General features: G+C 29.4%; 47 protein-coding genes and 3 pseudogenes (2 of these 50 cut by a window edge). 1 reads left to right on the forward strand and 49 read right to left on the reverse strand.

Annotation, left to right across the window (positions count from 1 at the left end):
* From BLS77_RS06875 to BLS77_RS06910, 10 genes are all read right to left on the reverse strand, one after another.
* On the reverse strand, nucleotides 1-399 hold the 5' portion of the coding sequence (locus tag BLS77_RS06875) for a response regulator transcription factor (protein WP_089967258.1). Its footprint begins 354 nt before the window's first position; only the first 399 of its 753 coding nucleotides appear in the window; the start codon lies at nucleotides 397-399; its stop codon lies beyond the left edge, outside the window.
* Between the two features lie 12 nt (nucleotides 400-411).
* Nucleotides 412-2,169 carry a sensor histidine kinase gene (locus BLS77_RS06880; RefSeq protein WP_341423425.1) on the reverse strand — a complete coding sequence of 586 codons (1,758 nt, stop codon included), beginning with the start codon at nucleotides 2,167-2,169 and terminating at the stop codon, nucleotides 412-414.
* A 214-nt stretch (nucleotides 2,170-2,383) separates the two neighbouring features.
* Nucleotides 2,384-2,536, reverse strand: a complete 153-nt coding sequence (locus BLS77_RS19840; RefSeq protein ID WP_167865991.1) for a hypothetical protein — start codon at nucleotides 2,534-2,536, stop codon at nucleotides 2,384-2,386.
* 24 nt (nucleotides 2,537-2,560) lie between these two features.
* Nucleotides 2,561-2,701 carry a hypothetical protein gene (locus BLS77_RS19845; RefSeq protein ID WP_175490802.1) on the reverse strand — a complete coding sequence of 47 codons (141 nt, stop codon included), beginning with the start codon at nucleotides 2,699-2,701 and terminating at the stop codon, nucleotides 2,561-2,563.
* A gap of 302 nt (nucleotides 2,702-3,003) precedes the next feature.
* Entirely contained in the window at nucleotides 3,004-3,585 is a 582-nt protein-coding gene (locus tag BLS77_RS06885; protein ID WP_089967260.1) for a 50S ribosomal protein L25, read from the reverse strand.
* A gap of 319 nt (nucleotides 3,586-3,904) precedes the next feature.
* Entirely contained in the window at nucleotides 3,905-5,899 is a 1,995-nt protein-coding gene (locus BLS77_RS06890; RefSeq protein WP_089967262.1) for a methyl-accepting chemotaxis protein, read from the reverse strand.
* 514 nt (nucleotides 5,900-6,413) lie between these two features.
* A complete protein-coding gene (locus tag BLS77_RS06895) occupies nucleotides 6,414-8,969 on the reverse strand; it encodes an ABC transporter permease (RefSeq protein WP_089967264.1) in 2,556 nt (851 codons plus the stop codon).
* A gap of 12 nt (nucleotides 8,970-8,981) precedes the next feature.
* Nucleotides 8,982-9,662 carry an ABC transporter ATP-binding protein gene (locus tag BLS77_RS06900; protein WP_089967266.1) on the reverse strand — a complete coding sequence of 227 codons (681 nt, stop codon included), beginning with the start codon at nucleotides 9,660-9,662 and terminating at the stop codon, nucleotides 8,982-8,984.
* 228 nt (nucleotides 9,663-9,890) lie between these two features.
* A complete protein-coding gene (locus tag BLS77_RS06905) occupies nucleotides 9,891-11,129 on the reverse strand; it encodes a sensor histidine kinase (protein ID WP_089967268.1) in 1,239 nt (412 codons plus the stop codon).
* A 22-nt stretch (nucleotides 11,130-11,151) separates the two neighbouring features.
* A complete protein-coding gene (locus BLS77_RS06910; RefSeq protein WP_089967269.1) occupies nucleotides 11,152-11,844 on the reverse strand; it encodes a response regulator transcription factor in 693 nt (230 codons plus the stop codon).
* A gap of 219 nt (nucleotides 11,845-12,063) precedes the next feature.
* Here BLS77_RS06910 and BLS77_RS06915 point away from each other — a divergent pair, with 219 nt between their 5' ends.
* Nucleotides 12,064-12,573, forward strand: a complete 510-nt coding sequence (locus tag BLS77_RS06915; RefSeq protein WP_089967271.1) for a DUF2179 domain-containing protein — start codon at nucleotides 12,064-12,066, stop codon at nucleotides 12,571-12,573.
* 118 nt (nucleotides 12,574-12,691) lie between these two features.
* On the opposite strand, the gene BLS77_RS06920 is transcribed toward BLS77_RS06915, so the two are convergent.
* From BLS77_RS06920 to uvrB, 39 genes and pseudogenes are all read right to left on the reverse strand, one after another.
* On the reverse strand, nucleotides 12,692-14,647 hold the full coding sequence (locus tag BLS77_RS06920) for a fructose-1,6-bisphosphatase (protein WP_089967273.1): 1,956 nt from the start codon (nucleotides 14,645-14,647) through the stop codon (nucleotides 12,692-12,694).
* Between the two features lie 55 nt (nucleotides 14,648-14,702).
* Nucleotides 14,703-15,449, reverse strand: coding sequence for an acyl-CoA dehydratase activase (locus BLS77_RS06925; protein ID WP_089967275.1), 747 nt, complete (start codon nucleotides 15,447-15,449; stop codon nucleotides 14,703-14,705).
* Between the two features lie 9 nt (nucleotides 15,450-15,458).
* Nucleotides 15,459-16,610, reverse strand: a complete 1,152-nt coding sequence (locus BLS77_RS06930; RefSeq protein WP_089967278.1) for a double-cubane-cluster-containing anaerobic reductase — start codon at nucleotides 16,608-16,610, stop codon at nucleotides 15,459-15,461.
* 334 nt (nucleotides 16,611-16,944) lie between these two features.
* The gene (locus BLS77_RS06935) at nucleotides 16,945-17,337 is read right to left on the reverse strand and encodes a bacteriohemerythrin (RefSeq protein WP_089967283.1); all 393 of its coding nucleotides are present in this window, start codon (nucleotides 17,335-17,337) and stop codon (nucleotides 16,945-16,947) included.
* Between the two features lie 21 nt (nucleotides 17,338-17,358).
* On the reverse strand, nucleotides 17,359-19,092 hold the full coding sequence (locus BLS77_RS06940; protein ID WP_089967286.1) for a methyl-accepting chemotaxis protein: 1,734 nt from the start codon (nucleotides 19,090-19,092) through the stop codon (nucleotides 17,359-17,361).
* A 236-nt stretch (nucleotides 19,093-19,328) separates the two neighbouring features.
* Nucleotides 19,329-20,225 carry a radical SAM protein gene (locus tag BLS77_RS06945; RefSeq protein WP_175490810.1) on the reverse strand — a complete coding sequence of 299 codons (897 nt, stop codon included), beginning with the start codon at nucleotides 20,223-20,225 and terminating at the stop codon, nucleotides 19,329-19,331.
* Between the two features lie 305 nt (nucleotides 20,226-20,530).
* Nucleotides 20,531-21,130, reverse strand: a complete 600-nt coding sequence (locus BLS77_RS06950) for a nitroreductase family protein (RefSeq protein ID WP_089967292.1) — start codon at nucleotides 21,128-21,130, stop codon at nucleotides 20,531-20,533.
* 126 nt (nucleotides 21,131-21,256) lie between these two features.
* On the reverse strand, nucleotides 21,257-21,877 hold the full coding sequence (locus BLS77_RS06955; protein ID WP_089967295.1) for a nitroreductase family protein: 621 nt from the start codon (nucleotides 21,875-21,877) through the stop codon (nucleotides 21,257-21,259).
* A 61-nt stretch (nucleotides 21,878-21,938) separates the two neighbouring features.
* The gene (locus tag BLS77_RS06960) at nucleotides 21,939-22,643 is read right to left on the reverse strand and encodes a pirin family protein (RefSeq protein WP_089967298.1); all 705 of its coding nucleotides are present in this window, start codon (nucleotides 22,641-22,643) and stop codon (nucleotides 21,939-21,941) included.
* Between the two features lie 150 nt (nucleotides 22,644-22,793).
* Nucleotides 22,794-23,240: a MarR family winged helix-turn-helix transcriptional regulator gene (locus BLS77_RS06965; protein ID WP_089967300.1), complete on the reverse strand. Its 447-nt coding sequence runs from the start codon at nucleotides 23,238-23,240 to the stop codon at nucleotides 22,794-22,796.
* 638 nt (nucleotides 23,241-23,878) lie between these two features.
* Nucleotides 23,879-24,208, reverse strand: a pseudogene (locus tag BLS77_RS20300) (23S rRNA (uracil(1939)-C(5))-methyltransferase RlmD); the annotation flags it as partial.
* 227 nt (nucleotides 24,209-24,435) lie between these two features.
* Entirely contained in the window at nucleotides 24,436-24,612 is a 177-nt protein-coding gene (locus BLS77_RS19850; RefSeq protein ID WP_175490803.1) for a hypothetical protein, read from the reverse strand.
* 129 nt (nucleotides 24,613-24,741) lie between these two features.
* Entirely contained in the window at nucleotides 24,742-25,482 is a 741-nt protein-coding gene (locus BLS77_RS06975; protein WP_089967306.1) for an ABC transporter permease, read from the reverse strand.
* Nucleotides 25,475-26,209, reverse strand: coding sequence for an ABC transporter ATP-binding protein (locus BLS77_RS06980; RefSeq protein ID WP_089967309.1), 735 nt, complete (start codon nucleotides 26,207-26,209; stop codon nucleotides 25,475-25,477). The genes BLS77_RS06975 and BLS77_RS06980 overlap by 8 nt, the downstream gene beginning before the upstream one ends.
* A 95-nt stretch (nucleotides 26,210-26,304) precedes the next feature.
* On the reverse strand, nucleotides 26,305-27,171 hold the full coding sequence (locus tag BLS77_RS06985) for a hypothetical protein (RefSeq protein WP_089967312.1): 867 nt from the start codon (nucleotides 27,169-27,171) through the stop codon (nucleotides 26,305-26,307).
* Nucleotides 27,172-27,296: 125 nt separating this feature from the next.
* The gene (locus BLS77_RS06990) at nucleotides 27,297-27,875 is read right to left on the reverse strand and encodes an undecaprenyl-diphosphatase (RefSeq protein ID WP_089967315.1); all 579 of its coding nucleotides are present in this window, start codon (nucleotides 27,873-27,875) and stop codon (nucleotides 27,297-27,299) included.
* A gap of 234 nt (nucleotides 27,876-28,109) precedes the next feature.
* Nucleotides 28,110-29,489: a sensor histidine kinase gene (locus BLS77_RS06995; protein ID WP_089967317.1), complete on the reverse strand. Its 1,380-nt coding sequence runs from the start codon at nucleotides 29,487-29,489 to the stop codon at nucleotides 28,110-28,112.
* 2 nt (nucleotides 29,490-29,491) lie between these two features.
* Nucleotides 29,492-30,172, reverse strand: a complete 681-nt coding sequence (locus tag BLS77_RS07000; RefSeq protein ID WP_089967320.1) for a response regulator transcription factor — start codon at nucleotides 30,170-30,172, stop codon at nucleotides 29,492-29,494.
* 258 nt (nucleotides 30,173-30,430) lie between these two features.
* A complete protein-coding gene (locus BLS77_RS07005) occupies nucleotides 30,431-31,663 on the reverse strand; it encodes a COG4705 family protein (protein ID WP_089967323.1) in 1,233 nt (410 codons plus the stop codon).
* A 352-nt stretch (nucleotides 31,664-32,015) separates the two neighbouring features.
* Nucleotides 32,016-33,380: a 23S rRNA (uracil(1939)-C(5))-methyltransferase RlmD gene (gene rlmD, locus BLS77_RS07010; protein ID WP_089967326.1), complete on the reverse strand. Its 1,365-nt coding sequence runs from the start codon at nucleotides 33,378-33,380 to the stop codon at nucleotides 32,016-32,018.
* Nucleotides 33,381-33,537: 157 nt separating this feature from the next.
* Entirely contained in the window at nucleotides 33,538-33,903 is a 366-nt protein-coding gene (locus BLS77_RS07015) for a DUF1540 domain-containing protein (protein ID WP_089967328.1), read from the reverse strand.
* Between the two features lie 257 nt (nucleotides 33,904-34,160).
* On the reverse strand, nucleotides 34,161-35,573 hold the full coding sequence (gene pyk, locus BLS77_RS07020; protein ID WP_089967331.1) for a pyruvate kinase: 1,413 nt from the start codon (nucleotides 35,571-35,573) through the stop codon (nucleotides 34,161-34,163).
* A gap of 66 nt (nucleotides 35,574-35,639) precedes the next feature.
* Nucleotides 35,640-36,599 (reverse strand): 6-phosphofructokinase, encoded by a 960-nt coding sequence (gene pfkA, locus BLS77_RS07025; RefSeq protein WP_089967334.1) that lies wholly within the window; start codon nucleotides 36,597-36,599, stop codon nucleotides 35,640-35,642.
* Nucleotides 36,600-37,103: 504 nt separating this feature from the next.
* A pseudogene (dnaE, locus tag BLS77_RS07030) lies at nucleotides 37,104-39,434 on the reverse strand (DNA polymerase III subunit alpha); the annotation flags it as partial.
* A 278-nt stretch (nucleotides 39,435-39,712) separates the two neighbouring features.
* A pseudogene (gene dnaE, locus BLS77_RS07035) lies at nucleotides 39,713-40,939 on the reverse strand (DNA polymerase III subunit alpha); the annotation flags it as partial.
* Nucleotides 40,940-41,052: 113 nt separating this feature from the next.
* Nucleotides 41,053-42,003 carry a DNA-binding protein WhiA gene (gene whiA, locus BLS77_RS07040; protein WP_089967343.1) on the reverse strand — a complete coding sequence of 317 codons (951 nt, stop codon included), beginning with the start codon at nucleotides 42,001-42,003 and terminating at the stop codon, nucleotides 41,053-41,055.
* A gap of 217 nt (nucleotides 42,004-42,220) precedes the next feature.
* Nucleotides 42,221-42,829 carry a hypothetical protein gene (locus BLS77_RS19855; protein WP_175490804.1) on the reverse strand — a complete coding sequence of 203 codons (609 nt, stop codon included), beginning with the start codon at nucleotides 42,827-42,829 and terminating at the stop codon, nucleotides 42,221-42,223.
* Between the two features lie 132 nt (nucleotides 42,830-42,961).
* Nucleotides 42,962-44,305: a gluconeogenesis factor YvcK family protein gene (locus BLS77_RS07050; RefSeq protein WP_089967607.1), complete on the reverse strand. Its 1,344-nt coding sequence runs from the start codon at nucleotides 44,303-44,305 to the stop codon at nucleotides 42,962-42,964.
* The gene (rapZ, locus tag BLS77_RS07055; protein WP_089967346.1) at nucleotides 44,305-45,189 is read right to left on the reverse strand and encodes an RNase adapter RapZ; all 885 of its coding nucleotides are present in this window, start codon (nucleotides 45,187-45,189) and stop codon (nucleotides 44,305-44,307) included. The genes BLS77_RS07050 and rapZ overlap by 1 nt, the downstream gene beginning before the upstream one ends.
* A gap of 189 nt (nucleotides 45,190-45,378) precedes the next feature.
* Complete coding sequence (gene hisC / locus BLS77_RS07060) at nucleotides 45,379-46,482, reverse strand: histidinol-phosphate transaminase (RefSeq protein WP_089967348.1); 1,104 nt, start codon at nucleotides 46,480-46,482, stop codon at nucleotides 45,379-45,381.
* A 52-nt stretch (nucleotides 46,483-46,534) separates the two neighbouring features.
* The gene (locus BLS77_RS07065) at nucleotides 46,535-46,879 is read right to left on the reverse strand and encodes a hypothetical protein (protein ID WP_089967350.1); all 345 of its coding nucleotides are present in this window, start codon (nucleotides 46,877-46,879) and stop codon (nucleotides 46,535-46,537) included.
* Between the two features lie 160 nt (nucleotides 46,880-47,039).
* The gene (gene murB, locus BLS77_RS07070; protein ID WP_089967352.1) at nucleotides 47,040-47,954 is read right to left on the reverse strand and encodes a UDP-N-acetylmuramate dehydrogenase; all 915 of its coding nucleotides are present in this window, start codon (nucleotides 47,952-47,954) and stop codon (nucleotides 47,040-47,042) included.
* Between the two features lie 132 nt (nucleotides 47,955-48,086).
* A complete protein-coding gene (gene uvrC / locus BLS77_RS07075; RefSeq protein ID WP_089967357.1) occupies nucleotides 48,087-49,970 on the reverse strand; it encodes an excinuclease ABC subunit UvrC in 1,884 nt (627 codons plus the stop codon).
* A 170-nt stretch (nucleotides 49,971-50,140) separates the two neighbouring features.
* Nucleotides 50,141-50,689 carry a dTDP-4-dehydrorhamnose 3,5-epimerase family protein gene (locus BLS77_RS07080; RefSeq protein ID WP_089967360.1) on the reverse strand — a complete coding sequence of 183 codons (549 nt, stop codon included), beginning with the start codon at nucleotides 50,687-50,689 and terminating at the stop codon, nucleotides 50,141-50,143.
* Between the two features lie 279 nt (nucleotides 50,690-50,968).
* The gene (locus BLS77_RS07085; RefSeq protein WP_089967363.1) at nucleotides 50,969-52,441 is read right to left on the reverse strand and encodes a peptidoglycan D,D-transpeptidase FtsI family protein; all 1,473 of its coding nucleotides are present in this window, start codon (nucleotides 52,439-52,441) and stop codon (nucleotides 50,969-50,971) included.
* Nucleotides 52,442-52,444: 3 nt separating this feature from the next.
* The gene (locus BLS77_RS07090) at nucleotides 52,445-53,674 is read right to left on the reverse strand and encodes an FtsW/RodA/SpoVE family cell cycle protein (RefSeq protein WP_089967366.1); all 1,230 of its coding nucleotides are present in this window, start codon (nucleotides 53,672-53,674) and stop codon (nucleotides 52,445-52,447) included.
* Between the two features lie 10 nt (nucleotides 53,675-53,684).
* The gene (locus BLS77_RS07095) at nucleotides 53,685-54,137 is read right to left on the reverse strand and encodes an FHA domain-containing protein (protein WP_089967369.1); all 453 of its coding nucleotides are present in this window, start codon (nucleotides 54,135-54,137) and stop codon (nucleotides 53,685-53,687) included.
* A 76-nt stretch (nucleotides 54,138-54,213) separates the two neighbouring features.
* Nucleotides 54,214-57,039 (reverse strand): excinuclease ABC subunit UvrA, encoded by a 2,826-nt coding sequence (gene uvrA, locus BLS77_RS07100; protein WP_089967372.1) that lies wholly within the window; start codon nucleotides 57,037-57,039, stop codon nucleotides 54,214-54,216.
* A gap of 290 nt (nucleotides 57,040-57,329) precedes the next feature.
* Nucleotides 57,330-57,671 carry the end of an excinuclease ABC subunit UvrB gene (gene uvrB / locus BLS77_RS07105; protein ID WP_089967375.1) on the reverse strand. It continues 1,626 nt past the right edge of the window, so only the last 342 of its 1,968 coding nucleotides appear in the window; the start codon falls outside the window, past its right edge; the stop codon is at nucleotides 57,330-57,332.

The following is a 57,671-nucleotide window of genomic DNA, read 5'->3' on the forward strand; positions in this document are numbered from 1 at the left end:
ATCTAAAACCTCTCTAGTTATACCCTCTATACTATCTGCTACTTTTCTTAATAATTCATTTATATCCTTAGGCCTTATATCAGATTTTATCAAATACTCATAAACGCCATAGCTAATAGCTCTTTTTGCATATGAAAATTTTTCAAAATTAGTTAACAATATAACTACTACATCCTTCATTACCTTTTTTATTTCTCTAGTAAACTCCAATCCATCCATTATAGGCATTCCTATATCTGTGAAGATTACATCTGGTTTTAACTTCACAGCAAGCTCATAACCCTCTTTTCCATTTGATGCACTTGCTACTACATTAAAATCTTTAGATAAGTTTGAAATAGTGTATACAATCCATTCCCTTATTGGGGCTTCATCCTCAATTACTAATATGTTCAACATCATAAATCCTCCTTAGCTTGGCAATATAAAAATTACCTTCGTCCCTTTTCCTTCAATACTATTTATATTTAACCCATACTGTGATCCATAATTTAGACCTATTCTCTCATGAACATTAATAACCCCTACCCTATTTACTGATCCTTCCCTTTTAAGTACACCTTCTATTTTGACCTCTGACATACCTATACCATTATCCTTTACAACAATTCTTATACCATCTTTATTTCTATAACCAACAATACTTATAATTCCCTTGTTATTTTCCTTCTCCATACTATATAAAATTGCATTTTCTACAATAGGTTGCAATATAAATGAGGGTACCTTATAATCATTTATTTTCTCCTCAATATCACAACTAAAGGTGAATGCCCCTGGATATCGCATCTTTTGTAATTCAACGTAATTTTTAATATTATCTATTTCCTCTTTTAAAGTTATGCACTCACTTGCCTTAGGTAAAAGAGCCCTAAGTAGCCTTGTGAATCTATAAACCATTTCTTCAGCTTCCTCATTCTTGTTCATAGAAATTAAAAATCTTATACCGCTTAAAGTATTATATAGAAAATGTGGATTTATTTGAGCTTGCAAGAAACTAAGCTCTGCCATTCTCTTTTCCTGCTCTTCTCTTTTAATTTCATCTATATAATAATCCAACTTCTTTACCATACTATTAAAGGCATCCTCAAGCTGAACTATCTCATCACCACAGCATTCTGACTCAGCCTCTATCTTTAGGTTACCAGCTTTAACTTCCTTCATTCTATTTTTTATATTAAGAATTGGCCTTGTTATCCAAAGCGAAAGTTTATAACTGACTCCAATAGATATTATAATTAATATTAATAATACTATTAGTAATCTTCTAGTTATTTGTATAGCTGGTTCCCGTAGAACCTTTAGAGGTAACTCCTCTATTATGCTCCATCCATCATCATTTATATTTGATTTTATCTTCATAAATTCTATATTATCTTTTAAAATAATATTATTATCCCTATATTTATCTATAGTATCTTCATAATGCATCCCTATAGATCTTTTATCCTTGCTGGATATTATTTTTCCATTACCATCAACTATATAAATATCTCTACCATCACTTAAACTTTCAGAGTACCTGTCATATAGCATCTTTTCACTTATATCTATAATTAAAACTCCTAAAACCTCTCCAGTAATAAGATCTTTTATAGGTCTACCCATTTTAAAGATGTATTTATATGGTCCTATTCCAGCCTCATCTTTATAGGTATTAATAAGTACCGTATTATCTGTTGAATTAATTATATCTTTATACCACTGATTGTTTTCTATACCCTCAACATCATACTTTGTTTTAGAATATGTACTATATGTTAATCCATTTTTTCCAATGACATAAAGTTCAGGTTTCATATTAAACTTAGAATAACTAAAAACCTTATCTATTAATAACCCTTGCACATATGCATTCATAGATTTAATACTTTTTTTATCTTTAGGTATATTCTCCTTAGGAATAGATAATGTCTCTATTAATTTATTATTAACAACAATGTCATCCATTATTGTTTCTACATTTGATAATAAAATTAATATATTATTTCCTATCTCCCCTAATACCTGATTATTCATCCGATACATTTCCTGCTTCATTATTTTATTAGTATCCTTAATAGTCCACATTCCAACTAATATAGCAATAGATATTAGCAGTGTGAACAATATACAAAATAGCTTAAATATTATGCTGTTCCTATTTATTTTCATATTAATTATTCTCATATTTTTTTCCTTTAGAAATCTTTAAAATAATAATAAGCCAATATGTCTCTTCCCTTGACTTGTTATTTCATTATACCGTAGGTTAGTAGCTATTGGGGAGTATTTAAACAATTTATTGAATTTGATATAATTTAATTCTCAAAAGGGGATGTTGCTTAAAATGATTTTAAAAATCATTTTGCAACATCCCCTCTTTGGATATTATATTTAGATATTATTTAGCAAGTAACCCTCCACCTTTTTTGACTTGAACTCCCTTAGATGAACTTCCAATTGTTTTTTTAGCTTTGCTATTATTTTTAGAATTACTACTATTATTCTTTTTTTCTTCAATGATTTTTTTCATCATTTCCATATTTGTATTCATAACTTTTCTCCTTATCATTTAAGGCTATTTTATGTTACCTGATCCTGGACTTTGTGTTCCGTAAGTTGGTGGTCTTTTAGTGTTTTTTTGATTTGCACCTTTTACTTTTTTTTCTTCAATAACTTTTTTCATTATTTCCATGTTCTTTTTTATATCATTTTTCATATTTTTTACCTTCTTTTCTTTATTTTTTATAAATTTAAAAGACTTAATAACTAATATCCTTGAAATTATTATTCACAATGAATATTTTCAAAGCAATATTTGTTCTTTTACTAATCTATTATACCCTAAAAACGGGCTTTTGAGTGCATCCTATTAAATAATATATCTTTTTAATATAAAAAAAGCACCTGTGTTAGCAGGTGCTTGGACAAATTTTCCTTTAATATAACCTATCATAAAATTATCTATTAAATAATATATTTTTAATAATAGTTAATAGATATTATACTTTGGTTTTAGAATTATTCAGCAACTTCTTCTTCACTCTCAGCATTATTTTCTTCAACTAATCTTGTTATAGTTGCGTAAATTTCATCTTCATTATCACTAATTTTTATTTCCTTATCTAAATTAAAGTTCTTTATTGTAATTGTATCTCCAAGTTCTTTTTCTGATACATCAATAACTACTACATCAGGCATTAAAGCCATTTTCCCAAAAACATCTATCTCAGTTTTTTGAATATTTAATTTAAGTAAGTTTGCAACTAGATTTTTTTCACCCTTAAACTCAATAGGTAGTTGTAACTTTATTTCGTGATTTTTTGAAACAAGTTGTACATCTATATGTGTGATTTTTGCTGTTACAGGATGTCTTTGAATTTCTTTTATAAATCCAAATTTCTTACCTTCTCCATATTTAACCCATACTTTTGCATTAGAACCATGTTTTGAAAGAATCTTTCTTAAAGATGATTCTTCAAACTTTACAGAAGTTGCTTCCTTAACATTATCTCCATAAATTACTCCTGCAATAAAACCATTTTCTTTAAATCTTTTAGATTTTGTTGTTCTTTCAAATGCATTTAAAATATTTTTTTCCATAATAATTCACTCCTCTTGGCTTATAACGCCATTTCATTTATTATATCATAGTAGTATCCGAAATATGATTATACTGTTCATAAGGCTTACTATGTATAGTAAAGTGTTTATAAATGAAACCTAAGCTATGTATTTAAATCCTATAGTATATATTAAGACTAATACAGGTATTTTAGAAGAATTTGGAGAAATAATTATGGTAAAACAACAAATACAACGTACTTATAATTAATATTATTGTAAGTACGTTGTATTTTTATATTAATATTACCTTAAAATTCACATTATTTACTGCAAACCCACCAGTTGCTACAATAAATTAAATTTTAAATTTATTTACTATATCCATTAATTCAACAGTCATATTATTTAATAACTGTGCTGATGCTGCTATTTCTTGGGTAGAAGCGTTCATCTCTTCTGATGATGCCGCTATCTCTTCTGAAGAAGCTGCTGTTTCTTCTGATACCGCTGAAATACCCTCTACTGTATCTAGTATTTTAGTCTTATCCTTTTCAAGTATAGCTGTAGATTTATTAATATCATCAATCATAGGAACTACTTTATTTATTTCAACTATAATCTTTTTAAATACTCCTATAGTTGAATTTATAACATCTATTTGATTTTCTATTTCTTTATTCATAGTTCCTGTACTTGTTACTATGTTACCCGTATCATTTGATATTTCCGAAACAATTCCACTTATTGTTTCTGAAGAAACCTTTGATTGTTCTGCAAGCTTTCTTATTTCATCAGCTACAATAGCAAATCCTCTACCTGCATCACCAGCTCTTGCAGCCTCTATAGCTGCATTTAAAGCTAAAAGATTTGTTTGTTCTGCTATACTATTAATCATATTTGTAATTTCATTTATCTTATTTACATTGTTACCAAGGACATCAATTTTATTACCAAATTCTCCAAAAGTGCTATTCACTTTATTTACCGAATCAACTAGAATGTCCATGCTTGAGCTACTATCTTCAGCCATAGTCCCAACATTTCTTGCATTTACATCTACTTCTTTTATATTCACTATTACTTGTCCTAATTTATCACCAAATCCACCTAATATTCCAGTAACCTCAACTAAATCCCCGGCTTGGCCACTTGCCCCAATTGCTACATCTTGAATAGCTGTAGTTACATTTTCAGCAGAAGAAGCTATTTCTTCTGATATAGCAGATAGACTTTCAGAGTGTGTATCTATATTTTCTGCACTATTCTTAACCTTCTCTATCATTTCTTTCATATTTTGTTGCAATGTACTAGCCGCTCTTGATATTTCTCCTATTTCATCCTTCATTAGAGTGTACTTATCCCTTGCTGGCACAGTAAAATCACCCTTAGCTAATAATGTTAAATATTTTGCTATAGTTTTTAAGTTATTAACTACACTAGTAGAAATTACTATAGTCAATATAAGCCCTAAACTTAGTAAAATTGTAGTCACAATTATTATAGTTTTTCTAAGACTATTAATCTCTTCCATTACCTCTTCAGTATCTGTATCCACCCCAATAGACCAGCCTGTACCTTCTACGGGTGCATAACCCACAGTTTTTTTTATTCCCTTATATGAATACTCTCCTGCTCCAACTTCTCCAGCCATCATTTTTTGTTCTACCTCTAGAAGTTCTTGTAATTCAGGATCTTTCTTTACCATTTCGATAACATTAGACTGATTTTCCACCATTTCTTTATCATAATCAGCAATAGTAGTACCATCTTTAGCAATCATGAATGCCTTTCCTGTTTTACCAAATGTAATATCATTAATAATATCACTTAATATAGAAGCATCCTTTAAAGCATATAATACTCCAATAGTTTCATTTCCATTTTTTATTGGTACTGCAAAAAAAATCTTTACTTTATCATCTAACTTACTTTTTATAGGATCTGATACATTATCTTTTCCTTCTATCGCTTTTTTAAAATGTTCTCTATCTTTAACATTTAAACTTTGTTCTTTAAATGATATAACATCACCCTTTTTATTTACAAGATTTATACTATCAAACCCATTTCTTTTTGCCTCTGAGTTTAAAATCTCAATTCCTTTATCATTAAAACTATTTATATTTTTAATATTTTCATTTTCCGCTATTGTTTTTAATATTTGAAGTTCATTATTTATTCTGCCTTCAACAACCCTTGATCCTTCAACTGCAATTTCAGGTATAGTTTTTTGAGTATTATTTTGTAGTGCAACCCTTGATGTTTTTACGGAAATAATACCCAAGCTTATGCTTATCACAAAAATCATGGCTCCAAATAATACAATTAATTTTGTTCTTATACTTTTCATATGTATTTCCCCCCTATTATATAAGTCACTTTTGAAAAAATAATAGACTAATTTGCTAGTCTATTTTAAGTCATACTGTGTGGATACAATCCACATATAGCCCACTACTACCGGATTCTATCTCCTTGACTGACACAAATTATATATTACTCCTTAATCTACCATTTTTCAGTGCTTAATTCAGTATAATTATCGTCATTTTTAATCATTACTTTAATTATTGTTAAAAATATACTTTAATCATGGCTAAAAACGCACTTAATTTTAATACATATTGTGTTTTTTGTATTATATTAAGGTATTTAGTTGTATTTTGAAAATAGCTAATAAGAATTCTTTTAGCTTGAAGTTAGTAACAAAGTTCATATAGGTCTGCTACTATCCTAAAAAACAACAAATCAATAAGACACATAGATACAATAATCTATGTGTCTTATTGATTTATTCGCAATAGTTCCATCGCTATTTTTATTTATGCATATCGAAATAAATGCCTAATCAAATATTTCTACTATTAATTCTCTTTTATTGCTTCAATTATATTATCTTTTTTAAGTCTTCTAAGCGGTATTAACGCTGATATATATCCTATTAATATAACTGATATCATTGCAATAGCTATATATTTAAATGGAGGTACAAAGCCAAAGTCAATCATACCTGACATTTTCTTATAAAATAAATAGTAAAGACCAGTTCCTACTGTTGATCCTATTACGCCTCCATAGAAACCAAATAATATACCTTCTAAAGTTATCATTTTTCTAAGTTCTCTATCTGTCATTCCTATTGCTTTTAATGCTGCTAGCTCTTTCCTTCTTAATATTATATTAGTAGCTACGGTGTTAACTATATTAATAGAACTTATTAATGCTATTACTATTATGAATCCCATTAATAATATCACCATTTGAATGTTTGAGCTCTTTAATGTATTAGCCGCTGCTAGTTGGTTTGAATATCTTATCCCGGTATTTTTCTCTTCTATTTCCTTTAACTTAGCATCCACTACACTTTCTTCATTTTCATCATTTATTATTATCCCTAAGTTATTAATAAATACTTCTTCTTTAGAATTTTCATTATTAACTAGTATTCTATCCTTAGCTTCCATTGGTGCTATAATTCTTAAATAAGTTTTACTTACTCCACCTGGGAATGGATGTACATCCACTATAGCTGCAATCTTTACCTTTACTAAATCAGAAGTTTTATAATCCTCTTTTAGCCCAACTTCTTCCACTGTTGCCTTTCCTTCTGTTACATTTTCTTCTACTTGATATTTTATTGTATAATTACTATTTATTAATATTTCATCCCCTACCTTTACATCAAGTAATGATTCGTTTATAATTCCCGCTTTAGTAAAGAACATATTATCTCTAGCAATTATTACTTCATTAGCTTTTAAGTTTGAGATACTTCCTTCTTTTACATACTTTTTACTAGCTTCCAATTTATCTTTATCAAAGAAATTTATACTTGTTTTTATTAACTTATTTGGAATCCCTTCAAGCTTTGTATCTCTAATTTCTTCAAAGCCCTTAGCCTTCTCTGATATTTTATCTTCATTTACAATTGCCACCAAATTCAACGCTTTATAATTTTTATAAATTTTTTCTACCTCTGGCATTTCGCTTACTTCTTCTATTATTTTATTATCTATGCCAATATCCATAACACCTTTTGAAGGTTGTGAAAAAATATTGAATTGAATATTATCTTCTTCTGTTGGTGGATCTGTAAACTTGTCAGCACTACCAATCAAAGCTGTGAATGTAACAAACAAAGTAACGCTTATAGCCATAGAAATTGTAGTTATATAAAATCTTTTCCTATTTCTTTTCACATTTTTAATAGCCATTACTTTGTATATTTTAAATATCTTACTTAACCATTTTCCGCCCTTTTTATTTTTTTCCTTTGTTATTAAATTAGCAGTACTTATAGCTACTAATGGTGATATTCTACCTGCTGATCTTGCTGGTAGAAATGCTGATATATATATTGATAAAAGTCCTATAACTGTACTCGCCCCTAATACTATTGGTGAAATAATTACTTTAAGATTGCTAAATTCACTACTTCCTGGCATTTTGGAAAATACAAATATAACTATATATAAAGCTAATACTCCAAAGAAAAGCCCTATTGGAATAGCTATAAGCGACATCACACTAGCTTCTCTAAGTACAAGCCTCATAACTTGTTTCTTGGTTGTCCCAATAGCTCTTAACAGCCCAAATTGTCTCATTCTTTCTGATATACTTATATTAAATGAATTATAAATTACAAACACTGTTGCAAATACAACTATTCCAATTATTAAAAATGTCATAGTAAATAACGATTTGTTAATATTATTACTGTCCGATTCTCCTGTTAATCTTAGTACATCATTATTAAGACTAACATTATCTATACCATAAGCTTCTTGAAATTCTTTTATAGCAATTTTCTTATCTACCTTTTCCTTAAACTTAACCCTTATAGTTGTATTTTCAGTAGGTTCAGTACTAAATCCAAAAGCTAATGCACTACCTCCTGCTTGTGAATACCCACTATTTTCTAAAATTCCTTTTAAAATATAATTATTACTAGCTCCATTTTCATCAGTTATTTTTATTTCTTCTCCAATATTTATAGGCTTATCTAAATATTTTAAAGCCCATTTTTCTATAGCTATTTCATTATTTTTTTCTGGCATAGTTCCCTCTATTAGCTTTGCAGGAATAAGTTTCGCACTATTTTTATCTATATTAGTTATTTTTATATATTTATCTTTTACAAAAGGACTCTCACTGACTTCCTCCATTAAACCCGCTACCTCTACTTTAGGATTATTAGAAATTTTACTAATAGGGTTTTCCTTTGCATTCTTTATACTTATATGGAAATCTCCTTTTTGATTTTTGGCTTCCTCTATCATAGTATGTTGTATAGTTACCACAAAAGTTCCTATACAACATACTAATGCTACGGAAAGGATGATTCCTATCATAGTTAAAATTGTTCTCTTTTTATTTTTCTTTAAATACCTTCCACTTAAGTTTTTATAATTATTTATCAACCCATTCCCCTCCTATCCCATATATTTATCGCTTAATATTTTACCATCAGATATAGTAATTACTCGCTCAGCTTGCTCTGCCACTTTTATATCATGTGTTATTAATATTAAAGTTTGATTATACTTTTTAGCCGTTATCTTTAAAAGTTCTACAACCGCCCTAGAATTTTTACTATCAAGATTTCCTGTAGGCTCATCTGCAAGTATTATAGATGGTTTATTTATAAGTGCTCTTGCAATAGATACCCTTTGTTGTTCTCCTCCTGATAATTCTGATGGAAGGTGATTTTTTCTATGCTCTAATCCAAGCATACTTATTATATCTGCTAAATAAGTTTTATCAACCTTTTCATTATCTAAAAGAGATGGCAGTGCTATGTTCTCTTCCACATCTAAAACAGGAATTAAATTAAAGAACTGAAATATGAAACCTATATTTCTTCTTCTAAATATACTTATCTGATTTTCATTTAACTTATAAATTCTATCTCCACCGATAGTTACACTACCTTCTGTTGGTCTATCAAGCCCACCAATTGAATGAAGCAATGTAGATTTACCTGAGCCTGAAGCTCCTACTATAGCCACAAATTCTCCCTTATTAACTGAAAAGCTTACATCATCTAAAGCACTAACTTTATTATCTCCCTTACCATATATTTTTTTCAAACCTTCTACCTTTAATATTTCCATATTTATCATCCCCTATTTAAAATTTGTTCTTATATATCAATTTCTTATTTTCTTAAAGCTTATATCGTTTCTACAATTCATATTATATAATTTATAACCGTAGTTAACCATTACTCTATCCTTACAAAAACATATGTAATCTTACAGTTTAGTCATAATAAAGATTTTAGGCATAGTTAAAAGACAGCCCACTATGCTGAGCTGTCTTTTGACCATGTCTAATTTTAACTATTCATTTAATCCTTTTACTAAAACTATACAAAATTCCGTTCCCTCGTTCATTTGGCTATTTACGTCTATGAACCCGCCATGAGCTTCTATAATAGATTTACTAAGTGCTAATCCTATCCCCACAGAATCCTTTTTTCCACCTTTATAAAATCTCTTAAAAATATTAGGCAAGTCTTTCTCACTTATGCCTACCCCATTATCTCTTATAATTATTTTTGTTGTTATTGGATTATCTTCAATCTCAATTAAAACCTGCCCTCCACTTGAATGTTCTATTGCATTTTTTATAATATTTATCAGAGCTTCACTTATCCATTCATTATCATATCTAGCTTTTATATCTATATTTAAAGGAATAAATTCTAATTTCACCATATTCCTAATTGCCATATTTTCTAAAATATTAAGACTTTCTTCTATTGTTGAATTTAAATTATTCTCCTTAATATTGAAAGTAATAGCTCTAGCATCTACTTTTGCAAGCTTTAAAAGACTTTTAATAAGCCATTCCATCCTATTAAGTTGTGTTCTACTATTTACTAGGAACTTTTCTCTATTTTCCTCAGTTATATTTTTTTTACTTAAAATATCATTAAATACTACTAGTGAAGCTAATGGAGTATTTAGTTGATGGGAAATATCTGATAATAAATTTACTAAAAACTCTTTTTCTTTATTTAAATCACCTATTTGTGTTTTAATTGTTTTTCTCATTTCCTTAGATTTATGAGCGAGTTTTGCAAAATCTCCCTCTACATGTTCATAGATTTCAACCTGATAATTTTCTTCTAAAATAGAATTTGATACCTTAGTCAAATTTCTAATTTTATCAAATATCTTTCTCCACTCTATATAATTTAAAATTAATAAACTTAAAGAAAATATTATAACTAATATTGATACAAGTTTTCTAGTTTTATAAAATGATTTATTTAATCCTTCTACAAAATCTATTTCTAAATTTTCTGAGTATCCATACTCCTTTAATATACTTTTCCCTAAATCAAGTTCTTCCTTCGTTGGATTTTTAAAACTAAGTTTTAAAAGTTCTTCTGATAATTCTGGATGACTATTAGCTATTACACCTATTAAAGCGCTCTTACTTTCAATATAATTATTTTTTACATTGTTGAAGCTAAAGCTTAACCCTATATTTATAAAAGCTAAAAGTAATATTTCTATTCCTATTAATACTAAAGCACTTTTCTTAAGTTCAGGGTTAATAAAATTCTTCATAAAAAAGCCCTCACTTCAAATATTATTTTTCTACAACCATATCCCATTTATAACCTAATCCCCTTTTAGTTATTATGTATTTTGGACTACTTCTTTCATCCTCTAACTTTTCTCTTAATCTTTTCACATAAACAGACAGGGTATTTTCATCCACATAAGCACCCTCCCCTTCAAAAATCTCATTTAATAATTTTTCCTTTGATAATACTTCCTTAGCATTATTAATAAATATTAATAATAATCTATACTCTTGAGCTGTTAAATTAATTTTCTCACCTTTTTTCATAATTTCCGCTGTTGAGGTGTTAATCTCTATATCCCCACTTTTAAACAGTTTACTTTCCACTACAGCTTTCTTACTTCTCCTAATAACAGCTTTTATCCTAGATAATAGTTCTCTAACTCTAAAAGGCTTGGTTATATAATCATCTCCACCCATATCTAGGCCTAAAACTACATTAACCTCTTCATCTAATGCAGTTAGAAATATAACAGGAACTTCACTTTTACTTTTTATATATTTACAAATCTCATATCCTGTACCATCTGGTAAATTAATATCTAATAATACCAAATCAAATATTCCATCTTCAAAAATACACTTACCTTCTTCCACTGTTCCTCCCCTTAAAACCTGGTACCCTTCCTCCATCAATGAATATTCTATTCCTAATGCTAATGATTCGTCATCTTCTATTAATAAAATTCTCCCCATATTATCCTCCTAATGAACTTTTAAATTATTATTTTAATATTTGAAACAATATCTATATTGAATTTTACCACAATAAGAACTTTTTGGTTATATATGTAACTATTTTTTGATCTATTTTTTCCATAATAAAAACAAGGCTTGTAAAAACACATTAAGTGGCGCATCCTATATATTATGATAGATACAATTTAAAAATATTTTCATTGAGGAGCGATGCATATGTTTAGTTTTATTCTTATTTTTCTTGCTAAGATAGTTGAGGTTTCTTTATCAACAGTTAGAATGGTACTAATAACTAGAGGTGAAAAACTTTATGGTGCTATTATTGGTTTTTTTGAAGTTATTATATGGCTCTATTTAATTACTACAGTACTTGTTAACATAAATGAAGAACCTTTTAAGATAATTGCTTATGCCTTAGGGTTTGCTTGTGGAAATTATATAGGTTGTATTTTAGAAGAAAAGCTGGCACTAGGATTAATCACGCTACATATAATAGTATCTGAAAAAGATGGTAAAACATTAGCCGAAATATTGAGAGCAGAAAATGTAGGCGTTACTATTGTTGATGGGGAAGGTTTAAAAGAAAGTAAAAAAATGCTTATATTACATGTTAAAAGAAAAAGAAAATCTCACATGTTACAAATAATACAAAATTCCAATATAAATTCTGTGATTTCCCTAATGGATACAAAATCCATATATGGCGGTTATGGTATTAGAAAATAAAATATCAAATAAGACACATAGATAAAATACTCTATGTGTCTCAAATAATTTTTTACTCAGTTCCACTTAATGTGTTCACTATTTTATATTAATGGCGTTGATAGAATATAACACCACTTTATCTTTTCTCATTTATTAAGCCCTTTCTATACGCTCTAAGTAATAACTTCAAATCTTTAATCTGATTTTTCAGTTCTTTTCCTACATCAGTATCTCCAACTTTTTTCCTATCTAATTTTTCTACTATTTCCATTGAGGATACTCTATCTATTTCCTTCTTAAATGTATCTTCAATTGATTTAAATGGCTGATGGGATATAAGTTGTAATCCATAGGAATTGTAAATCAATGTGTATCCAGCTAAACCTGTTTGATTTCTATAAGCCTTTGAAAAGCCGCCATCTATAACTATTAGTTTTCCGTTACACTTTATTGGATTTTCACCCAATTTACTTTTTACAGGAACATGTCCATTTATTATTCTAGATTCTGATTGATTTAAGCCAAATTCATTGAAAATCAAATTACACATTTCTTCACAATCTCTAAAATCATAATATGAATTTTTCTTCTCTACATGTGTAGCCTTATCTTTTATAAAATATCTCTCAAAGGTTGCCATATCTTCTTTACCAAAAAGAGAAGAGCACTCCCCTGTCCATAAATACCACATTATATCCATTCCATACAATTTTTCCAAACTACCTCTATTATTAAAATATCCCTCTCTTGCTAATGACTCAAACTTATCTAAAAGTTTTTTACCTTTATATTCTTTTCCATCAAGAGTTATACTTTTAAAAGTTTTATCTTTATTTAGTGGAATACATCCATGAAATAAAAGATTAGAATTATAAGCTAAATATATACTTCCCTTATTAAATATAAATGCTATATGTTTTTGCAATTTATCACTATTTATAAATAAAATTTGAAGTTTATCTATCAACTTTTTCTCTTCACTTGTAAGCTTAAATGGTTTTGTAGAATTTATAGTTGGAAACTCTTTATCGCTAAGTTCATAAGTAACACCATTTAAATCTATTGTTCCATTAGTATAATTTATCTTGTCTAAAAGTAATCTATGGTTCATCTTAAATTCTGGCCTTCGTATTATTATCTCATATTCAAGTTTAAATTGAATAATTGTTATAGCTTTATGCATTTTAGAAATAAGTTCAGTTTCATAGTTATTATTATCAATACTTTTAGGCATAAACTCACTACAACTATCATTTTTATAATATTTAAGTGCAAAATTTGCTAGAGGCAATAAGCTTATACCATATATATCTTCAATTACATCTAAATTTGAGTACCTAGCTGCTATTCTTAAAACATTTGCTATACAAGCAGTATTTCCTGAAGCAGCCCCCATCCATAGAATATCATGATTCCCCCATTGTATATCCACCGAATGATAGTCTATAAGTGTATCAACTATTATATCAGGTCTTGGTCCTCTATCATATATATCTCCAATTATATGCAACCTATCTATAACCAATCTTTGAATTAGATTTGATAAGGCTATTATAAATTCTTTTGATCTATCAATTTCTATAATAGTATTTATTATCTTATCATAATAACCATGCTTATCATTATCATCAGCATCCTCATGCAATAGTTCTTCTATAATATAACTAAAATCTTTTGGAAGTGCTTTCCTTACCTTTGATCTTGTATATTTAGATGATACTTTTCTGCATAGTTCAATTAACCTATATAGATTAATTTTATACCAAGACTTCATATCAGTCTCTTCTTTTAAAACTTTCTCCAATTTTTGCTCTGGATAATAAACTAATGTAGCTAAGCTTTTCTTCTCACAATCCATTAGTGAATTACCAAAAACCTCTTCAATTTTTACTTTAATTGCACCAGATCCATTTTTTAAAATGTGAACAAAGGGCTCATATTCACCGTGAATATCTGCTAAAAAATGTTCTGTTCCCTTAGGTAAATTTAAAATTGCTTCTAAATTAATTATTTCCGTAGCTGCTTTAGCTATAGTTGAGTATTCCTTAGATAGCAGTTTTAAGTACTTTATATCTTCATCACAATTATCCATAACAGCCTCCTTTTGTAATCAAAAATATTTATGTGCATTACTTATTTTACAGCTTTTATTTTTGTCCAATTATAGCTGCGCCCAAAGCCCCTGCATATTGTGATAGATTTGATGATTTAATTGGATGACCTAGATAATCCTCTAAATATTTTTTAAACTCACAAGATGTACTTACTCCTCCTGTAAAGAAAATGTCTTCTTCAACATTTAATTTAGAGACAAAATTAGCAGTTCGTTTAGCAATAGAATGAAGCACCCCACAGAGGATTTCCTCTCTTGACACTTCCTTTGCAATTAAACTAATAACTTCCGATTCTGCAAATACTGTACACATACTAGAAATAGGATGTCCCTTTGCATCTTTTACTAATTCATCAATATTACTTATATCAGCTTCAAGAATCCTTACAATAACCTCTAAAAATCTACCTGTACCTGCAGCACATTTATCATTCATTAAAAAATCAATTATATTTCCATCTCTATCTAATTTTATAGCCTTGCTATCCTGGCCTCCAATATCTATTACAGTTCTTACATTTTCACAAAGATATTTAGCTCCTATACCATGGCAAGTTATTTCTGTAACTTTCTTATTTGCAAAGTCTGCTAGTTCTCTACCATAACCTGTAACAACTAAAGTAGGTTTCTCTTCTACTCCCTCACATAAATTTTCATATACTCCAAGAATAGTTTCTCTAGGCTTTACAGAAGTTTTTACAATTATTTTTCTAACTATTTCCCCGTTAAATAGAATTCCTTTAGTAGTTGTGGAACCTGAATCAATCCCTATTGAATACATATTTTTTACCTACAACATTTCCACAAAAGCTGCCATTCTAGTATTCAATTGACCCACATCAGATTGTGAATAATCAGTTTCTACAGCCATGTATGGAATCTTGTGTTTACCGCTTACAAATCTCTTTATAGAAAGAGTTTCCACTGCATAAGTATGACAAGCTTGTAGCACTACATCTACAACTCCATCCACTTTATATTCCTCTATCATTTTTTCTAAAAGATCTATTCTATTTAAATTAGGACTCATACAAGAACATCCAATAGCTAAATATTTTTCTGCTAAGGCGTCATAAACATTCTTATTTTCATCTACTAATAACTCATTAGCCTTAGACACTGTACAATTCTCATAAGCTACAACATAAGCTCCATTATCCTCTATAGCCTTTACTACCTTCTCTGATGCGCCTCCTATTGGACAACCAGTTATTAATATTCTCGGCTTTGAATCCAGCCTTTTTCCTTCTTCATATTCTATTTTTACCTTTTCAGTAATATTTTCTAATTCTTTTATAGATATCTCTTTATCAAATTTAAAAGTAGCACCATACACAACCTTTAAAATATCAGTACCACTTATCGCTGGCGGATTTAACTGCCCTAATGTATAGAAATTTTTCAAAGCAACCCTTTCTCTATTTTTTAATTTTATTGCCTCTTTAATTTGCTCCTCAGTAATTTGAAGTGCAAATTTCTTCTCTATTATATTCTTTAATTTAATAACTTCATCTTTCCAAAGTTCATAACTCTTTTCACCTATTTGAGTGTTTGGCAATTGCATTACATGAACATCTTTAAAATCACCTAAGTATTCATACATTTTTTTCTTTCCATCACAGGTTGTCTCACCTACAATTAAATCTGCAAAATAGAAATATGGACACTTATCCGTTTTACCAAAACCATAGCTACTTTTAATTAATGGACAAAGATTTCTTGGTAAATCTATTTCAGCCTCACCAATAGTTTCATCTGAAGTGGAACAAAGAGAAACAACAACTGCACCTGCTGCCATAACTATTTCCTGTGGCATATATGTACAAAATGTACCAACTAAAGGTATATTATTATCCTTTAATATTTTTGCAGTAATAAATCCATTTCTTCTTGCCTCTGAAAAATTCTCAAAAATTGCTGGTAATTCTTTTTTTAAATCCATAATTTAACTCTCCCTAATAATATATAATTTCTTCAAATTTTTTATTTATAAGTTTGTAAAAACCTTTACATTAAATGATTTATACATTTTTTAAAATTAACAAATAAAGGTTATGTATATATTTTTTTTAAGATTACTTACCAAAATTATACTTCACCATTTTCATGTAGTCAATAAAATAGTTGGGTGATCCATATGGAAGTTTGACCTCTAAATCTAGGTTAATAACTTCTTTCTTATAAAATTCTACCGAAAATTTGTCATTTAACATAAAAAAAGTATTAAGTTAATTTTAGCAATTAACTTAATACTTTATCTTCTGTTACAGTTTTTTTTATTTTACTGGTATAAGTAAGTCTTTCTCTAATATATGATTAACCAACCAATCATTTAAAAAAGTTAATAGTCCCATTATAGCTTCATCTTGATTTTTATCAATTTCATTAAAATTCACTTCATCTATTTTTTTAATAAACCCTATATGATCCATTTTTTGAGTAAATAATCTTTTATAATTTATACTCTCCATATAAGCTTCTTCTTCTGCAAAGTGATGAACTGTATATTCACGCAATTCTCCAATTATAGTTACTATTTTATCAAATTTATCATTAATATACTTGTCTTTTAGTAATTGGTAAGCTCTTTCTCCTATTTCAAAAAGTTTTTCATGCTCTACATCAATCTTTTTAATACCTGTTTTATACTCTTCCTTCATCTCAAACATTTATTAATACCTCCAATAAAATTATATCTTAAAGCTCAGAACTGCTTCATTAAGTTTTTGAGCAAGTTCTGCTTGGCTTTGTGCTGTTAATGCCACTTGTTCTATGGCTTTTGTAGTTTCATCCATATTTTCTTTTATTGTTACTGCTTCTTCAGTTGATCGTTGTGCCTCTTTAGCCATATTTTGAACAGCTTCACTTACTTGTCCAACTGTAGCTGTAATCTCGTCAGTCATAGCTGCAATTTCATCCGACATTTTCCTTACAAAATCCGAATCATTATAATACTGATTTCCTGTTTCCCCATAGTCATCAAATTGTTTATCTACATCTATATTTATAAATTCTAACATCTCGCTACCTGTATCAATACTACTTTTAAATGCTTGTTGAACTTTAACAATGGTATCTTGAATATTTATTACTGCATGTGATGATTGTTCTGCAAGTTTTTTCACCTCGCCTGCTACCACTGCAAATCCTTTACCTTGATCCCCTGCTCTTGCAGCCTCTATTGCTGCATTCAATGCAAGTAAATTGGTTTGTGTTGCTATACTTCCAATTGTATCTGCCATAACTTTTATGCTATCTACTACTTTCCCATCATCAATAGCCTTTAACATTTTATTTTGTTTTTCTGAGTACACTTTTCGAGTTTCCTCCATAGCCTTTTGACTATTGTTCTTAACTTCTGTAGCTCTTTCTTTAGATTTATTTGCATTATTGCTTCCATCCATAGCTTTAGAAGAAAGTTCATTAATACTTGCATCTACTTCCTCAACAGATGCACTCATCTCCTCTGCGCTCGCACTAGATTCTTGCATACCTGAAGCTATATTATCTACTGCTTCATCTATAATTATAACTTTTGAAGATAATTCTTGAACTGTTGCTGAAAGTTCTTCTGAAGATGCACTCATATCCTGTGCGTTTTCCATAATTACTTTAACTAAGCTGCTTATATTTTCCTGTGCACTATTTAAAGCTAATGCAGTTTGTCCAAATTCATCTTTTCCTGTAATAATAATATGCTCAGAAAAATCATAAGAGGATATTCTCTCTGCTAAGTCTTTTATATTATATAATGGATCCATTATATTCTTAATTAATATGTAAGCCATAAAAATTATAAATAGAAATGCTATAGCTGTATAAATTATAATTGCATTTTTAACTATATTAAACTGAGAAATATTATTTAAATTAGCTTGTTCTGCTGTTTTTATGTTAATAGTAATTAATTCATCTAATATATATAAAGTAGAAATTCTTATCGATTCTTCCTGTGTGCTATAAATTTTAACTGCTTCCTTATTATTTCCTGCTTTCATAAGTTCAATTATATTAGTTTTTAACTCTGTATATTTTATTAATTGATTTTCAAAATTACCATATGTTTTTTCCATTTGATTTTCTACTTCAATATTTAATTCTTCTGGTAGATCATAATATTCATCTAGTGTTTTATTAATTTTATCCGTTAAGTCATTATTAAGTTTCATATAATCATCTAATTGCGCCCCCTCTTTGCCATAAACAATTGCATCCATATTAGACCTAATTTCGTTTAAATATCCTTTAACATCTCCTAATTTTTTAATAGACATTAGATAATTACCGTAGATAGCCTCCGCCCCATTATTTATCTTTGAAGAACTTATTACGCTCTCTACTCCTATTGAAACAATGAAAATACAAATTACTGAAAATACTGATATAATTTTTTTCTTTACACTTAAGTTTATAAAAAACTTCATCCTTAGCGCTTCCCTTCTCTTGTTATAATATATTTTTGAATAACCTTGCATGAGCTTTTTAATTATAATATTTTTTAATTTCTTATAATTTACATTTTAACAAAATATTATTTTTATCTCTGCCTTATACTATCGTCTTATCTAATTCTAATCTGAACTTAAATCCGCTTAATTTTTTTAATATTATTTAATAGATGTGCTAAATTAATATTTGTTGATCCTTAATTGAATATATTTTAAACGCCTTCATGATTAAACATTGGAATAAAACTTTCTGTGGCTGTTCCTTCTTCTTGTATAAAGCCTTTTTTCACCCCTAGTTCTAAAGCATAATTTATAAGAGACTCATAATGCTTCTGATTTAAAAATTTATTTATTTCTTGATATTCTTTTACATTTCCTAATGGAGTATATTGATTCATAATACTTATATATACCTTATCTCCATAAGATTTATAAATATAATCTATTATCTTCTTGGAGTCAAATAATAAACCCGGCAGCATTAAATGTCTAATTATTACCCCTTTTTTAATAATGCCCTTTTCATCAAATACAACATCACCAACTTGATTTATCATTTCATCTATAGAAGTCTTTGCAAAGGTAAAATAATCTTTAGCCTTAGAGTATTTACTTGAATATTTACTATTAAAATATTTCATATCAGGAAGATATACATCTATGTATCCCTTAAGAAGCTTTATTGTTTCAACTTTTTCGTAGCCACTACTATTATATATTATCGGTATATTCAAACCTTCTTTCTTTGCAATTTTTAGTGCTTCTATAATTTGCGGGACATAGTGAGTAGGGGTAACTAGATTTATATTTAATGCACCCTTTTCTTGTAGCTCTAAATATATTTCACCTAATCTCTCTATAGATATTTCTTTCCCAAATTGACATTGACTTATATCATAATTCTGACAAAACACACATTTTAAAGTGCAATGAGAGAAAAATATAGTCCCCGATCCCACTTCCCCAGAAATGCATGGTTCTTCCCAATTGTGAAGTGCTGCCCTCGCAACTCTAACCTTATATCCAGCTGCACAAAATCCTTTTTCCCCTTCTAATCTATTTACTCCACAATTTCTTGGACATAGCCTACAACTTTTTAATAAATCTATCATACAAATACCCCTTTAATGTTTTACTGTATTTTTTCTCTTTCATTTATTTTAGAATATCTTATCGTTTAGAATAATCATAACACAATATGAACTTTTTCTATTCATAAAAATTCATAATTATCTTTTAAACTAACTAAGGGATCCTTAATAGAAAAGTATGGTAAACTTTTTAATAATCATAGATTTATCTATAAATAAAAAATTTGCCACCAGAGTATAACACTCGGTGGCAAATAGGTTGAATCTAAATTTAAATATATCTTTTAAAATGAAGTATGATAATTTCTCTGTTAAAGTCCAAATTATTTAAATACCTTAATACGCTCTTCTAACGGTTGAAACTGTTTTTCATCAGGTTGTGCTGTTGGTTTTCCGAATGGCATTTGTGCAATAAGTTTCCAGTTAGTTGATATATTCCATTCTTTTTTTATCTCTTCTTCAATGAGTTCGTTATAATGTTGTAAAGATACCCCAAAGCCCTCAATTTCTAATGCAGTCCAAATAACATACTGGTGCATTCCACTTGATTGCTGAGACCAAATCGGGAAATTATCCTTATAAAGAGCAAATTCTTTCTGAAGAGATTCAATTACACTATTATCTTCAAAGAATAAAACTGTACCATATCCATTACGGAATGAATTTATTTTATCCTCAATAGAACCAAATTGACCATCAGGAACTATCTTCCTTAAGGCTTCTTTTGTAATATCCCATAATTTATCGTGATGTTTTTCTAATAATAAAACTACTCTTGCGCTTTGAGAATTAAATGATGATGGTGTGTTCTTTACAGCATGTTCAATAACTTCTCTAATTACCTCATCAGAAGTTACTGGTTCTTTACTAATTCCATAAAATGTTCGTCTGTCTGCTACAGCAGTATAAAAATCCTTTTTCATATTATCATTCCTTCCAATTTTATATAAAGTACTTCTTTTTATTATTTACAAATAAAAGTCAGTCTATACCTCTTAATTCATTTCTAAAATTAAATAATCAATTATATAATAGTTTATCAATATAATTTAATAGAATTTCACAAATTCAGCAGCAGGCTTTCTATAACCTCTTATTTTGCTACTACTTTTGTCCATTTTACCCATAGTAATCATGATAACTGGCACTTCATTTTCTGGAATATTTAACAATTCGCTAATTTTATCTTTGTCAAAATATATCATCGGACATGTATCCCAGTCTTTATTCTTAGCTAATAGCATGAATAGCATTGCTGATAAAGATGCATTCCTAATAGCTTCATCATGCTGAAAACTTTCTCCCCAACCTTCATAAAGATTGTTAATAGTATCAATCATAATTTGGTATTCAGTTTTATCAAGCATTCCCAACATCATTGATCCTTCATAAATTTTATCTGCTGATAAATAAGCATTCTTATCTCCTGTAACTATTATAGTTGCTGAAGCAGTTTTAATTTTATATTGTTTGAAAGAAGCCTCATAAACTTTATCTGTTAACTCTTTATCTTCTACAACATAGTATCTAGCATGTTGTAGATTAAAGGCAGACGGTGCCAATGATAATTCTCTAAATATATCATTAAAATCTTCTTTAGGTATTGCAATATTTTCAATAAATTTATTAGCTGATCTTCTTTCCTTCACAATTTTTAAAAACTCATTCATTATATAATCTCCTCTTTTAAAATATTTTTGTTTTTTATATTAAATTTCATCCTAAATATAATTAATATTCACTTTTCTTCATCTCTACAATAATAAAATGTGAAAGAATCTCTGACTTTATTTTTATATTTTCTTCAACAATTTCCATGGCATCTCTTTGATTTAGAGTAATTCCATTAATATTTGATTTTCCTTCTATTTGAATTAAATAAGCTTGCCTACCTACCTCTACTGAATAATCAATTTCATTGTTCACTTCTAATTCTAATGCAAATATATTTACGTCCTGATTCACTTTTACATTTGCCTCACCTTGATTGCTTGATATCATATGCAACCATTTATTCTTTCTTTCATCCCAGTCAAATCTATATTCCCCATAATTAGGGTTATGTCCTCTTTTATCAGGAAAGATCCATATTTGAAGAAACCTTGCTATGTTTTCGCCTAAATTATGCTCACTGTGATGAATTCCTGTACCCGCACTCATATATTGAACATGTCCACGCTTTAATTTACTTTTATTCCCCATACTATCACCATGGGTTAATTCCCCATCAACTACATAAGATATAATCTCCATATCCTGATGTGGATGGGTGTCAAATCCTGTATGGGGATTAACTAAATCATCATTTATCACCCTTAATAATCCAAATCCCATATTATTTGGATTATAATACTCGGCAAATGAAAAATGGAATTTGCTTTTTAACCAACCCAGGTCGCTTGAACCCATTTTACTATTTTCTACTTTTCTTAACATCTTAAAATCTCCTTTCGTTAAATATTTTCTTAATTATTATCTGAATTCATATAATAATTTCATTATTTTATTTGCATTTTTCATCATTATCTCCTTTAAATAATTTATTACTAATTAGTAATAAATTTTTAAAAGATAAGGTGCACTTATTTATACACATGATAATTTCTTTAATAAACTTATTAATTTTTTCTTTTCCTCTGATGTTAAGACACTAAAGATTCCATTTATATTTTCTAAATGTTTAGGAAATATTTTGCTTATAAGGTTTCTTCCATCTTCAGTAATACTTATCAAATTAACTCGCCTATCTGTTGGATCAATACATCTCTTAACAAGATTTTCTTTAACTAAATTATCTATAACAACCGTCATATTCCCACCCGTAAAAAGGCTTTTATGTATTATATCACAAACTCTTAAATCTCCTTTATGATATAATATCTCAAGCACCGCAAACTGAGAAACTGTTAAACCTCCTTCTTTGATGGTTCTGTACTCTCTTTTGTGAACATTCTGAGTACATCTACTTAGTGCAATTAACGTTTTTAAGTTTGAATCATTCAATTCTCCATAAGTATTTTTTTCTTTATTCATATTTATAATATATTACTAATTAGTAATATCGTCAATCATTTTTTTCATATAGGGTATCTAATCAATTAATATTTTTAAAATATCACTCCATTCCATATAAGTTCATAAAACTAACCCGATTAGCCACATTACTATTTTACCTAGATTTCTAAAAGGTAATATTCTAATTGTTGTTGGTCAAACATTACAGTTGTATTGGTTAGTTGAAACTTTACTACAGTGAGGCTACTACTCTTATATCTGGTTCAACCCCTTGATCTAGTAGCTCTTGAATTAATTACAATCATAAAACTGTAGATAAACAAGTTAAATATTATTTAAATTAAAAAATAAAAAAGGATTTCCAGATAATTAGTAGAATATATTATCTAACAAATAATGTATTCTTTGTTGATAAATGTGTATCGGAGATGATTTTATGGGCACAGGTTTTATGATTATGCTTGGCGCAATGATTGGTGGTTTACTTGAAGCACCTATTGCTATACCTTTATTTATAATTCAAAAGATTTTCGGGGCATAATCAAAAAAATCAAAAAAATCAAAAAAATCAAAAAAATCAAAAAAATCAAAAAAATCAAAAAAGCCAGTACCTAAGGATTACTCCTAAATACTGGCTCTATATTTAAATAAACATTCTATTTTCTCTTCAATTTAACAACACATTCGATATGTGGTGTATGAGGGAACATATCTACTGGTTGAATTTTTCCTGCCTTGAACCCTTTTTCTGTTAGGATTTTTAAATCTCTAGCTAAAGTACTTGGATCACAAGATATATATACTACGTTCTTTGGTTTTGCTTGCGCTATTGCTTCTAATAGTTTTATATCGCAGCCTTTTCTTGGTGGATCTACTACTATTGTATCTGGTTTAACCCCTTGATCTAATAGCTCTTGGATTTTTTCTTCTGCTGTACCAACTAAGAATTCTGCATTATATATTTTGTTTTCTTTTGCATTTTCTTTCTCTGCTTTAGTATATCCTCTATATTTCGATAATGGAATTTTTTCATATACTTTACAATCTCCATTAACCATTTCATTTTCTGTAAATTCAGTACCCTCTAAAGCATCAAATAAAAAGTTTATTAATTGATTTTGATCCTTTTCTAATTGAAAACATAAATAAATTAATTCTGTTAGCTCACTAATCATCTCATCTGAAGTATCATGCTTATCTATAATTAACTTAATTAAAGGTTTATAGAAAGACTTAAATGATTACAACATTCCATCCATACATCTCTAAGAAAACAATCTAAACTTCTTAATGTTGTATCTTTATCAATTGATATGTATATTACATATCTGCTAGGATCATATTTATCTACCATTTTTATAACTAATAACCAACTGAATAAAAAAGCCATAGATTTCTCTACAGCGCCCTTAACCTTTCACCATCTTTGTTTGAAAAGATTTGTATTTTTTTACAGATCCAAGATTCTCAGAATTCTGCTTCTGATCTCTTTTTGTAATAGTCAGGAAGATCACTTCACTCAAAACTCTTTTTTATCAAACAAGTAAAATCCTGCTGTAAAGAAAATTAACCCATAGGCTAAAAGCATTACCATTAAATTTACTGAGGATAATATTTTCCCACTTGATAATAATTCAGAATACCAATTTAAGTGAGATGTGAAGCTAATATTGTTAAGCCCTGATATAAATAAAGCTAAAACCTTTATTCCCATAAAAATCAAAATACTACTTACTAATACTCCACTACTGCTCTTAAAAAATTGAGCTATAAGAGATGTAAACAAAACTAAAATTAAAGCAGGAATAATATCAATTATATAACCTAAAATAGTTTGCCCTATATTATCCATATTAAATTTTAAAAAAACTGATGCAATTATAGAAACTATAAGAATTACAATCAAATTAATCACAACATAAATTCCTATAGCAATGTTTTTAGAAAGAAAGACCTTAAATCTACTTATTGGTCTTGAAAGAATAAGTTTCATAGTTTTATCCGCTACTTCACCAGAAAATATCTCTGACGTGACCATAAAAATAAATAAAGGTAAAAAAATATTTGTCATAATGCTAAGTATCATTTGAGAATAACTTATGGAATCAAAAGCTATAAACATTAACTTTGCCTTTATTGCCGAAAAGAAAAAAGCAGGTAAGAAGCTTACTATTGCCATAATAATCAAAAAAACCATGATTTTTTTCTTTAGAAATAGTTTTTGTATTTCATTAATAACATTTCCCTTAAAATTATTCACGGTCTTCAGTCTCCTTTCCTATAGAATGCATATAGAAATCCTCTAAAGAATTATATTCTTTTTTAATTTTATCAATATCCGTGCCATTATTAACAAGCTCTCCGTTATGAATTATTGCTATTCTGTTGCACATTAGCTCAATTTCATGGATAAGATGACTGGAAATAAAAAAGGTTATCCCCTGTTCTTTTGAAAGCTTAATTATCATATTTCTCATTTGGACTGTACCTTCAATGTCTAACCCATTTGTAGGTTCATCTAAAATCACCAATTCTGGTTTAGATAGAAGTGCTAAAGCAAGACCTAGTCTTTGCTTCATTCCAAGTGAAAATTTACTTACTTTTTCTCTTTTAAATTCTTTAAGCTTAACTGTATTAAGTATTTCATCAATATCAATTTCTTTAATACCATCATAAAATCTTGATGCTATTTTCAAATTATCATAAGCGCTCATATATTCATAAGCTTCTGCAGTTTCAATTATTGATCCTACATTTTTTAATGCATCTTCAAATTGTGTTTTAATGTCAAACCCAAGTATTTTAATGCTCCCACTTTCAATAGCGTTTAACCCTATAATTGACTTCATTACAGTAGTTTTTCCTGCTCCATTTGGACCAAGGAATCCAAAAACTTCCCCCGTGTAAACTTCAAATGATATGTTTTTTATCCCCCTACCATTGTTATAAACCTTTGTTAATCCCTCTACTTCTATTACTTTTTTCAAGATATCCCCCCCAGTTATTTTTTTAGCTTCCTAAATGGAAATTGATCAAAATAATATTTTGATCAATTTCATTTATAAATATTTTTTAGTCAACTCTATCTTTTTTCAAACTTCTCAGTAACTGTTTTTATTTGTTTTCCTGCTAAGTCTAATTTATCTGGAGTTGTGCTTCCTATTTTAGATAAATTTAAGTTTATATCAACAACTATTTTATGTTCTTTTCCATCTGCATCCTTACCTGATAATACAACCTTAGCAACTTCTTTTGAAATCACATTATTATTATCAATAACTGCTGATGAATCAACGCTTTCAACCTTGATATCACTTACAAGTTTTGGTGCTATGTCTTTTATACTTCCTAATTCTGATTTTTCATTATGCATTGCCATATCACTTCCACCTGACAGCGCCATTGAAGCCACAGCATTAACTAGAGGTGTTATCTCTGTGTTTTTTAAATTTAAAGTAACATTTTTTGTACCATCTGAATTATCATTTACAACAACATTATCTTTCATTGTTCCAACTAAAGTATCAATTACAACTTCCATGCCTTTAACCATTTGAGGGTTTGCAATTTCTTCTCCATCTTTTTTATCCTTATTATCTCTTACTGTATATTCATTTTCTACATTTGTACTTCGTATGTCTTTCCCATCTTGTGTGTAACTTGCAATAGTTTTAGCTACACCTGAAATATTTGTAGTTGCCACATTGCTAATATCCCCAGTTGTTTCGTTTCTCTTTAGACTTTCAGTTAGACTCACTAACTCAGTTCCATTATCTGTTACAGAAGCTGTTATGTCTGCAGTTTCATTTTTCACAGCAATGGTATCCTTAATTGATGTCTTATATGTTTCATAACTAGATAACTGAGTTGCACTTGCCATTACAGTACCAAAAAGTAATGTTCCTCCTACCGTAAGACTAGTAAGCATTGTTATTGTTTTTTTATTCATAATTATCTACCTCCAAAATTTAATATTAAAGTTTATCTTTTCTGTTTCTTTCATACATTACTTTATGGTTCTAACATTAAAAACTCATTAAATAATTATTAGAATTGGATTAAATATTTTTTATTTTAAATTAATTTCATAAGTTCTAATTTTTTCATGATAATCTTTTCAGCTTTATCATATATTTTGTAAATTTTGATTCTTAACATTGAATTATATAAATAATTTGTGATTATAACTATTGTATATGCAGTTATTATATCTAAAGGATAATGATGACCTACATATATTCTTGAAAAGCCTACAATAATTGATAGTACCATTAAAATTCTTCCAAGTAGTTTTCTATATTTCCTAAGTCCTAATGCAATACTCATAGTTCCAGTTGCATGATCACTTGGAAGAGAAGCATCTGCAACATGTGTACTTAATAAGTTAACTTTATTATTAACAAATGGTCTGTCTACATAATATATACCTCCAATAATATAGCTTAATATAAGATTCAATGCTGTAAAAATAAATGTACTAAAAGCAATTTTTCTATAGTCCTCATTCTTTTTTGTAATCCCTAAAATAAATACTATTGCAGTAACTGCCATAAATATATAAGGTACATCTTTCGAAAAGAACATCATTATTTTATCTAAAACTATATTTTTATTTGCCAAATTATTTATTAATCTAAAAAGTTCCATATTCATTTTCAACTATCCTTTCTATAATATATTTTTATAAAAAAGTAACCTTCTATATATATTTTCTATTTGCTTTGTTTTTTTTATTATCTACCCTTAAAATTAAAATCTGATTAAAAACACTCTTGTTTCTAAAATTTTAAAAACAACAAATAAGGTGGAAGAGCTATTCTCTTCCACCTTATTTGAAGCACTTTTTTTGAAATAATAGACCAATTTGCTAATCTATTATTAACTTAATTATTTTTCTAAATTTAATGTAACAATTATTTTAGCATATTTATCTTCTTCACTTTCTATATTTATAGTTCCTTGATGCATATCTACAATCCACTTTGCTATAGATAATCCAAGTCCTGTTCCAGCCTTTTCTTTAACTCTGGACTTATCAACAGTATAAAACCTATCAAATATTTTTTCAATTTCATCCTTTGGGATTCCAGTACCCCTGTCACTTACAATTATTTTCACTTTCTTTTCTTGAATTTCTGAACTTATATCTATTGTACTCTGCTCTGGTGCAAATTTAATACTATTATCAATAAATATCCTAAGCATCTGTTTTAACATTCTGTAATCTGCAACTATACATATAACATCATTTTCCTCACTTGATATTATATGATTTGGGTCTATTAATTTGCTTTCTCTAACTACCTCACTTATGAGTTCATTTAGCAAAAATTCTTTTTTTTCTATTCCTTGAGTACCACTATCACCTTTAGCAAGGAACAATAGTTTTTCAACTAAATTTGCCATATTACTAGCTTCTAATTTAATTGCATAAATTGATTTTTCTAAAGCTTCTCTATCATCTTTTCCCCATCTATCCAATAAATTTGCGTACCCTTGTATAACAGCAATTGGAGTTCTGAGTTCATGGGATGCATCTGACACAAATTGAACCTGTCTGTTAAATGAACCTTGGAGCCTACCTATCATTTTATTAAAAGCATCTCCTAATCTTTTAAGTTCATCATCAGGACCATCTACGTCTATTCTTTCCTTTAAGTTATTAATGCTTATATTTTCAGCCGTTTTAGTTATATTATCAATAGGCCTTAACATTTTTTTGCTTACTATATATCCTAATATAATTGAACTAATGATACCTATAAAATCAGCTATTGCCATAAACATAAACAATACCTCAATAAAATTAATTTCATTTTCTAAGTCTTTTACTATTTGGATATATACTGTACCATAATTTTCACTTTCAATTTTGATGATTTTATATGCTAAATTCTGCCCATTTCTTTCTAAGTGTTTTATCCTATCATAGACCTGATTCGGTTTGATGTCATAATTAAAGTCCTCTGATATATTTAATACATTCCCATCTTCTTGTAGTATTCTTACTGATATATTCTGCTTAGACGGAATATCAAAAAACAGTTCTTTATCTGATAAATCTACATACTCATTCTTTGATATAACCTTATTTAGAATTATTATTTTAACATCTTCTATTTGCTTGTTTGCCTGATTATATAGATAATATTTTACTCCATATAAAATTGAGGCATCTAATATCAATAATAGTAATGAGAACATTACAGCATAAACTATAGTTAATTTTATAGAAATTTTTGCACTTTTAATAATTTTAAACTTCATACTTAATCACCCTTAATAAAATATCCTACGCCTCTTATAGTAGTTATAAGTTTATCCTCAAATCCATCATCAATTTTAACACGCAAATATCTTATAAATACATCAACTACATTTGTATGACCTACATATTCATAACCCCATACCTTCTCAATTAATTGATCCCTTGTAAGAACAATATTTTTGTTTATTAATAGCATTTCTAAAAGGTCATATTCCTTTTTTGTAAGTTCAATTTCCCTGCCATCCCTAGTAACCCTATGAGTTTTATTATCCATAACAATATCCTTTACTTTGATTTCATTATCCTTATTTCTCATAGATTTATTTCTTTCATATACCCTTATTCTTGCAAATAATTCTTCTATTGCAAATGGTTTTGTCAGATAATCATTTGCACCTACATCCAATCCTAAAATTTTGTCTGATATATCACTTTTGGCAGTAAGCATAATTATAGGTACACTAGAAGATTGTCTTATTCTTCTACAGACCTCAATTCCATTTAATCCAGGTATCATAATATCAAGAAGTATTATATCGTACTCCTTTTCCTCTGATAATTTTAAACATTCTCTTCCATCATAAGCCACATCAACTTTATATCCTTCATGATTTAATTCCATTTCAATAAACATTGCCATTTGCTTTTCATCTTCAACTAAAAGAATTTTAAAATTCTTCAAATTACCACCTTGCCTCCATAATATTCTTTACTATTTTTGAATCTCCCTTATTTATCTATTTTAGTTTATATATTAGCTAGTTTGCCTATTATATTCTATTTTTTATTTTATCTAAAGCCTCTATTAAGAATATTGTTGATTTATATGTATTCAAAATGGGGTTTGATTTTCAAACCCCATTTTTTTATAAGATATTTACTTTATATTTAAAATCCTTAATTATTACAACAATAGCTCTTATTGAATATAGTGAATGCGTTAGCTAAGTGCAGTTAATAATGATTCCAACGCCGTTTTACATGCTTCAGCATCTTGATGTGTAGATCTTAGCTGTCTCAACACCTTATCTATGGAATTATCAACCTCAGTCCATTTTTTAGAGCTCATTGGTTTAAGTCGAGCTTTGGCATTATCCCATGAGTATTCCAAATCATTAACCCGTGTCTTAGCAGCTGTCAAATCGCCTGAGCTAACAAGACTTAGTGTATCTTCCGTAATTTTTTTAAAACTAGACAAATCTCCCAGAGGTCCGAACTGCGAAACGTCTGCTGGAGAACCCTCTTGTGATGAGTCTTGCGAAACAGAATTCTTTACTTCATTTTGTAGCTTAGTATGTTGCCAATAATAGCCTGCTCCAGATGAAAGTACCAGTGCACTTACAACTACCACAACTTGCAAAAAAACAGAATACCTATTTGTGTCAGTTATTGGTTTTGTTGATGGTCTAGCAACCAAATCTCGCTGGGTTACAGAAATAAAAACAACCGTCAGCAAAATTGCTGCAATAAATATTGCGCTTGTAAGGGTTGCACCTAATCCTAAACCGCCGTATTCTTGTGATTGTGAAAGGTAATCTCCCAATGAAGCACCCAAAGGACGAGTCATAATATAAGCAGTCCAGAATGCCAACACAGAATTAAGTCCGAATCGCCAAGCGACTGTAACTGAAATAATTACTGCACAAATTATGACACCAGTTACAAAGTAACCGAGCCCAAGACTCTCAGCCATTAAATCTCCAGCCGCCGTACCCAGTGCAAATGTGAAAAATATTGTCGACCAGTAAAAGAATTCCCTTTGCTTGGTAAAAACTGAATGGATAGATAGGGTTTTCTCTTTGGCATACCATATTGCAAATGTCAATATTAAGGCAACACTAAAAACTATAGTACTTACTTCAAGAGGGACACCCATGCTATCTGTCAGATTATCTGTAACAAGTGTTCCAAATATACTTATTAAGACTACCGTTAGCCAATAAATACTTGGTATGTATTTATTAGCCTTAAACTGAAAGAAGAGCACCACAATTAAAAATACTCCCATTAAAATAGACGTACCCGCCAGTCCCAAACCGAGATTAACGTTGAGGAAATCTGATGCAGTTTCCCCAACTGTGGTACATAATATTTTTATAATCCAGAAATAAATAGTTACCTCTGGAACTTTATTTAATAAATTTTTAGTGTCTTTTATTTTAATCATGTGCATTTTATTGTCTCCTTATTTTCGAAATATATTATAGACTATATATAAATAAAACATACTATTATCTAATAACTATATATACTTTTTATTAAAATCTCATTAAAATAGTGTTAATAACTATTTATATCGTAATTTATATTATTGACATAATTTTTATAAATATTTTTTTTTGATTTCTTTTTGAGTGAACCCTTCGAGGGTTTATTTAGTTGTTGCACTATTTCTGTACACTCACAAAAAACTCTCATTCCTCCGTGCAGTTACAAAAAAGTCTAATCAGAGTTTAGCCCTGAAATGAAAAAAGGACTAAGAGATTTCTCCCCGAGTCCTTCTTTCATTCAAGCATAAAGTTTTATTATTTTCTCTTTAATTTAACAACACACTCAATATGTGGAGTATGAGGGAACATATCAACTGGTTGAATTTTCCCTACTTTGAATCCTTTTTCTGTTAGGATTTTTAAATCTCTAGCTAATGTACTCGGATCACAAGATATATATACTACGTTCTTTGGTTTTGCTTCAGCTATTGCTTCTAATAGTTTTATATCGCAACCCTTTCTTGGTGGGTCTACTACTATTGTATCTGGTTCAACCCCTTGATCTAATAGCTCTTGGATTTTTTCTTCTGCTGTACCAACTAAGAATTCTGCATTATATATTTTGTTTTCTTTTGCATTTTCAATTGCGTTTTCAATTGCTTCTGGTACAATTTCAACTCCGTAAACCTTCTTAGCCTTTTGTCCTAGGAATAATGTTATTGTTCCTGTACCACAATAAGCATCAAATACTGTTTCTTTACCTGTTAAAGCTGCATATTTTAAAGCTGTTGAATATAACACTTCTGTTTGAACAGGATTTATTTGGAAAAATGATACTGGTGATATATTAAATTTAAATTCATCTATATAATCTGTTATTTTTTCTGCTCCCCATATAGTTCTAAAATCTGTTCCTAAAACTACGTTTGTATCTTTAGAGTTAATATTATGAACTATACTTTTTATTCCATCTATATTATCTCTAATATTAGCTATAAATTCGTTTATATGTGGAACCGTCTTTTTAATAGTTACAAGAACTACCATTACTTCATTAGTCTTGAACCCTTTACGTATCATTATATGTTTTACTAATCCTTTAGGATCAAATATACCATCTGTTGTAGCTGGTAGTATTTTATATTTTTCCATCCATGATCTTGTAATTGCTGCAACTTTATCTGCAATTTCATCTTGAATTAAACACTTGTTTATATCAATTATGTTATGGCTTCTTGTTGCATAGAATCCTATTGCTATTTTCCCTTTAACCATTCCTACTGGAAGTTGAACCTTATTTCTATATCTTGATGGGGTTTCCATACCAATTGGATATTGAACTAAATCTGTAGTTAGTCCTGCTATTTTATGCATGCAATCCTTAACTCTATCAAACTTAAAGTCTAATTGATTTTTGTAATTCATATGTTGTATTGAACAACCACCACATCTTTTAGCGTTTTCACACTCTGGAGTTACTCTTTCTTCTGAAGGTTCTATTATTTCTAATAATTTTCCAAACCCAAAATTTTTGTTAGCCTTAATAGCTAAAATTTTTACCTTTTCTCCCGTAAGAGCTCCTTGAATAAAAATCGGGTAAGAATCTATTTTTGCTATTCCTTCCCCTTCATAACCTTGACCTACTATATCTAATATGTATTCTTTATTTTTTTCTATCAAATTTATCACCTATATCTTCATATATTTTTTGAAAGTGCCTTAAGCATCATAAAATAAATAACAAGAATACTGACTTGTTATTTATTTAGAAATTACTTATGCTTACCTACCCCTTATTATATCATACATTTTCATTGTATTTTAAGTCATCATAAAATTAATATGCTTCAATAAATGTCTCACAACAAATTCCTGATCTATCATTATTAAAACTCTGAACAACATTAATATTTTGAGCAGTACAATTTCCAAGTGAGTTATGATAACAAGATTTTACGTCACAAGAAATTCTAGTTTCTACTTGAGTACTAGAGCTGCTATTAAATATTTGTTTTAATTCTCCAAAGTAATCTAAACTACTTAAATTAGATAGGGAATTTTTAAAACTATTTTCTCTAAAGGTGTAACAACAAGTATCTTTACTTGTATGAGAGTCTCCTCCTACAATATTTACATTTTCAGCGTTACATACTTTTGAACTATTATTAATACATTTGTTTACATTACATCTTAGACTTATCATAAAATTATCACACCTTTTTATATTTTATACTTATTATCTTCACAAAGGTGGTATTTTATGCAAAAAAAGAGCACCCGAAGGTGCAGGTTCAGAATCAGTTGCCACTTAATCCCTAACTAGTATTATTCTCATTATAATACATAATATACATTATATATAACATTTAAGCATATAATTGTTAATTTTTTGTTAACAATTAATTTTGTCTTTATATTTAAAAATAAAAAGATGCCCTAAAGCATCTTTTATAACTATTATTATTCTACTACTGCTACACTTAAAAGATTAGTTGATCCAACATGACCAACACCGGCAGCAACTACCACTGTTTCTCCTGCTGTAACAAATCCATTTTCTTGTGCTACTTTAACTGATCTTTCTATTATTTCATCAGTTGACTTCATTTCTTGTGCAACTATTGGGTAAACACCTGAGTATAATGCTAATGACTTAGCAACTCTTTCGTTAGGTGTTACTGCAATTATTGGACAATCTGGTCTGCATTGTGAAATTCTCATTGCAGTTGCACCACTTTGTGTTGATGAAATTATAGCTGAAGCTTTTAATTCATTAGCAGCATTACATGCTCCTCTTGAAATAACTCCTGCAATAGCAGGTATATGCTTTTTAGATTTTGAAACTGCAACTTCATAGCTTAATTGCTTTTCAGCTTCTAATGCTATTTTAGCCATAGTTTGTACTGATTCTACTGGCCAATCTCCATTAGCTGATTCTCCAGATAACATTATTGCATCTGTTCCATCCATTATAGCGTTAGCTACATCTGAAACTTCTGCTCTTGTTGGTCTTGGATTTCTCATCATTGAATCTAACATTTGAGTAGCTGTTATAACTGCTTTACCAGCTTCATTACATTTTGAAATTATCATCTTTTGAACTGCTGGTAAGTTTTCCATTGGTATTTCTACTCCAAGATCTCCTCTAGCTACCATTATTCCGTCTGATGCTTCTATTATAGAATCTATGTTATCAACACCCTCTTGATTTTCTATCTTAGAGAATATTTGAATATCTGTTCCACCATTTTCTACTAAAATTGCTCTTATAGCCTTAACATCAGCTGCTTTTCTTATAAATGAAGCTGCTACTAAATTAACACCCATTTCACAACCAAATATAAGATCTGATTTATCTTTTTCAGTTAAAGCTGGTAATTTGATTGAAACTCCAGGAACGTTAACACCCTTATGAGTTGCTACAAATCCAGTGTTTTGTACTGTACATTTAATTGCATTTCCACTAATGCTTACTACTGTTAATCCAACTAAACCATCATCTATTAATATAGTGTTTCCAGGCTTAACATCATTAGCTAATCCTTCATAAGTTACTGAGCACTTAGTTGTATCTCCAATAACATCTCCACCAGCATATACTGTGAATTCAGTTCCTACTTGTAATTCAACCTTTTTAGGATCAAATTTACCAGTTCTGATTTCTGGTCCTTTAGTATCTAACATTACACCAATATGGTTATTCTTTTCTTTAGCTAATCTTTGTACCATTTCAATTCTAGTTTTGTGTTCTGCGTGGTCTCCATGTGAGAAGTTATGTCTTGATACGTTCATACCTGCTTCTATTATTTGTGATAATATAGCATCAGTTTCACTTGCTGGACCTACTGTACAAATCATCTTAGTTTTTCTCATGTATAACACTCCTTTAGTTCTTTTATTTATAGTTTAAATTAAATATTGCTTAAAATATTTAAGTTTCTAGTGTGATATCTCTTCTGCTATCTTAAATAATTCTTCATCAAATGTTCTTTCTAAAGCTAATGCTTCATCTATATCTTGATCTATTATCAAGTTTTGTTTAATTCCTATAACTCTTGAAGTTTTTCCTGCTAAAAGAACTTCTACTGCTTTAGCTCCCATTTTTGAAGCTAATACTCTATCAAAAGCACTTGGACTTCCACCTCTTTGCACGTGACCTAAAACTGTAGCTCTTGTTTCTATACCAGTTTGGAATTCAACGTGTTTAGCAAGTTCTACTGCTCCGCCAACACCTTCTGCTAATAATATTAGATTATGAATCTTACCTTTTTCTTTTCCTTCTAATATTACTCTGCATAAGTCTTCTTTACAGTATCCTTTTTCTGGAGTAATTATGTATTCTGCTCCACCTGCAAGTCCTGCATATAAAGCTAAATCGCCACAATCTCTACCCATTACTTCTACAACTGAAACTCTTTCATGTGAAGTTGAAGTATCTCTTACTTTATCAATAGAATCTATTGCTGTGTTTAAAGCAGTATCAAATCCTATTGTGTAATCTGTATAAGTTAAATCATTATCTATTGTTCCTGGTATTCCTACTGTTTTAACTCCAAGTTTTGACAATAGCTTGGCCCCTGTAAATGATCCATCGCCACCTATTACTACTAAAGCATCTACACCATTATCTTTTAATATTTTAACAGCTTCTTTTCTTACTTCTTCTTTTTTAAATTCTAGACATCTTGCTGTTCTTAAAACTGTTCCACCTCTGTGAATTATATCAGATACTGATGCTCTATCCATTTTGAATAATTCTCCATTGATTAACCCGCTGTATCCTCTTTGTACACCCATTACTTCTAAACCATTATATAGAGCTGATCTTACAACTGCTCTTATAGCGGCATTCATACCTGGTGCATCTCCACCACTTGTTAAAATAGCTATTTTTTTCATGTTATATACCTCCTTAACACCACTAGGACAAATTGTGTCCCACTTTTTGTGAAATAATCCATTTTTCTAAATTACTTAATTAATTGGTATGCTGTTAAAGTCCGTTCTGTTTTTACTACCTATATTATTTTACTTGCTATGCTGTTTTTATGCAACTAAAATAACGCTATATTTATACTTTTTATTACTTTTTTTTTATTCTTCCATTATATTATAACCTAATAGGAAGTGTTTTATATGTTAATAAAAAAATTTAATACATTCATTTATGTAAAAATTTTCATTTACCCATTTGTCATTTTTTTCATTTATTAATAATCAATCTGACTAGTTTTTATTAATATTTATATGTTTTTTCATAATTTTATTGTATTTTCCCTAAAAAAATCACTAGCTAATATTATCATCATAATAACTAGTAATTCTTCTAAAAAATATCTTAAGTATATTCAAAAGTACACTTTGCACCTTTGTTTGTTATTTTTTTTGAGCTATCTTAATTAACTAATCCACTATTTTCAGGTTGTTTTCTCCAACTAGTTCTCTTAAATAAGTAGTTACATCTGTTTCTAAGTTTACCCAAATTTCTCTAACCATTCTATAGCTTTTCTTATCTATTGCAGTGAATATAAACACAGTTGTATCACCTCTATATTCTGCTGGCATTGTTTTTAGTGTTTTTATTAATTTCTTTGCTTCTGGTAATGTTTCTACTTTTAAATAAATTTTCGAAGTATTTATTTTTTCTAGTGGTTCAATTGTTTCACATATTAATTTAGGAATTTCATCTTCTTTTATACTTACTCTTCCCTTAATAACCACTAAACTATCTAATCTTAATACTTCTCTAACTTTATCTAATGTTCTTGGAAACACTATTACTTCAATAGTATCCGTTAAATCTTCTAGTTTTATAAAAGCCATCATAGTATTATTTCTTGTAACTTTTTGATTTACTTCTGAAATTATCCCTCCAAGTATTACTCTTTCATCATCATGAATTGTATCCTCTTGTAGTTGTTCATCAAAGGATTCTTTTAATAATTCATGAGCTTTATATATTTCTGAAATATTAGTTGATGTCTGCATTTTTAAACTTGATCCATATTCATCTAATGGATGTCCTGATAAATATAATCCTGTCATTTCTTTTTCCATTGCTAAAAGATTTTTCTTCGAGAATTCTTTTATATTTGGATATATTATCTCTGGGGTTTTAATAGACTCTTCTGCAAATGAAAAGAGACTTATTTGACCATCTATATTTCTCTTTTTTTCATTTGAAACACTATCCATCAATTTTTCATAAACAGCTAAAAGCTTTGATCTAAATACTTGATATTCATCAAAGGCACCAGATTTAATTAAACTTTCTACTGCTCTTTTATTTATTGATGATAATTCTATTTTATTTATAAAATCAATTAATGATTCAAATCTACCTTTTTTATTTCTAGCTATAACTACACTATCTATTACATTTGTTCCAACATTTCTTATAGCTGCCATACCAAATTTAATTTTTTCGCCCTTAACTGTAAACTTTGCATAACTTTCATTAATATTAGGTGGTTGAACTTCAACACCTAAACTTTCTGCAAAATTTATATAATGAGCAACTTTTTCACTTGTTCCTATAATTGAATTAAGCATGGCTGCTATTGTTTCAACAGGGTAATAGTGCATTAAATATGCAGTTTGATATCCAACTACAGCATAAGCTGCTGCATGACTTTTATTGAAAGCATAACTTGCAAAGTCCATCATCGAATCAAATATCTTATTTCCAATTTCCTCTGATATTCCATTACGCAAACAACCTACAACTTCAACATCACCATTTTCATTTACTATTCCATGTATAAAGTTCTTTCTTTCCTCTTCCATAACCTTGTGCTTTTTCTTAGACATTGCTCTTCTTACAAGGTCACTTCTTCCCATTGAATATCCGGCAAGTTTCATTACTATTTGCATTACTTGTTCCTGATATACCATAACTCCATAAGTTACATCTAGTATTTCTTCCAACTCTGGTGTTTCGTATTTAACTTTCTCAGGATTTCTTTTGCAGTCTACATATCTTGGGATTTCTGCCATTGGCCCCGGTCTATATAGTGAAATTCCGGCTATTATATCCTCTAAACAATCTGGTTTAAGTTCTTTCATGAAGGATACCATACCAGCTGATTCTAATTGGAATACTCCTGCTGTTTTTCCTTCACTAATCATTTTATAAACTTCTTTATCATCATAATCTATTTTATCTAAATCTATGTCTACATTCCTGTTTTCTTTAATCATTTTAACTGAATCACTCATAACTGTTAATGTTCTAAGCCCAAGGAAATCCATCTTTAATAGTCCAAGCTCTTCAAGTGTTCCCATATCAAATTGGGCTATTATTGATTCGTCATTCCTTTGCAAAGGCACATATTCCACTAGTGGCTTTGATGCTATAACTACACCAGCTGCATGAGTTGATGAATGTCTTGGTAACCCTTCTAAATCTTTGCTTACGTCTATTAATGCTTTTACTCTATCTTCTGTTTTATAAGCATTCCCAAGTTCTGGATTCATTTCCAATGCTTTTTCTATACTAATTCCAATCACTGCTGGAATCATTTTTGCTATTCTATCCACCTCTGAATAAGAGTAGCTCATAGCTCTACCTACATCTCTTATGCAAGCCCTTGGGGCCATTGTTCCAAAAGTTATTATTTGAGATACATTTGATACGCCATACTTTTCTACAACGTAATCAATAACTTCCTGTCTTCTTTCATAACAAAAATCTGAATCTATATCGGGCATACTAACTCTTTCTGGATTTAAGAACATTAATTATTAACCATAGGCTTTTTATCCTATGTTCTGGAGGTTTCCCTCATTTTCATCAAATGGTCTATTCCATCTCAGATTGGACTATATCATCACTCAAGTTTATTTAAAGTGTCGGGCGCTCGTGGAGGAGGTTATTGTTTTGCTACTCACCCCTCTAGTCTCTGAACCTTTCTGGTACTTATTGCAATTCCCAGACTTGGCTGCTGATTAGCATGCTATTTCTAGTTTAGCCTTCCAGCAATTCACCCAATTTAAACAGCGCATCTTTGTTTACGCTCAAAAAGCAAGTTATACTTTAACGGATCTATTTTTGTTATTCCCAGAGTAAATGCTACAATTGAACCTGCAGCCGAGCCTCTCCCTGGGCCTGTTGGAATTCCATTATCATTTGCAAATTTTATAAAATCCCATGTAATTAAGAAATAATCTACAAATCCCATTTGGTTTATTACTGATAATTCATATTCTAATCTTTCAACATACTCGCAAGCTTTTTCATTTTTCTTACTATAATCCACAATTTCCTTAACACTTAGTGGTTTATTTAGAAAATCTTTAAACACATCATATCTTTCAATAAGACCACCATAACAAATTTCTTCTAAATAAGCTGAAGGGGTTTTCCCTTCAGGCACTGGAAATTCAGGTAATTTGGAAACATGGAATTCATAATCAAAATTACATTGATCTGCAATTTTAGTTGTATTTTCTAAAGCTTCTTTAACATAAGAAAACATTTCCCACATTTCATCTGGTGATTTTAAGTAAAATTGATCTGATGGGTATCTTCTTCTGTTTGGGTCATCTACTGTTTTTGCCGTTTGAATACACATTAATACATCATGTGATTCTGAATCTTTTTGATTTATGTAATGAACATCGTTTGTTGCAACAAGAGGTATTCCAGTTTCCTTAGATAACCTAATGTTTTCTTCTGTAACCTTTCGTTGTTCTTCCATTCCATGATTTTGTATTTCTAAATAAAAATCATCATTAAATATATCCTTATAAAGAAGTGCTACTTCCTTTGCTTTTTCATAATTATCTTTTAGATGATAGGATTGAACCTCTCCACCTAAACATGCACTTAAGGCTATTAATCCTTCACTATGATTTTTTAAATACTCATGGTCAATTCTTGGTTTATAGTAGAATCCTTCAATAGAAGCTGTGGATACTATTTTCATAAGATTCTGGTATCCTATTTCGTTCTTAACTAAAAGAACTAGGTGATGAGTGCTATTTGCCTTGTCATTAAGTTTAATATCCTTTGACTTGGCGGCAACATACACTTCACATCCTAGTATCGGTTTAATTCCCTGCTCTTTTGCAGCTTTATAAAAAGCCACACAACCATACATAACTCCATGATCTGTTATGGCAATGCTATCCATTCCTAGCTCTTTAGCTTTCTTCATTATATCTTTTACTTTACCTGAAGCATCTAATAAACTATATTCTGTATGGAGATGTAGATGAGTGAATTTTTTTTGTTCCACTTTACCACCATCCTTTCTGCACGGTATATTAGGCCCTTGAAAAAAAACAGACTACTAAATTAATCTACTTTTTAAAAATGCCCTGATAATATTGGTCTATTTCTTTAATATTTCTAATAAGTTCCTGATCTAACCTCTTCTGCTATTTTCTCTAGCTTCCTTAACCTATGATTAACCCCCGATTTACCAACTGGTGGAACTAATATTTCTCCAAGTTCCTTTAGTGATTCTTCTGGATAACTTAATCTTAATTCTGCTATTTCTCTTAAGTTACTTGGTAATCTTTGAAGTCCTATTTCTCTTTGCAGAAGCTTTATACTTTCAACTTGCCTCACCGATGCATTTACGGTTTTACTAAGATTAGCTGTTTCACAGTTTACAAGCCTATTAACGTTATTTCTCATTTCTTTCATTATTCTTATGTTTTCAAGTTCTAATAAAGAAGTATGCGCCCCTACTATGCTTAGAAGGGTTGAAATTTGGTCTCCTTCTTTTATATAAATTATATGGCTATTTTTTCTTTGAATTACTTTTGATTTTAATTCAAAGCTATTTATTAGCAAGCATAAGTCTTCTGCATATTCTTCACTATGAGTAACAAATTCTAGATGATAAGTTTTCTCTGGGTTACTTATACTTCCACCACCTATAAATGCGCCTCTTATGTATGCTCTTTTTAACTCATCAGTCTCAACCATTTTTTCATCTATTCTATAATCAAGTGTTAGAACCCCATCAATTTCTTGGAATATACCCGTTTTTTGAAGCAAATTCCTAACTCCCATTTCCTCATCTATACTTACCATATAGATATTATTTTTCTTAAGAGAATTTCCTTTTTTAACCATTAATTTAGAATGAATTTGAAAATGTTCCTTAAGTAATTTAAATATGTGCCTTGCAGATGCTGGGTTTTCTGTTGCTATTCTAAAAGCTAAACCTAAACCACTAAATGATATAGTTCCACTAACTTTCATAATTGCTGATATTTCTGCTAAAGCTTCTTCATTTGTTACATCTACATATCTACAGATTTCACCTTTAACTTTTGACGAAAATGACATAGGTTCTGATTCTCCTCGCTATCTATTTAAATACATTTTTATCTATTGTTTATAATTTAATTATATCATAAAACAAAATAAATAATTAGATGTAATTTATTGCTTTATATAAGGTACTTTCAGCTCCTTTATTTCTTAAATAAAAAGAAAACCCCTTAAGGCTTTCTTTTTATTTTTATGGTCATGTGATTCTAGTTATAGAGTTTGAAAAAATTTCCTAACAATTGAAATTGTCATCTTCTTCGCAACTATCGCATTCATCGTACTTATCACATTCATCGTACTTATCGCATTCATCGTACTTATCACATTCATCGTACTTATCACATTCATCGTACTTATCACATTCATCGTACTTATCACATTCATCGTAATTATCACATTTATCACATTCGTAACAATCATTCTCTAAATCTTCTTTACAACTTGCTTTTCCATCTTTATAACCCTTAGCATATCCCACTTTTTTACCTTCATGGAATCCTTCTTTTTTACCTTCGCAATATCCTACTTTTCTACCTTCAGCAAATCCCACTCTTCTTCCTTCAGCAAATCCTACTTTTCTACCTTCAGCAAATCCATCTTTTTTACCTTCGCAATATCCTACTTTTCTACCTTCGCAATATCCTACTTTTCTACCTTCGGCAAATCCTACTTTTCTTCCTTCAGCAAATCCTACTTTTCTTCCTTCAGCAAATCCTACTTTTTTACCTTCGCAATATCCAGCTTTTACTCCTGCTTTATAACCTTGTCTAAAAGCTTCTTTAATTGCATTTTCATTACAACCACAACCACAGCCATTATTCGTATTGTTTCTTTGACACATATCACATTTCTCCTTTGTTTTTATAATTATTCTCTTCATATTATTACAATATGACAATTTTCTTCATTTGTTACTGTATAAATAATAAGAGCTAGACTATATCTTATATATAGCCTAGCTCTTATTTTAAAGTTATTTGTTTTTACGTTTTTTTTCTTTTTCTTTTATACGTTGTGATAAATACATATATTCTATTATTTTCTTTCTATCATATAGAAGTTTCTTTTCCATAATAGTATCAACTAATACTTCTGCTAAATATTCTGTATCATGCTTAACATATGCTTTCTCAGTTTTTGCAAGTGTTGCTTCTATAGCCTCTACTCCTAAGGCTTTTAACTCTTTTCTGTCTAGTTCTACAAGCTGTGAACTATCTTCTAGATATTTTTCCTTAACAACCTTTGGTATGTCCCCTCTATTTGCAATAACATAATCTACTATGTTTCTTCCGCCATATTTTTGTAATATCTTTACATGATCTGAAACACTAAAATTATCTGTTTCCCCTGGCTGAGTCATTATGTTACATATATATATTTTTATAGCATCACTTTTCTTAATATTTTCTACTATATCTTTAACTAGTAAATTAGGAACTATGCTTGTATATAAACTTCCAGGACCCATTACAATTGCATCAGCTTCTCTTAACGCTTTTAAAGATTCTTCTAATGCTCTTGCATCCTTTGGATTTATCATAAGCTTCTTTATTTTAGATTTTTGATTTATAACTTCATTTGGAATTTGTGATTCACCTTCAACAATACTTCCATTTTCAAGTTTTGCTACAAGCTTCATATCATCCAAAGTAACAGGTAATACTTTTCCTGTTACTGCAAGTACCGAACTCATTTTTTGAATAGCATCCTCAAAATTTTCACTTACTCCATTCATTGCTGCTAAAAATAAATTTCCAAAACTTTGATTTTTAAGTCTTCCATCAGGAAATCTATATTGTAATAATTCTTCCATTAATGGTTCTGTATCTGCAAGGGCTAAAATACAGTTTCTTATATCCCCTGGTGGCAACATTCCTAAATCGTCTCTTAAATCACCAGACCCTCCCCCATCATCTCCAACTGTTACTATTGCTGTTATATTAGAAGTATAATACTTAAGACCTCTTAGCATAGTTGATAATCCTGTTCCACCACCAATAACTACTATCTTAGGTCCCTTAACTAAAAGTCTTTTTTCATATATAAGGCTTTCCATTTTCCTACTATCTAAGGATAACTTTACATACCCTTTACTTGTTAATGCAACTATAGATTTTATCATTTCTGTAACAGAAATATATATAACAAATATTCCTGTTAGATTAAGACATATATAAAATATTTTATAATAAATATCATAAACTCTACGAGTAACCAATTCTGTAAATCCAAAGGCAATTAATAAAACTCCAAATATTCCAAAGAACATCCATCTTTTGAGCTTTACTCCTGGCCTCATCCAGTCTTTAACATTAATCATAGCTTCTTAGCCCCTTTATTTGGGTCTTCTCCTATATCTCTATGTTCTACTCTTGCATTAAATTTATCTTCACATAATATTTCCTCTATGGCATTCGCTATAGCTACTGATCTATGTCTTCCCCCTGTACATCCTATAGCAACAATAAGTTGCCTTTTTCCTTCTTTTTTATAATTAGGGATTAAAAATTTAAGCATATCTTCTGTTCTTGTTAAAAATCCTTTTGTTTCTTCTTGAGCTAAAACGTAATCTCTTACTGGCCTATCTCCACCTGAATATGGTTTTAATTCTGGTATATAGAATGGATTCGGTATAAATCTTACATCAAATACTAAATCTGCATCTACAGGAATTCCATATTTGAAACCGAAACTTAACACCGTTATTGAAAGTTGCTTTTTAGGTTCTTTTTCATCACCATAATTTTTATTCATTTCTTCTCTTAAGTCTCTTATTTCATATTTTGAAGTATCTATTATTATATCTGCTCTATCTTTTACTTCTCTTAATTTTCTTCTTTCTTCATCTATACCTGTTGTAATTCTTCCATTAGCTGCTAATGGATGGCTTCTTCTTGATTCTTTAAATCTTTTTACTAACTTCTCATCTGAAGCATCTAAAAATAATATTTCATATTGGAAATCTTGATTTTTAAGATATACTAGGCTTTCAAATAAATCTTCGAAAAATATTCCACCTCTTATATCTATAACTAATGCAACCTTATTTATTTTCCCGTCGCTTTGAAGACAAGCTTCTGCAAACTTAGGTATTAACTTCGGTGGAAGGTTATCTACACAAAAATACCCCATATCTTCAAGGCTTCTTGTTGCCTCTGTCTTACCTGCTCCTGATAGTCCTGTTACTATTATAAATCTCATGTCATAAACCTCCCTTATTTCTGCTTTAGGCATATTCAAAAAATAGTAATTTAATATTCTAGTCTATTTCTTTAAAGATACCTTCATCTTATACATAGATTATATCATACTTATATAATTTTATTTAGACCTCTAAAAAATAAGGCAGTCCTTTTATAGACTACCTTATTTAATATTTAATTTATACTTTTATTTAGAATCACGTTCTTCTATTGCTTCACCTAACAATTTACAAAACTCTCTATTTTCTTCTTTTGTACCAATACTAACTCTTAACCAACCTGGCATATCTAAAAGGAATCCAGGTCTTATAATGTATCCACGCTGTAATAAATATTCATGAATTGATTTATCATCGCCTCTTACATTAACCATTAGAAAATTAGCTTGTGATGGTACATATTCTAATTTCATTTTCTCAAATTGACTTGTTAAATAGTCTCTTTCCTCTTCATTAAAAGCTTTTACTTGTGCTAAAAACTCTTCGTCTTTTAACGCTTCCACTGCTGATTTTTGTGCAAATAGATTAGTATCAAATGCATTTATAACTCTATTTAAATAATCAACTAATTCTTCTCTTGCTATTCCATAACCAAATCTTAAAGATGCTAACCCATAAGCCTTTGAGAATGTTCTTAATATAATTATGTTTCGATATTTCTTTAATAGTTCTAAAGAATCTGGATATTCATCTGATGTTACATACTCACCATAAGCTTCATCCATTACTATTAAAACTTCTCTTGGTATTTTATCTATAATATTATTAAACTCTTTAGCTGTAAACATACTTCCAGTTGGATTATTGGGATTACAAAACCAAATAATTTTAGTTTTATCTGTTATTGCATCTACCATAGCTTCTAAATCTAGATAATTATTTTTTAAAGGTATTTTAACAGGGGTTGCACCCATAAGTAATGTATTACTTTCATACCTTGGGAATGTGATTTCAGGCATAAGGCTCTCATCACCTTTATCTAAGACAACTGTACATAAAACATTAATTAAAGAATCAGATCCTGCCCCACAGAAAATCATATCTCTAGTTATATTTAACTTAGTGCTTAAACATTCTTTAAACTCATAAGAAGTTGCATCTGGATACATATTAACTTCACCTAATAATTCCATAATTACTTCTTTAACTTTTTTAGAACATCCTAAAGGATTTTCATTAGATGCTAGTTTCACTACCTTATCTATTCCAAGCTCTCTTTTAACTTCGGCGATAGGCTTTCCAGCTACATACTTAGCCATACCCTTAACTTCATCTCTTACATTATAATTCATAAACTACGCCCACAGTTGTGGACTACCCCCTTTTTTAATTTTTATAAAATTTTTAATATATTTTCTTCTTTAATTTATTATCCATATCTAAAGTTATTCTACTTAAATTAATAGATGAAATTATTATTATCGCTAACCCTAATATTTTTCCAACTATCCCTAAATATAATAAAAATATAACTGCTATAAAACATGAACAAGCCATCAATACAAGCCCATTAGAATAGTCCTTTACAAGCTTGTTCACATTCTTAACTCTATTTAAAGTCTTTGCATCTAAACCTGAAATTAAACTTGTTTTTTTCTTAACTCTAACTAAATAAGCTCTCCCTAATAGCATAATTCCAATTAAAATAAATATACCTGGTATTAACTTTGTAAAACCCATAGATTCCATATCCTTTATCCCCTTATAGCTTTTAATAATATTATACAATAACTTAATTTAATTAACAATTAGGACTATTCAAAAAATAATAAGCCCCTATGCTAATCTTTTTTCCCAAAGACCCCTTATACAACCATAAAGAGGCACCCAAAACTTGGGTGCCTCTTTATTATTCTTCGCCTATTATTCTAACTTCTGGATGTAACTCTACTCCAAATTGCTGTTTTACTTCATCTTGAATATGCTTTATTAATTCTATTATATCCTTAGCAGTCGCTCCATTTTTGTTTATAACAAAACCTGAATGTTTATCTGATACTGCTGCTCCTCCAAGTGTAAACCCTTTTAATCCTGCATCTTGAATAAGTTTTCCTGCAAAGTATCCTTCAGGTCTTTTAAAAGTACTTCCTGCTGATGGATATTCTAAAGGTTGTTTCGATTCTCTCATAAATGTTAAATCATCAACTCTTTCTTTAATTTTCTCTTCTTCACCAGCTTGCAATTTAAAGATAGCCGATAAAACTACATATCCTTTTTTCATAACTGCTGAGCATCTATATCCAAGTTCTAATTCTTCTTTATTTAAAGTAATTATATTCCCTTTAGTGTCTATTACATCTGCTGATTCTATTACATCTGCTATTTCTCCATGGTATGCTCCTGCATTCATAAATACAGCTCCACCTACAGTTCCTGGAATACCACATGCAAATTCAAATCCTGTTAATGAATTTGAAAGCCCAGCACTTGAAACATCTTTTAATAATGCTCCACATTCTGCGTTAACTCTATCCCCATCTACTGATATGTTTTTAACTTCTCCAAGTTTTATAACAACACCTCTCATACCCCCATCTCTAACTAAAATGTTAGATCCATTTCCTACTACATAAAAAGGTATATTGTTATTTCTACAAACTTCTATACTCTTAAGAACCTGTTCTTTTGTTTCAGGAATTAATAATATATCAGCTGGTCCGCCCACTTTAAAATAAACATGATTTTTCATTTGAGCATCTTCTATTACATTTTCTTCTTTATAAAATTTTTTAAATAAATCTATTAAACCCCTAAATTGATTCATATTAAACTCCTTCAACCTTGTTATAATCTCATTTGATAGTATAAATTAAAGTTTACCATTTAACAAGCAATTTAACTACATATATTATCATTATACTTGTATTGTAACTAATTTGTTACCTTTTCTATTTATTTACCTAGCCTCTTTGTCACTATTAATCTTATTAAAGTACCTAACTATGCTTTCAGCTGCTTTTTTATCTATACTTGGTGTTTCTAATAATTCTTGTAGATTAGCATTTTTTATATTATCAACACTCTCAAATTTCATTAAAAGTGCTCTTCTTCTTTTTTCACCTACATTAGGTATATCCTCTAATATAGAATGTAATGTTCTTTTGTCTCTAAGACTTCTATGATAAGTAATAGCAAATCTATGAACCTCATCCTGAATTCTTCTTATCATTTGCATAAGGTTTGACCCTCTGTTAATTATAAGTTCTTCATTATTATATATAATCCCTCTTGTTTGGTGTTTATCATCTTTAACAAGTCCGCATATTGGGATACTAATATTAAGATTTTCTAAAACCGCAAGTGCTACATTAACTTGCCCCTTCCCCCCATCCATCATAATTAAATCTGGAAAACTTGAAAATTTACCGGAAGAAAACTTTATATCCTTCTCTTGAATTGCTTTTATTTCTTCTAAACCACGTTTAAATCTTCTTTCTAAAATTTCTCTCATACTATCATAATCATTGGCACCTTTTACGGATTTTATTCTAAATCTTCTATAATCACTATTTTTCGGTCTACCTTCTTCAAAAGCAACCATAGTTCCAACAGAGTCTACCCCTTGAATATTTGAAATATCATAAGCTTCAATTCTAAATGGAATCTCATCTAAGTCTAATAAATCCTTAAGTTCACCCAGGGATGTTTTATTTATTTCCTTATCTCTTAAAAATTTATCTTTAAATTGCTCTAAAGTTATTTTCCCATTATTTTTAACCATTTCTAGCATTTCTTTTTTTTGCCCCTTTTGTGGGATCCTAACAAGAACTTTCGATCCTCTTTTAATAGCTAAAAATTCTTCTATTAACTCTAAATCTGCAATTTGTGGAGCATAAATATACCTTGGAACTTTAGCTGTGCTTCCATAAAAAGAAGTAATAAATTGTGATAAAACTTCACCAACATTATCATCTACAGTATTTTCAAATATAAAATTCTCTCTTCCTGTGATTTTACCATCTCTTGAGAAAAATATTTGGACACAGCTATCCTTTTCATCTTGGTATATGTTTATAAAATCTTCATCGCCTTCCATAGTTTTAAAGATTTTTTGTTTTTCTACAATAGCTTCTATAGCTAGAATTTTATCTCTTAATCTTCCTGCTTTTTCAAATTCCAACTTCATAGATGCAGATTCCATTTGTATCTTTAAGTCATTAACAACAGTTTTATCAGTTCCATTAAGTATCTCCATAATCTCCTTAATCATTTCACCATATTGTTTTTTACTTATGTATCCAGAGCATGGACCTAGACATTTTTTTATATGATAATTTAAACAAGGCCTAATTGGTTTTCCATCTTCTTTTATAACTAACCTACAAGTTCTTAAAGGGAATATTTTATTTATTAAAGTTATTGTTTCATATACTGCTGTTCCATTAGTATATGGGCCAAAATATTTACTTCCATCTTTAGCATAATTTCTCGTTACGAAAACTCTAGGGTAATCATCATTTATTGTTATTTTAATAAATGGATAAAACTTATCATCCTTCAAAGCAATATTATACCTTGGGCTATGTTTTTTTATTAAATTGCATTCAAGTATTAATGCTTCCATTTCTGTATCTGTTACTATGTATTCAAACTCCGAAATATTTTTAACTAATACTCTTACTTTTTCAGAGTGATTTTTAGATTTTTGGAAATAGCTTTTAACTCTATTCTTTAATATTTTAGCCTTTCCTACATAAATAATTTCACCTAGAGTGTTTTTCATTAAATAAACTCCTGGTTTATCTGGCAAGTTTTTTAAGTGGTATTCAAAATCAAACACTTTATTCCCCCCTTTCATTCTTATGTAAGGCATAAAAAATAACTAGTCACTATATATCATGCTACTGACTATTACTTTTCTTTATGCCTAATAGATCTTCAAAAAATAATTAGTTAAATGTTTCTAATCCGATTTAACTAATTAATACTATTATCTATTTTAATGTACCCCTAAAAAGGAGAATCAAATTCTTCAAATTTAGCTAATTTATTATCCCATTCTTCAACTGTTACTTCATCTTTGTTAAATTCCCAAGGAATATTTAAGGAATCCCAATTAACTCCGCCTCTATGATCATTGTTGAAAGGTTTAGTAACCTTATAAAATATTAAAGCGTCTTTGTTACCTTTTATATAATAACCATGAGCGCAGCCCTTTGGTACATATATTAAATCTCTATTAAATTCATTTAACTCTACAACTACATATCTTCCATAAGTTTTAGATTTCTTTCTTAAATCTATAACTACATCTTGAATTTCTCCTGCTATACAAGTTATAATCTTATCCTGTTCTTCAGGTGGTGCTTGATAATGCATCCCTCTTACAACCCCAGGCCTTGCAATTGCATAATATTCTTCTTTGAAATCTGTACTTAGACCATAAATATTAAATTGAGTATCATTAAAGACCCTTATTAAATCACATGTATTTTCCATAAATACAGTTGGTGTAATTAAATAGCATCCCTCTACTTCTAAAGCCTTTACTCTAAACATTTCCCCATCCCCATTTCTACTTTAATCATCAAGAGTTTTCTATTTTTTTTAATTTTGCTATTGTTAAAATAAGTCTCTCTTTAATATATGATTTTGTAGAATAAAGGTGTTTGTTTAATATCTATTTTATTTCATATCCTTTAGTTACAATTTTGGGGAATTCCTAAATCAAAAAGAGATAGAGGTCTTGTATCTTTACATCTAAGCTTATAAATATAACTCTTAGATGTAAACTAAAACTAACCTCTATCTCTTAACAAATTTCCAAAGAACATTTAACTATTCTTTTCCTAATATAGCATCTATAACATTAGCTGCTATAACCGCTGGCAATTTCACTCCATTTTCACCATTTTCAACTATAACTGCAATAGCTACTTGTGGGTCATCTGCAGGTGCTATTGAAACAAACCATCCATGTGGAATTGCTTCTGAACCATCTGGAAGATTATAATCTGCTGTTCCTGTTTTTCCTCCAGCTCCATATTTTTGTAGCATATCCCAACCATAAAAAGTCTTTCCAGCTACTAGTGTTTTCATATAATCTCTAACTACTGCTGAAGTTTCTGGTGATATTACTTGTTTTAATTCCTTTGAAGGTATTTCTTTTACCGTGTTACCTTGTGAATCTATTACCTTATTAACTAATTTAGGTTGCATTAACATACCGTTATTAGATACTGCACTTACCATTAATGCCATTTCCATTGGTGTAGTAAGAACACTTCCTTGACCAATTCCACTTTGGGCTATGCTTCCAACTTCATACTCTTCAAGTGTTGGAAATTGACTTTTTGTTATTGTAGTTCCAACTGCTGGTACTACAGAATTAAACCCAAAATTTTCAGCTACAGCTTTTAGTTTTTCATTTCCAAGTTCCATAGCAAGTGTTCCAAAAACTACATTACTAGATACTGAAAATCCTTTTCTTAAGCTTATTGCCCCATGAACTTGATGTACATAATTATTTAGTTCTCTTCCATCTGCAAAAGTTATTTTTCCCTTATCTTGGAAAGTTCTATTTGCAACAGATGGATCATTTTCTAAAGCTGCTGATAAAGTAATTGTCTTCATTACTGAACCTGGTGGATACAATCCCTCCACTGCTCTATTAATTAAATACCCAGCTTCGCTGTTCTCAGCTGTTGCTCCTTCTATTGCAAGCTTCATGTTGTTTGGATCATAGGTTGGCTTTGATACCATTGCTAGTATTTCTCCTGTTTTAGGATTTAAAGCAACAACTGCACCCTTTTGATCTCCAAGCAAATCATAAGCTGCTTTTTGGGCTTTGGGATTTAAAGTTGTAACTACCCCATTACCTATTTTTTCATCTTCTTGATTTCTCTCCTTAAAAAATGTTTTCAAATCAAAATCTTTGAAGAATTTTCTTAAGTTATTACCTGCTCCGCTATATTTACTTAATTCACTATCAAATTCCTCTTCTAGACCTGTTATTCCATATTGTTCATCTATATATCCTAAAGAATGTGTATATAAATCTTTATAAACATATTCTCTATCTTGACTTAACTCGTCTATTCTTTTACTTTTAGTTAACGCTTCACCATTTCTATCGTAGATTGTACCTCTTATAACTTCATTTCTTTTTGCCCAAAGCCTTACATTCCCTGGCATTGCTGCAATATCAGGTCCTTTAAAAACTTGGAAGTACACCATATATGATATTAAAGCTATAAAACAGAAAAGAAATACCACCATTACATTCCTTACATTTTTTCCTAAATCGTTCATGTATTATGCCTCCTCTGAAATTTTCTGAAGTATTCCAAGTGCGAAGAATATTGTAAGCATTGAACTACCACCATAACTTATAAGTGGAAGTGTTATTCCTGTTAATGGAATAACCTTAAATACTCCTCCTATAATAACCAGCGTTTGACAAGCTATCATAGTACTGAATCCTACAGCTACAATTTGAGAGAATTTTTCATTTGTTACGAAGGCTGCTCTAATTCCTCTATAAAACATTAAGAAATATATAATCATAATTCCTACTGCAAATATCATTCCAAGTTCTTCACATATTGCTGCAAATATAAAATCAGAGGTTGCTACTGGTATATATTCTGGAAGACCTCTTCCAAGCCCTGACCCAAAAAGCCCCCCTGAAGATATTGCATATAAACCTTGAACTATTTGACCTCCAACATCATATCCCCAAGGATCTTGCCATATAGCGACTCTCTCTTTAACATGCCTAAACATTTTATATGCCGCAATTGCACCTACTGATGATAACCCTAAACATGCAAATACATACTTCTTTTTAGATGTAGTTATATATAACATAGTTACTGATATCCCAAAGAATATTAGCACTGATCCTAAATCCGTTTGAAGAACCATACATGCCATAGAATACATGGCTACTAAAGCTGGTTGTATTAACTGCTTAAAATCACCTTTAAATCTGCCCTTATTTTCATAAGACATTAACGCTGATGATAAGTATAATACTAATGCTATCTTACCAAATTCTGAAGGCTGAAAACTAAATGGTCCTATATATACCCAGTTCGTAGCTCCCCAGGTTTCAACATGGAACAGCTTTCCATAAACAAATCCCATTGGCATAAGTACCAATGTACCTATTAAATATATTTTTTTATACTTTGCAAAACTCTTTAAATCTGGCATTATTACTACAATTAAAATATAAGCTATAATCCCAAGTATTACCCAAACCAACTGTTTCATAGCGTCTACTGGTTTAAGCCTATAAATCACTGCTACTCCAACTACTGCTAAAATACTAGCAAAAACGAATAAAAATTTATCTCCATCCGGATAAAACTTTCGTATTACATAATGAGAGTATGCTATTATTCCGCATAATAATACTCCTATTCCCATTGCTTTATAATCAAACTCTTTTGGTAATAAAGCTAAGTTTGTAAATAGAAGTAAGCATAGTAGGTAGATTAATTTTAAGAGTCTTTTCTCATACTTTACACTACTTTTCATACTTTCACCTCTATTTCTTATCTGACTTAATAACCTTAAATATTACACTTCCGATTCTTATTTTATCATTTGGCCTAAGCTTGGCTCTTTGGTCAATTTTCTCTTCATTAAGAAAAACACCATTTGTACTCTCTAAATCTTCTATATATACTTCATTATTTTTAATAGCAAGCCTTGCATGGTTTCCTGAAGCGTACTGATCTGTTAATTGAACTGTATTACCTTCTTTTCGACCTATAGTTATAGGACCTCTTAAAAGTAACATTGTTCCTTCTTCTAAGTTATCATTATCCCCTGCTGTTAACACTTCAATTCCATAATTTTTCTTGGCTGTGCCTTGTCTTCTCTTTCCACCAGTTTTAACATCTTTATACATAATTTTTAGAGCATAAAAAATAATGACGTATAAAAGTACCATAAATGCTATTCCAAAAATTATATTTATTAGTTTCGAAGAACTCATTCTTTCACCTCAAATTTAAGTTATATTTACTATATATATATTAAGACTTTTAGGTAAAAATAACAAGTCCTATATACTATTGCAATATCTTATTAAGATATTTACCAGTATATGACTCCTTATTCTTACATACAGTTTCTGGAGTACCACAAACTACTAAACTACCGCCTTTGTCTCCACCTTCTGGTCCTAAATCTACTATATAATCAGCACACTTTATCATATCTAAATTATGTTCAATAACAACTACTGTATTACCTGCATTTACTAATCTTTGAAGTATTTCTACTAATCTATTAACATCATCAATATGAAGTCCTGTTGTTGGTTCATCTAAAATATACAAAGTTTTACCTGTACTTCTCTTTGAAAGTTCAGATGCAAGCTTTATTCTTTGAGCTTCTCCTCCTGATAACTGAGTTGATGGTTGACCAAGTCTTATATACCCAAGTCCTACATCAAACAATGTTTGCATCTTATTCTTTATTCTCGGCATATTTTCAAAGAACGTTAGCCCTTCTTCTACAGTCATATTTAATATGTCATGTATAGATTTCCCTTTATATTTAACTTCTAAAGTTTCTCTATTGTATCTTTTTCCCTTGCAAACCTCACAAGGAACATATACATCTGATAAGAATTGCATTTCTATTTTAATAATTCCATCACCTGTGCAAGCTTCACATCTGCCTCCCTTAACATTAAAACTAAATCTTCCAGGTTTATATCCTCTCATTTTAGCTTCATTTGTTTGAGAAAATAACTCTCTTATAATATCAAAGGTTCCTGTGTAAGTTGCTGGGTTAGAACGCGGAGTTCTTCCTATAGGCCCTTGATCTATATCTATAATTTTATCTATGTTTTCAGAACCTGTTATATCTTTATGTGAACCTACTGGATTTTTACTTTTATTTACTATTCTATTTAAACCTTTATAAAGTATTTCGTTAATTAATGTACTTTTTCCAGAACCCGAAACTCCTGTTACCATTGTTAATATTCCAAGAGGGAATGTTACATTAATGTTTTTAAGATTATTTTCTTTTGCCCCTTGAATCACTATTTTCTTTCCATTTCCTTTTCTTCTTTCACTTGGACAGTTAATTTTCTTTTCTCCTATTAAGTATTGACCAGTTATGGATTCTTTACACATCTTAATATCTTCTAATGTTCCACTTGCTACTATTTCCCCACCATGTTCTCCGGCTCTTGGCCCAATATCAACTATAAAGTCTGCTTCTCTTATAGTATCTTCATCATGTTCAACTACAATAACAGTATTTCCTACGTCTCTTAAATTTTTAAGAGTTTCTATTAACCTGTCATTATCTCTTTGATGAAGTCCTATACTTGGCTCATCTAAAATATATAATACACCCATAAGTGCTGATCCAATTTGAGTTGCAAGTCTTATTCTTTGTGATTCCCCTCCAGATAAAGTTCCCGCGGTTCTTGAAAGATTTAAATAATCTAAACCTACATTTAATAGAAAATTTAATCTACTATTTATTTCTTTTACAATTTGATCACTAATAATTTTATCTTTTTCTGAGAATTCTACTGAATTTAAGAATTCTAGTTCATCTCTTATTGGCATCTTCGTAAATTCATAAATATTTTTATCCCCAACCATTACTGCAAGTGCTTCTTTTCTTAATCTAGCTCCCTTACACTTTGGACAATGATTGTTACTCATATATTGCTCTATATCACCTTTTATAACATCAGAATTAGTTTCTCTATATCTTCTTTTAAGAGCATTTATTTCCCCTTCATAAGCATAAGAGTATTTAGCAGTCATTCCTTCTTTTGTATAATTTACAGTTAGCTTATGTCCCTTTGTTCCATAAAGTAATAAATCTACTTCTTCTGGTTTCAAACTTTTAATTGGCTTCTTAAGGTTTAACTTAAATTCTTTACTCATTGCTTTTAATATAGCTAATGTCCAGGAATCATCCTTTAATCTACCTTCACCCCAAGTTGCTATTGCACCTTCCATAATACTTAAATCTTTATTAGGTATTACTAGATTCTCATCTATTTCTATTAAAGCTCCAAGACCATCGCAATAATCACATTTACCAAAAGGTGAATTAAATGAAAATAATCTAGGCGCTAATTCATCTATACTCATTCCACATTCTCTACAGGCAAATTTTTCACTAAATAAAATATCTTCTCCACCAATTATATTAATTAAAACTAATCCTTCTGATAATTTCAATGCTGTTTCAACTGAATCTGATAACCTGCCTTCAATTCCCTCTTTAATAACTATTCTATCAACTACCGCTTCTATGCTATGTTTTATATTTTTATCTAAATTTATTTCCTCTTCTGTTAAGTCATAGATTTCTCCATCTATTCTTGCTCTAATAAAACCATTCTTTTTAATATTTTCTAATACCTTTTCATGAACACCCTTTTTTCCGCTAATTATAGGTGCTAAAATTTGAATCTTAATTTTATCCCCAAGTAACATAACTCCATCAACAATTTGATCCACAGATTGTTGAGTAATTTTCACTTTACACTTAGGACAATAAGGAACACCTACTTTTGCATATAAAAGTCTTAAATAATCATATATTTCCGTTACAGTTCCAACTGTTGAACGAGGATTTTTACTTGTAGTTTTTTGATCTATAGATATAGCTGGTGACAACCCTTCTATAGATTCAACATCTGGCTTATCTATCTGTCCTAAAAACTGTCTTGCATAAGAAGACAATGATTCTACATATCTTCTTTGTCCTTCTGCATAAAGAGTATCAAAAGCAAGAGATGATTTCCCCGACCCTGATAACCCTGTAAAAACTATTAATTTATCTCTAGGTATTTCTAAAGAAACATTTTTTAAATTATGTACCTTAGCACCCTTTATTATTATTTTATCTTTCATGTACCCAACCACCTTTTCTTCTAATTTATAAGGCATACTTATAAAAATATATATCCCACATTGCCTTATTATTTTTTTCAAATTCTAAATTTAGTTTCTGCATATATTCTAGAAATTAATCACGAACATATATTCTTTATTCTATTTTAGATTTTAATATAATTATTGTCAATTATATTATATATTATTTAATAATTTTTATTTGGATATACCATACTCATTTAAAACATAATAGCCTAAATAATAAAAAACTGGATTTAACATTTACCCCCAATGTTAAATCCAGTTTACTATTTCTTTAACTTTTCAATAATATCTCTTAATTCTGCTGCTCTTTCAAATTGCAGATTTTTAGCAGATTCCATCATTTCTGTTGTATATTTCTTAATTAACTTCTTCTTATCTTTTGGATTTATTTCTTCTAGGTTTTCAGTATTATATTCTTCTGGATCTTCAGCAACTTTTGATATCGCTATTAGTTCACGGATATCTTTCTTTATAGACATTGGAGTTATTCCGTTATCTTCATTGTATTTCATTTGAATTCCTCTTCTTCTATCAGTTTCCTTCATAGCCTTATCCATAGATTTAGTAATTCTATCTGCATACATAATAACTCTACTGTCTAGGTT

The organism is Clostridium gasigenes, from assembly GCF_900104115.1.
Classification (GTDB): domain Bacteria; phylum Bacillota; class Clostridia; order Clostridiales; family Clostridiaceae; genus Clostridium; species Clostridium gasigenes.

Bases quoted from the DNA above. Each gene is read 5' to 3' on its own strand.
- BLS77_RS06880 (WP_341423425.1), bottom strand. From the start codon at position 2,169: ATGAGAATAATTAATATGAAAATAAATAGGAACAGCATAATATTTAAG.
- BLS77_RS19840 (WP_167865991.1), bottom strand. From the start codon at position 2,536: ATGAATACAAATATGGAAATGATGAAAAAAATCATTGAAGAAAAAAAG.
- BLS77_RS19845 (WP_175490802.1), bottom strand. From the start codon at position 2,701: ATGAAAAATGATATAAAAAAGAACATGGAAATAATGAAAAAAGTTATT.
- BLS77_RS06885 (WP_089967260.1), bottom strand. From the start codon at position 3,585: ATGGAAAAAAATATTTTAAATGCATTTGAAAGAACAACAAAATCTAAA.
- BLS77_RS06890 (WP_089967262.1), bottom strand. From the start codon at position 5,899: ATGAAAAGTATAAGAACAAAATTAATTGTATTATTTGGAGCCATGATT.
- BLS77_RS06900 (WP_089967266.1), bottom strand. From the start codon at position 9,662: ATGGAAATATTAAAGGTAGAAGGTTTGAAAAAAATATATGGTAAGGGA.
- BLS77_RS06905 (WP_089967268.1), bottom strand. From the start codon at position 11,129: ATGAAGAATTTTATTAACCCTGAACTTAAGAAAAGTGCTTTAGTATTA.
- BLS77_RS06910 (WP_089967269.1), bottom strand. From the start codon at position 11,844: ATGGGGAGAATTTTATTAATAGAAGATGACGAATCATTAGCATTAGGA.
- BLS77_RS06915 (WP_089967271.1), top strand. From the start codon at position 12,064: ATGTTTAGTTTTATTCTTATTTTTCTTGCTAAGATAGTTGAGGTTTCT.
- BLS77_RS06920 (WP_089967273.1), bottom strand. From the start codon at position 14,647: ATGGATAATTGTGATGAAGATATAAAGTACTTAAAACTGCTATCTAAG.
- BLS77_RS06925 (WP_089967275.1), bottom strand. From the start codon at position 15,449: ATGTATTCAATAGGGATTGATTCAGGTTCCACAACTACTAAAGGAATT.
- BLS77_RS06930 (WP_089967278.1), bottom strand. From the start codon at position 16,610: ATGGATTTAAAAAAAGAATTACCAGCAATTTTTGAGAATTTTTCAGAG.
- BLS77_RS06935 (WP_089967283.1), bottom strand. From the start codon at position 17,337: ATGTTTGAGATGAAGGAAGAGTATAAAACAGGTATTAAAAAGATTGAT.
- BLS77_RS06940 (WP_089967286.1), bottom strand. From the start codon at position 19,092: ATGAAGTTTTTTATAAACTTAAGTGTAAAGAAAAAAATTATATCAGTA.
- BLS77_RS06950 (WP_089967292.1), bottom strand. From the start codon at position 21,130: ATGAAAAAGGATTTTTATACTGCTGTAGCAGACAGACGAACATTTTAT.
- BLS77_RS06955 (WP_089967295.1), bottom strand. From the start codon at position 21,877: ATGAATGAGTTTTTAAAAATTGTGAAGGAAAGAAGATCAGCTAATAAA.
- BLS77_RS06960 (WP_089967298.1), bottom strand. From the start codon at position 22,643: ATGTTAAGAAAAGTAGAAAATAGTAAAATGGGTTCAAGCGACCTGGGT.
- BLS77_RS06965 (WP_089967300.1), bottom strand. From the start codon at position 23,240: ATGAATAAAGAAAAAAATACTTATGGAGAATTGAATGATTCAAACTTA.
- BLS77_RS19850 (WP_175490803.1), bottom strand. From the start codon at position 24,612: ATGGCTTTTTTATTCAGTTGGTTATTAGTTATAAAAATGGTAGATAAA.
- BLS77_RS06985 (WP_089967312.1), bottom strand. From the start codon at position 27,171: ATGAATAAAAAAACAATAACAATGCTTACTAGTCTTACGGTAGGAGGA.
- BLS77_RS06990 (WP_089967315.1), bottom strand. From the start codon at position 27,875: ATGAATATGGAACTTTTTAGATTAATAAATAATTTGGCAAATAAAAAT.
- BLS77_RS06995 (WP_089967317.1), bottom strand. From the start codon at position 29,489: ATGAAGTTTAAAATTATTAAAAGTGCAAAAATTTCTATAAAATTAACT.
- BLS77_RS07005 (WP_089967323.1), bottom strand. From the start codon at position 31,663: ATGCACATGATTAAAATAAAAGACACTAAAAATTTATTAAATAAAGTT.
- BLS77_RS07015 (WP_089967328.1), bottom strand. From the start codon at position 33,903: ATGATAAGTCTAAGATGTAATGTAAACAAATGTATTAATAATAGTTCA.
- pyk (WP_089967331.1), bottom strand. From the start codon at position 35,573: ATGAGAAAAACTAAGATGATTTGTACAGTAGGTCCAGCAAGTGAAACT.
- pfkA (WP_089967334.1), bottom strand. From the start codon at position 36,599: ATGAAAAAAATAGCTATTTTAACAAGTGGTGGAGATGCACCAGGTATG.
- whiA (WP_089967343.1), bottom strand. From the start codon at position 42,003: ATGTCATTTTCGTCAAAAGTTAAAGGTGAAATCTGTAGATATGTAGAT.
- BLS77_RS19855 (WP_175490804.1), bottom strand. From the start codon at position 42,829: ATGTGTCAAAGAAACAATACGAATAATGGCTGTGGTTGTGGTTGTAAT.
- rapZ (WP_089967346.1), bottom strand. From the start codon at position 45,189: ATGAGATTTATAATAGTAACAGGACTATCAGGAGCAGGTAAGACAGAG.
- hisC (WP_089967348.1), bottom strand. From the start codon at position 46,482: ATGAATTATAATGTAAGAGATGAAGTTAAGGGTATGGCTAAGTATGTA.
- BLS77_RS07065 (WP_089967350.1), bottom strand. From the start codon at position 46,879: ATGGAATCTATGGGTTTTACAAAGTTAATACCAGGTATATTTATTTTA.
- murB (WP_089967352.1), bottom strand. From the start codon at position 47,954: ATGAATCAATTTAGGGGTTTAATAGATTTATTTAAAAAATTTTATAAA.
- BLS77_RS07080 (WP_089967360.1), bottom strand. From the start codon at position 50,689: ATGTTTAGAGTAAAGGCTTTAGAAGTAGAGGGATGCTATTTAATTACA.
- BLS77_RS07085 (WP_089967363.1), bottom strand. From the start codon at position 52,441: ATGAACGATTTAGGAAAAAATGTAAGGAATGTAATGGTGGTATTTCTT.
- BLS77_RS07090 (WP_089967366.1), bottom strand. From the start codon at position 53,674: ATGAAAAGTAGTGTAAAGTATGAGAAAAGACTCTTAAAATTAATCTAC.
- BLS77_RS07095 (WP_089967369.1), bottom strand. From the start codon at position 54,137: ATGAGTTCTTCGAAACTAATAAATATAATTTTTGGAATAGCATTTATG.
- uvrA (WP_089967372.1), bottom strand. From the start codon at position 57,039: ATGAAAGATAAAATAATAATAAAGGGTGCTAAGGTACATAATTTAAAA.